The organism is Algoriphagus sp., assembly GCF_030694375.1.
Classification (GTDB): Bacteria; Bacteroidota; Bacteroidia; order Cytophagales; family Cyclobacteriaceae; genus Algoriphagus.
Map to the genome: position 1 here is coordinate 173,015 of NZ_JAUXYL010000020.1, position 57,671 is coordinate 230,685.

Consider the following 57,671-nt stretch of genomic DNA (forward strand, 5'->3'; position numbering starts at 1 on the left):
AGAATCAAATTGAGGAGTATGCCTATTCATTAATCCTTCTAAATCAGGAATTCTTATCTTTTCATTCATTGAAGAATTCGATTAGTTATTTATGAGAAGTTTAGAAACTACACCACCTCTCTCAAACAACTCTGCATCCAGTGTTCTTGGGTGGTTTGATGGGTTTCGATTTCTTGTTCTAAATGATCACATAAAGCCATTAAGGAGTTGACTTTTTCTACTATACATAATTGCTCTTGAAGAGTGCAAACAGGAAATGGAACACAAAGAACTCGGTCGGGAGAAGTATGTCTTACTTTTATTCCAGTACATGTTCTAGCCAACTCATTTCTAAAGAAGGAGCTATTAAAGAATAAGAAAGAAAATTCTGGAAGGACAATCTTTGAATCAAAACTCATTTTCCCTAGTCGTTGGTTGTGTAGGTATACCATTCCATTATCAGGTATAAAAGCTGGACTCCCAAGTAACCCTGCCGCTTGCTCGGTCATAGGGATAATTAAATCACCTGGTTTTAGAATAAACTCTGGATTGACAGGTCCATAGTAGTACTTTCTTTTATTTTCACGATCACGAAAACCTCCATTTTCATGAAAATTTCCTGGAGTAGTTAAAACATAAGGTGTTGGATCACTTGTGAAAAAGTCACTACTAAAGGCATAACCATGCTTTAGTTCACAAACATCACCAAGACGAAACCATTCCCAACTTTCAGGTAGGGAGAAGTGTTTTTCATTTTCTTTAATAGGTAAATCCCATTTTGGTTTTTGCTTTATTGTTTTCTTTTCTGCTTTGTTCTGTCGCTCTTTTTCTGCTTTGATTTTTTCCAAGAGTGGAGAAGCATGGTCAACTTCGACTCCCTTCAGTCTAACTTCGGATCTCCAGTGATGCGTCAATTTCCCTTGAACAGCCAATTGTAAAATGCTTTCCCGGAGTTTTTTGATATTTTCCTTTTCGGTAAAGAAAGTGCCGAAATGTTCCTGTAAAAATGCCCACTGACTGGCGGTATCTTGTTCTGCAGCTTGGGTCAACTGATTCAAGCCAGAAGTCACAAAATCTGACTTAAGCTGAATTCGCTCTTTCGTCAAAGCTTCCAATTGCTCCACTTCTGCAAACAATTGATTGACCACTTCTACAATGGCTTTTTGTTCTTCAAGGGGAGGAAGTCCTATTATTTCCAAAAGTAAATTTTTGGTGTCGAGGTGTGGAATAGCCGCACCAATCATGTTCTCATTTGCTCTCTGATAATCTTGTAAAAAAATTATCTTGATATATTCTTTAATAAATGGAGGTGTCTCAATAATTGCCAATGTTGAACCAACAATTCCATTTTTTCCATTTAAAACTAATCCACTTCTTGAGCCATCACAAACAACTAGGATATCATCCTCAGTACATTTTGGAGCTTTTTTATCATTGCTATATCTTCTAACATTCCCCCTATCAAGTGCTTCAATATCTTGATAGGGAAAGGCTTTAACTGATTCAGATAAATCAGCCGGATTCTTTCCTTTTTGTAGGCTAAAAAGCTCATGGTTTCTTACTTGAATCCAGTTTTGAGGTAAATCTAGTTTTAACTCGCTTTCATATTTTTCAGATTTAACCCTTCTCCCCTTTCTTGCTAGTTGTTCGGAATTATGTTTTTTAATTCGATCCAGCAACTTTCCTGAAGGTTCCACAGTCGGATTTTCCTCTCGCCATTTCTTTGTCAATTTCCCTTGCACGGCTAATTGAAGGATCAATCCTTTCAGCTCTTGGGCGTTTTTGGGATGTAGCGTCAGCTCCTTAAAATGTTCTAATAACTGCATGGGCTTAGCGTAGCGCTTCGGTTAAAACCTTGATAATCTCCTCCTGTATTTCGGAGATCTTCTTTTCGCTTGCCTGATATTTCTTTAGCAAGACTTCAGGACTTGCCAGATTATCAGCCTCCTGATGGGGATTTTTGATATCCAGATTGTATCCCCGGTTTTTGATCTCTTCAGCAGAAACCTTCCAAGCATGTTGGCTGTAGGCTTCATTTTCCCGATCATTCCACCAGGCTTTTTCCAAGTCAAACTCCTTGATATGGATCGGTTTGCCCTTGTTGTAGCTCTTGACTCCATCCGGATAGGGATGCTCGAAATACCAGATCTCTTTGGTCTGTGGTCCTTTTTCGAAGAACAGCAAGTTGGTCTTAATTCCGGTGTAGGGATTAAACACGCCATTGGGAAGGCGCACGATGGTGTGCAGATTGCAGCGCTCCATCAGTTCTTCTTTGATTCGGGTTTTCACACCTTCGCCGAAGAGGGTGCCATCCGGCAAGACAACGGCACATCGACCGCCGTCTTTCAGCAGTCGGATGATCAGGGCCAAGAATAGATCGGCGGTTTCCTTGGTTCGGAACTTCTGTGGGAAATTCGTTTCGGTCCCGTCTTCTTCCACCCCGCCAAAAGGAGGGTTAGTAAGGATAATATCCACCTTGTCACTCGCTCCCCAGTCCGCATAAGGCTTGCTCAGGAGATTGTCTCTCCGCACCGCAGGCACATCAAAGCCATGCAGCATCAGGTTGGTGGTGCATAGCAAGTGGGGTAGGGGCTTTTTCTCTATCCCACGAATAGTGGCTTGGAGATCACGCTCGTCTTGGTCGTTTTGAACCAGTGTTTTCTTGAAATCAATCGCGCAGGTAAGGAATCCGCCCGTCCCGCAAGCAGGGTCAAGAACTGTTTCCTTGAGTTGGGGATTGATAATATCCACCATAAACTGCGTCACCGCCCGCGGAGTGTAATACTCTCCCGATGAACCCGCCGACTGCAATTCTTTAAGAATCGTTTCGTAGAGGTCATTGAACAGGTGTCGGTCTTTGGAACTGTTGAAATCGATGCGGTTGATCTGATTGATGACCTGACGGAAGAGCGTTCCGTTTTTCATGTAGTTGTAGGTGTCCTCAAATACAGACCGGATAATCTTGGCTTGCGGGCTGATGCTGAAATCGAGTTCTTTCAAAGCTGGAAACAGCTCATTGTTGATAAAGTCCATCAGGGCATCGCCTGTCAGGCCTTCCTCGTTGGCGGCCCAAGTTTGCCATTTCAGTCTATTGGGAATCGGGCTTTGGTAGCCCTCGATGGTGATTTCCCATTCTTCTTCCTTATCTGCAAAAATCTTCATAAAAAGCATCCAGACCATTTGTGAGATGCGCTGTGCATCTCCGTCTACTCCTGTGTCCTTCCGCATGATATCGCGGATGCCTTTAATGTTGGTGGTAATTGTACTCACTAAGCGATGGATTTATATATTTCGTTTTCTAACTCTTTAATAGCGGCTTCAAAATCTTTTGTCTTACCAAATTCTCTAACTATTTCCACGGGTGACCCTAACTGAACAAACGGCTGTGCTTTTAGAAGACCTTTTTGTTCTATAGTAGTGATTCCCTCTTCTTCATACTTATCCAAAAGGGCATTCAATACCGCCTGAGCTTTTTCACTGTATTTGGCAAAGTAATTCCGCTTGCGAACCTGCTCCGCCCGTTCCTTGCGAGTCAGCGGAGGCATATCAAAAGCCACATGGCAGATCAAATCAAACGCATCCATATCCTTGCCCACTTCCTCCCGCAAGGCATCAAGCAGAATTCCCTGCTCTGCAAGTTCCGCAAATAGCACCTCTTTCTTCTCTGTTTCTGTCCATCGCTTGATAAAAGCATCTAAGGAGCTGAAGTTCTGATCAATGTTTTTTCGGGTGTAATCCTTCAGGGATTCCGTGATCAATCTTCCGTCCGCTCCAAAATATTGAACCCGTTCATTGATTACCGTCACAGGAACATTGTTGACATAATACTTTCTTGGTTCGGGGTCCGGGTCAGGCTCGGGGATGTTGATATCAGGTGGAGTTGGGTTCAATTCTGGGCGATCATGATCATTTACTTCATCAAAATCTTCTGACTCTTCTGATTCCCCCTCTACTTCCGGCGGGACTGGAGAATCGTCGATTCCAGGTTCGTAGATCTGAACCGGATCTCCATCAAAATCAGGATCAGCAAAAAGGTTGGTGGCTTTTCGGAAATCCATAATCGTGAAATATAGCTTTCCTTCGGCTTCCCGGATTCTTGTGCCTCTTCCCACGATCTGCTTGAATTCCGTCATCGAAGCGATGTTGGCTTCCAGCACGATTAGCTTGACCATTTTGGTGTCAATTCCTGTAGTCAGCATTTTAGACGTGGTTGCGATGACCGGGAATCGTTCTTCCACATCGGTAAAGTTGTCCAGTTCGCGTTTCCCGATCTCATCGTCACCTGTGATTTTGACGACATAATGCGGATGCTTTGATACCAGATCAGCATTGGCGTTGATCAGAGCCTGTCGCATTCGCTGGGCATGTTCGATATCGATGCAGAAGACAATGGTCTTGGCAAATCGGTCGGTGGCTTTTAGGAATTGGGTAATCTTCTCGGCAATCAGCTGAGTTCGCTGATCGATGACCATTTTACGGTCGTAGTCCTTGAGATTATAGATTCGGTCTTTGATTTCATTACCGTATTTATCCAGCATTCCGGCAGAGGGTCGCCAGCCTTCATCCAAGTTGGTGGTGATTCGGACCACTTTATAAGGTGCCAAAAAACCGTCCATAATTCCCTGTTTGAGAGAATAGGTATATACAGGTTCGCCGTAGTAATCCATATTGGAAATATCCTTGGTCTCCTTAGGCGTAGCAGTCATACCGATCTGTGTGGCCCCTTCGAAATACTCCAAAACCTCCCGCCAAGCGGATGCCTCAGAAGCTGAACCCCGATGGCACTCGTCCACAACGATCAGGTCGAAAAAGTCTCTACTGAACTCCCTATAAGCGTTTTTTTCTTCTTCGTTGCTGGTCAAGCCCTGATAAAGCGCAAAGTAGATTTGGTAGGATTTATCAATCTTTCGGTTTTTGATGATATGCATGATATCATTTCCGAAAGGGGAGAAGTCACCATTTTTGGTTTGAGTCAATAAGGCATTTCGATCTGCAAGAAATAGAATCCGTTTTTTGATGCCTGTTTTCCAAAGCCTCCAGATCAGGTTGAAAGCGGTGTAAGTTTTACCGGTTCCGGTTGCCATGACCAACAGGATTCGATCTTGGTCTTTTGCAATGGCTTCGATGGCTCGGTTGACAGCATTCGCCTGATAATACCTTGGATTCATTCCAGAGTCATCGGCATGATATTCTTGCTCTATGATTTCCCTTTCCTTGGGAGTTTCGATTCCTTTATAGTTCAGGTATTTCTCCCAAAGTTCCTGAGGAGAGGGGAAATCGGACATGGAAAGCTCCCTTTCACGGGTTTCGCCATTCGTCTTGTCATGGAATACAAAAGAGTCGCCATTGGAAGTAAAGACAAAGGGAAGCTGAAGAATCTCTGAATACTCCAGGGCCTGCTGCATCCCAGCTCCGATTCCTTTGTTATTGTCTTTAGCTTCAATGATCGCTATTGGAATGTTTTTCTTGTAGTAAAGAATGTAATCCGCCCGCTTTCTTGTGCCTCTGGTATGGAGAGATCCTTGTACGATGATTCGCCCATCAGTAAAAAACACCTCTTCCCGGATCTGTTTTTGAATATCCCAACCCGCTTTTTTCAAAGCAGGGGTAATGAACTTCGTACAAATGTCTCGTTCGGTGAGGCTCTTTTTGTGCATTGGAAAAAATCAGAGGAAAAGATTGATCTCTAAATATATTAGTTTATGTCAAAAGAGAAAAAATAAAAGGAAAATGAACGGAAAATTCCTTTTGAATCAATTCAGGTTTTCTTTTCTCAGTACGAGAGCGAATTATAGCCCAAAGCCTGTAACTGGAGCATGCGTATGGTGTAGGTTTCTACCACATCCAATCCCGAAAAAAGCTGCTCTTTGGTGACGCCAAGTCTTTTCATGGCTACACTACAAATACTAACCCGGACTTTACCCTTGTATTTCTGAAAATACTCTTCAAGTTCAGAATCTTTCACCATCGTTTTGACGACCGGGCCTTTCACTACAATTTCAAAATTTTCGATTCCGACGCCATTTTCCATAAAGGTATCATAGACCGATAAAGCGCTTTTGAGGCCATCCTCGTCTTTTACTCCGAAGACGTAGTTTGGTGTTTTATTGAGGTCAGAGATGGTTTCTTTCTCAAGGATTGTCTGGCCGAAACTGGTTTCGTTGGCCAGAAAAATGAGCGTAAGTGCAATGATGCACCAAAGTGATTTTTTCATAGTCGAGGCAGGGTTTGGGAATTCCTAAAAGACAAGAGGTTTAAAAGTACCAATTTTGTAGGAAAGCTAGGGATTGAGCCAAAACGAAAAGAAAGAAGAAATAAAAAAAGCCTCAAATCTGATGATTTAAGGCTTTTTGTTTTGCTCCCCCTCTAGGGCTTGAACCTAGGACCCCATGATTAACAGTCATGTGCTCTAACCAACTGAGCTAAGGAGGAATTTGGTTTGTTTTTGATATCCCTTTTGGAAATCGTGTTGCAAATGTAGTGCATCCACATTTTATTCCAAATGTCTTTTTAAAAAAAACTTGGATTCTCCGGCTTTTGACCTAGTTCTGTTTCTTTTTCAGGGACTTATTTTTTTAACTTATTAAACTTTCAAAGAAAAAGTATTTTAGCGCACGCTGTGCGGATGAATTATCCAGACGGATAATATTCAATTCTTTTCCCTAACTTTTATCTTCCCAAAATAGAAATTACCAACCTATGGAAAATTATACACTTTCGATCAACGGAAAATCGCAGGATGTCACTGCGCCCGAAGACATGCCCCTGCTCTGGGTGATTCGGGATTTATTGGACATGAAAGGAACCAAGTTCGGTTGCGGTCAGGCGCTTTGCGGGGCCTGTACGGTTCATTTGGACGGTGAGGCGGTAAGATCCTGCAGTCTGCCGATTTCTCAGGTAGGAAGTGGGAAAATCACCACCATCGAAGGACTTTCAGCGGACGGAGACCATCCGCTTCAAAAAGCTTGGGTGCAGCACGTGGTTCCGCAATGTGGCTACTGCCAATCGGGTCAGATCATGAATGCGGCAGCCTTGCTCGCCAAAAATCCGAGTCCTTCCGAATCGGACATTGAAACTGCCATGGAAGGAAATCTCTGCCGCTGTGGCACCTACAATCGTATTAAGGATGCCATCCTCACCGCTTCCAAATCCTAAACCCTAAATCAGCAAAGTCATGATGCCTAAATTGCCATTTTTGAATAAGCAGAAGACAGGGTCTTCAACTTCAATCAGTACAAGTGACCGGAGTGAGATTTTCAGAGCTTCCAGAAGGGATTTTCTGAAAATCGGTTCGCTGGCCGCAGGAGGATTTGTATTGGGAGTCAACTTCCAATGTAGCGGACCCAAGGGCGAGCTGATCTCTTTTGCACCAAATGTCTTTGTCAGTATCGGTTCGGATAATATCGTCACCATCCTGGCGCACCGGTCAGAGATGGGAACCGGTATCCGGACTTCCCTGCCGATGATCGTAGCCGACGAGCTTGGAGCGGACTGGAGCAAGGTGAAAATCATTCAGGCGGAAGGGGACGAGGACAAGTACGGAAACCAAAATACAGACGGTTCTTTTTCTGTCAGGATGTTTTACGAACCTATGAAAAAGGCTGGAGCCACTGCCCGGCACATGTTGGTGCAGGCTGCTGCAAAAGAATGGAGAGTCGATCCATCCGAATGTGATACCGAGGCAAGCCATGTGATTTTAAAAGGTTCAAGCAAAAAGATTCCATTTGGTGACCTGGTCGCTCAGATTAAGGAAATGGAAATTCCCAAGCCGGAGGACCTTCAGATGAAGGATTTTTCAAGCTACAAGCTGGTTGGAAAAGACGTTCCCATTTATGATGCGAAAGATATCGCTACGGGTAAGGCGGTTTTTGGAGCCGATGTGAATCTTCCAAATATGCTGATCGCCGTTGTCCAAAGAAGTCCTGTAGTTGGAGCAAAAGCGACATCCTACAATGATGAAAAAGCTTTGGCGATTCCGGGAGTTAAAAAAGTGATAAAAATTGACGGACCTGGTCTTCCGGCCGGCTTGGATAAGCCATTGGAAGGCCTTGCTGTTTTGGCTGAAAATACCTGGGCAGCGATCAAAGGAAGTCAGGCTTTGGAGATTGAATGGGATTTGGGTCCAAATCAAACCTACAATTCCGCCAATCAATTGCAAAGTATGTTGAAAAGTACAGCGGCTAAAGGCACGGTCAAGCGAGAGCGGGGAAACTTCAATCAGGCAAAGTCTTCCTCCGGAAAAATTATGGAAAAGACCTATTTGGCTCCTTTTTATGCACACTCAACAGTGGAGCCACCAGCTGCCATTGCCGATGTGAAGGCGGATGGCTCGGTAGAAATCTGGGCGCCAAGTCAGCATCCACAGTGGGCCAGAGGTGCTGTGGCTGGCGCTTTGGGAATAGATGTTTCAAAAGTCAAATTGAATGTCACATTGCTCGGAGGAGGGTTTGGGCGAAAGTCCAAGCCGGATTACGTCGTGGAAGCAGCATTGCTTTCCAAGGCAGCCGGAGTTCCTGTTCGGGTTCAGTGGACCAGAGAATGCGACCTTCACCATGATTATTACCACTCTCACAGTGCACAGCGTATTGTCGCTACCCTGGATGGCAGCGGCAATCTGACAGGATGGAATCACCATACTGTTTTTCCTGCGATTGGATCAACCAATAGCCCCGGCCTACCTTCGGATGGGGAATTGGATTTGGGATGCCGGGATTTCCCTTACGATGTGCCAAACATCCGGATCGAAGCTCATGAATCCACTGCGCATACTCGGGTGGGTTGGCTGCGTTCGGTGAGCAACATTCACCATGCCTTTGCGATCTGTACCATGCTGGATGAGATTGCCGAGACCCGCGGGATAGATCCGATAGATCAGGCCATCCAACTTTTGGGTGAGGACAAGGACCTGGCTTTTGCAAGTGAAATGATAGGAGATTACGGAAACTACGGAGAGAAAATTGAAGATTTCCCCTGGAATACCGGACGAATGAAAAAAGTCATCCAGACAGTAGCTGAGAAGTCAAATTGGAAGCAGAAACTTGCGGATGGCAAAGCAGTTGGCTTTGCTGCGCATAAAAGCTTCCTGACCTATGTGGCCTGTGTGGTGACGGTGGAAAAAGATGCTGCAGGTAACCTCATCATTCCGGAAGTTTACTATGCGGTGGACTGTGGAATCGGTGTAAATACAGATCGTATCCGTTCCCAGTTTGAAGGAGGCGCTCAGTTTGCCACGAGTTTGGCGATGACTTCGGCAATCACTTTTGAAAATGGCAAGGTCCAGCAAAACAACTTTGACACCTACAAGGTCATCCGGATGCCACAAGCTCCCAAAAAGACCTTTGTCGAGATTATACCAAGTATGGAGAAGCCAACAGGAGTAGGGGAGCCACCTGTTCCGCCATTTATTCCTGCCTTGGCAAATGCGATTTATAAGTTGACAGGAAAGAGGAATTATGAATTGCCTTTTAAGGCTTAAGTTGAAGTAGGTAGTTTTCGGGGCCTTATTTGCTTGGGGAAAGTAGGTAAGCGGTAAAAAGTAAGTGGTGAGTTGTAATGTACGACGACTCACTACTTACTATTCACTACTCACAACTTACTGTTCACTACTCACAACACTTACAGGGGACATCCCGCCTAAGGTAACTGAAAACTAATTACACAAAATGGCTTCGACTCCGCTACCGATGGCGGATTGCATTAAATTTTGTTTTTACTAATTATTCGAAATTATATTCCGATTTAATGAAGTGAGATTTCTCACCATGAACAAGTTAATTCTGGTTCTAAGCTTAGGTTATTCTTTTTCTTCGTTCTTTTGGCTTGACCCAAAAGAACCAAAAGGTCAAGATTTGCCAAAGCTCCAACCGCACGAGGCCGAACGCTGGCTCGCTCCTGCCTGCTGCAGGCAGGGGCAAATCCTCCCACCGCGCCCTTCCGATCGATGTTTTGTTTACGCAGGTTAAATCAAATGTGGTTTTACATTTATTGACTTACTTGGTGTGCAAAACCCTGTCATTTCCTTTTTGTATGTTCGCAGAATATTTCCAACTCAGCTTGACATCCTGCTGCCAACCGCGACTGCGTACTGATTGTTTTTCAATTGAATTAATAGGAAGGTTTCTTACTTTTTCAGTCAAAAACCATCATTTCCCGTATTTTTGACTTGATGTATAAATTACTTTCTTTCTTCCTCCTTCTTTCATTTTCAGGATTTGCACAGCAAGTTTCTGATTCGATCTTTGAATCCGGAATTCTGATTCGATCAATTGAAAATCCTGTTTTGGAGGAAATGAGTGGCTTGGCTTTTTCCAAAAATCATCCTGATAAATTCTATACACATACCGACAGCGGGGGAGAGGCGACTGTTTACGTATTGGATTCTCTGGGAAATGAAATCGGGAAGATTGTGCTGAAGGATACAGAAAATCGGGATTGGGAAGATATCGCAGTGGGGCCTGGACCCGGTGGAAAATCCTATGTCTATGTGGCGGAAATCGGGGATAATGCGGGTGTCCATAAGTCTGTGAAGATTTATCGTTTTTTGGAACCCTCTATAATCGAAAAGAAGATTACCGTAAAGCCCGAGGTTTTGAAATTCACCTACCCAGAGGGTGCTATGGACGCAGAGAGTTTGTTTGTGGATCCTATTTCGGGAGATTTGTTTATCGTGTCCAAGCGGGATAAGAAAAACACGGTTTTCTGCCTGAAATCCGATGATTTTGGAAAAAAAGAGGTAGTTGCAACAGCGGTGGGCAAACTCCCATTTACCAGTGCAACAGCAGCAGACATCAGTCAGGATGGTTCAAAAATCCTGATCAAAAACTACTTTAAAATTTACTACTGGGATAGAAAACAGGGTGAAACCGTGGCCGATGCCCTATCAAGAAGCCCGAAGGAATTGCCCTACGTGCCCGAGCCGCAAGGGGAGGCCATTGGCTTTCAGCCGGACGGAAAAGCCTATTACACCATCAGTGAAAAGCGCTATAATATTCATCCGGTTTTGTACCGCTATCCAGCCAAATACTAAGTTATGCAGACCAGCTCCACGATTCTGATGGTTCGTCCCGCCAACTTTGGATTCAATCCGGAGACGGCTGAAAATAACTTTTACCAGAAGCAGGATTCCCGATCCCAAGATGAAATCCGACAATTGGCTCGAGCGGAATTTGATGGATTTGTAGCTCTGCTACGTGATCAAGGTGTGAGAGTGGTGGTGATTGAGGACACAGACTTTCCTGTTAAGACGGATTCGGTTTTTCCGAATAACTGGTTTAGCACACATGGGGATGGGAAGCTGATACTTTATCCGATGTTTTCCCCCAACCGGAGACTGGAACGGAGAAAGGACATCATTGAGCAGTTGATGCATCTGGGCTTCAATGTGAATGAAATCATTGACCTGAGTTTTTTTGAGGACAGTGGGCAATACATGGAAGGCACGGGAAGCATGGTGATGGACCATCAGGCTAAGGTGATTTATGCCTGCTATTCCCAACGCACGCATCCTGTCCCTTTGGACTATGTAGCCAAGATTCTGGGGTACTCCGTGATTGGCTTTGAAGCTTCTCAGGAGATCGACGGTGTGAGCAGTCAGATTTATCATACCAATGTGATGATGCACGTGGGGACCGATTTGGCAGTGGTGTGCCTGGATAGCATCCCCAAAGCTTCAGAGCGAAGAATGGTGCAGGAATCTTTGACCAAATCCGGGAAGAAACTGATTCCGATTACGGCCAAGCAAAAATTCAATTTTGCGGGAAATATGCTGGAAGTAAGCAATGATGGGGGCGAAAAATTCACCGTGATGTCTCAAGCTGCCTTGGATGCGCTCAATGTGGGGCAGATCCAACAAATCGAAAAGTACACGACCATCATCAGTCCTGCTATTCCGACCATCGAAAAACTAGGTGGAGGCAGTGCCAGGTGTATGATGGCTGAGATTTTTTTACCGAGAACTCAGTAGTAGGAATCGCCCATGTGAGTGTCTCCACTCACGTGATTTCCCACTCCTAATCTTCCAATTCAAAATCTTTGCTTTTGTGAATGTCTCCGCTCAATTGATTCTCAAGCCACACACAGACAATGCAAATGATCCATTTGGGATGAAGTGAGTGGAGATATTCACTTCGGCAGAAAGCAAAAACATTATAAATTGAACCGTGAGTGGCGACACTCACGGAGGCGGAGATTTAAAACCATCAAAAAATACCCTATATAGGGTATTGCTCTGATTATTTTTTAGCTCTACTTTTCTGATATTCTTCAATTTAACCATAAACTTTTCTGAAAACTTATGAAATCAAACAATCAAACAATCAAACAATCAAACCCTCTGGGGATTTCCCTGTGAGAAATTTGGAGATTTTAGCTTTTAGGTATGAATGTGGTATAACTAAGTTGAAAAAGAACTTAAGTCTTTTTGGACTCCTTATCTTACTTTTCGCTTGTGATAAGTTTAATACAGGTCAATTCCCCGAAAATCCTGTCAATCTTGGTGAACTTAACTCATCCTTTGATGATATAAATTCTGATATTCCATTTGTAAACCACGAGGTTCAATTGGTTTTTTCAACAAATCGTGGAAATAATCAATCTTTAGATTTTAATCTGGTTGTTTCAAGTATTGATTTTAATTGGGATAGATCTGATGGAATACTTTTGGTTAATTCTTCAAACAAACTTTTCGATGCGAAATTTCAATCTTTTAGAGATATGGTTCGCAGAACAGAATCACCCGCCCATGAAAAGGGGCCTTACAGTTTTCTTGAAAGTGAAGGCAATCGGGTGCTTCTATTTAGCAGAGAAAATGATGGAGTTTATTCAATTTTTTCTGAACAAGAAAAACCTTCTATCGGTGCAAGAATTACTCAAAATCATCAAATTTTGAATGAAAAGTCTAATGAAATGTACCCCTGTTTTTATGGGAAAGATTTTATAAAAGGAATTGATAATACACCTTCGCGTCCTGAAAAAATGATTTTTTCCTCTGATAAGGATGGTAAGTTTGATATCTATGAAGCAGCTATTCCAGTAGGTCAAAGCCCACTTCAGTTTCTTAGCCAAAGCAATTCAAAAACTATTCAAAAGCTATCATTCAATACTTCCTCTAATGACCACATGCCTTTCGTCTATGGCGATTTGTTGGTCTTCTCTTCCGATCGACCGGGAGGATTTGGGGGGTATGATTTGTATTATTCCCAGAAAACTGCCAATGGTTGGACAGTGCCGATCAATTTTGGTCCAAAGATCAATTCCGAATTTGATGAATACAGGCCTGTCGTCTCTGAACAGCCAGAATTTAGCAATCGTTTGATGATCTTTTCCTCCAACCGTCCAGGGGGGTTGGGAGGATTTGATTTGTACTTCGTAGGGATTCCGAAGTTTTAGAAAATTACAAGGATCAATATATTTTCGGAGAAAGAAAGGTTTTAATTAGAGAAGTGAGTGGATATTCACTTCGGCAAGACACTCATCACGTTGGAGAATTTACTTCAAACGGTTTAGGGATTCAGGCAGGACATAAACGTTGATCCCATTTTTTACCACAAAGGTGATGATCTCCCGACCAATCTGCACTGATTCTATTCCTTTCACAGGGGTTGGTCCCAAATCAGTTACGACCTTGGTCGAAATCGAATACATTTTCAGATTTTCTCCATCGACCCAAAACAGATGTTCGTTGTAGAAACACATCCTTTGGTCGAATTGGAGATCCGCTTTTTGGATAAAATTCCCCTGATTGTCAAAAATGAAAATTCCCGTAGTCGGGACATTCATGAATAGGCGGTTTTTGAACTCCCGGATTTCGGTCACTTTCAGATCAACTGAATTTAAAATCAAATTGAGGGGCTGCGATTGAATAATGATATTTCGGAGATAGTCCAGACTTTTCAGCGAAAGATCAGATTCATCCCAAATCCAGATGATGTTGTTGTTTCCCAAGGTTGCAGCTTTGGGGAGGGTGATGGTATTGATTAATAAGCTGTTTTCGGCAATCGGGTTCAGGAAGCGATCCATGATTCGATACGCTTGAAGATCGGCCGAAAAGGTGAAAATATTGACCGTCCAGGAAGCTTCCAATTGGTGAATCCTGGCTTGCCGGGTAGGAGAGAAGAGGTTGAGCTGCTTACCGGATTTGTTAAAAAGGTATACATCACCTGTAGCGTTACTTACAAAAATTTGGTCCCGTGTATCGAGAGAAACCAAATCTAAGTTATTCAACTTGATCTCTGAAATCGGGTTTCCGTACTCAAGTTTATCCTGAGCTAAAAGCACATTGGAGAGCAGCCAAAAAACCAGAATCGGTGCGTGCTTCATTTTTCGAAAGTCATAAGTTTTCCACCTGCGGCATCAAACTCCAAATACGTATTTTGGGAGACCCACTCCCCCAGATTGAAGTAGGTCGATTTTTCACCAACAGGAAGCTCCAAGGGAAGGTGCCGATGTCCGAAGATGTAAAAATCATGATGAAATCGGGATTCCAGGTCTTTGCAATATTGCCATAGCCATTCATCTTCATTCATGAAGCGATTTTCATTTTTACCCATGTTGGTGATTCGACTTCGGCTTGACCATGCTTTGGCAAGTTTAACACCAAGATCAGGATGAAGCCATCTGAACAGCCAATTTGCAAAGGGATTGGTGAAAACAGTTTTGAGGAATTTGTATGAATTATCTCCCGGGCCCAAGCCGTCTCCATGTCCTACCAGAATTTTTTTTCCTTCAACAGATAGCACAATCGGGTGATGATATACCGGTATTCCCAGCTCTCTGGTGAAGTAGTCTTTCATCCAGAGATCATGATTTCCTGTGAAAAATAGGATGGGAATTCCCTGCTCCCTGATTTGGGAGATCTTTGAGATGAATGGAATAAACCCTTTAGGAATGACTTCACCGTATTCAAACCAAAAATCAAAAATATCTCCTACCAAAAAGATGGCAGCGGCATCATTTGAAATCGAATCGAGCCAACGGATGATTCGTTTTTCTCTGATTTTACTTTCCGTTTCATTCGGTGCTCCCAAATGAAAGTCAGAGGCAAAATAGAGTTTTTTCCCTTTCAGAGAAAAGTCAAGAGGTGCAGCTTGCATGTAAATAGATAATGTCGTGGAGCAAAAATAAAAAAGCCCCGATTGGAACGGGGCTTTTGTACTTATTTTTCTGTCTTGACTTCCGGCAGCTCTACTTTTTCAATCTCGGTTTCAGCTTCTTTGGCCCCTTCTTTCACTTCTTCCGGGGCGATGATCACCTTGTCCTTCTTGTTGGTGAAGGCTTGATACGTCGTCTCCTTGTCGAAAGGCCGCTTTCCGATCAGTTTTTCCAAGTCAGCCTGGAATAGGATTTCTTTTTCCAAAAGCTCTTTGGCCAGAATCTCCAAGTGATCCCGGTGTTCTTTCAGAAGATCGAGCGTACGGGTATAAGCAGATTGGATCAATTTGCTCACTTCCTGATCAATCATCTCAGCGGTTGCTTCAGAGTAAGGCTTGGTCATTTTATAACCGTCAGCCTTGCTGTCATAGAAGGAAATGTGTCCTAATTTTTCATTCATTCCATAGACCGAAACGATGGAATAGGCCATCTTGGTGATCCGTTCCAGATCGCTCAGTGCACCGGTTGAAATTTTCCCAAAGATGATCTCCTCAGCAGCACGTCCACCCAGGGTCATACACATCTCATCAAACAACTGCTCTGTCTGATAAAGAAATTGCTCTTTTGGCAGGTATTGAGCATAACCCAAAGCCGCCACTCCACGAGGTACAATACTCACCTTTACCAAAGGATCGGCATGCTCAAGAAACCAGCCTGCTACAGCGTGTCCCGCCTCATGATAGGCAACAATTTTCTTTTCATCAGGGGAGATGATTTTGGTTTTCTTCTCCAATCCGCCGATCACCCGATCCACTGCGTCCTGAAAATCCTGCATATCCACCGCAGTTTTGTTTCTTCTTGCGGCAATCAAGGCGGCTTCGTTACACACGTTGGCGATTTCGGCACCGGCAAATCCCGGAGTTTGGGCAGCCAGTTTTTTAGGATCGATATCCTCAGCGATTTTGATCGGCTTCAAGTGCACTTTGAAGATAGCTTCACGGCCATTGATATCCGGCTTGTCAATGGATATTTGTCTGTCAAATCGACCCGCTCTCAATAGAGCGCTGTCTAGGACATCAGGTCTGTTGGTGGCGGCAAGTACAATTACGCCAGAATCGGTACCGAAGCCATCCATTTCTACAAGGAGTGAGTTCAGGGTATTCTCTCGCTCGTCATTTGAACCAGGCATTTGGCCCTTTCCTCTGGATCTACCAATTGCATCAATTTCATCAATGAAGATGATACAGGGTGCTTTTTCTTTGGCCTGCTTAAACAAGTCACGCACTCGTGCTGCTCCTACACCGACGAACATCTCGACAAAGTCAGAACCTGAAAGTGTAAAGAATGGTACTCCTGCCTCACCGGCTACAGCTTTTGCAAGCAAGGTTTTACCGGTGCCCGGAGGGCCTACCAGCAGTGCACCTTTTGGGATTTTACCTCCCAGTTTGGTGAATTTCCCGGGGTTTTTGAGGAATTCTACGATTTCCTGAATTTCTTCTTTGGCTTCATCCAATCCGGCAACATTGTCAAACGTGATCTTGACTTTGTTTTCTGCATCAAAAAGCTGAGCTTTTGACTTACCCACATTGAAGATTTGTCCTCCCGGCCCGGAGGGTCCGGCCATTCTTCGCATCATAAACCAGAAGAATACGAATAGCAAAATCAGGAACCCAAAGCTTCCGAAATAACTGCTCCAGTTTTCTTCATTGGTCACAGAAGCGCCAATCCTGCTTTCTTCAGGCATTTTTTCTTCCATAGCCTGAAAGTCAGTCTGGAACTTATCCGAAGTGGTCACTTGCAGCGCGTAGTGTGGCCCAGTCGGATTGAAAAAGGAAGAATTGGATTCTAACTCAGTCTTGTATTTGGCGTTTTGTAAAGCGGCAGGTTTCAGGGTAACATCTACCCTGTTCATGTTTCGGACGATTACTACCTTGGCGACATCTCCGGACATGTACATGTCTTCAAAGCGCTTCTGCGTGATATCAATCACTGCCCCGCGCTGTTGGATCCATGTCAATCCCAGAAGTACCATTACGGCAGCAATAATCAACCAAAGTTGAAAATTGGGTTTTTGAGGTGCCTTAGGAAGTATGCTTTTATTCTTATTTTTTTCGCTCATCGCTTTTGTGGTAATTCTTTAAGATTATGCTAAAACGGATTAACCATTTGAAAGTTTATTCGGGTATTTAATTCACTCGGATGGTTTTGGCATCTCCCCAAAGCTCCTCCAAACCATAATAATTTCTTTTCTCTTTCAGGAAAATATGGACTACGACATCAAAATAATCCATCAAGACCCATTCGCCGTTTGATTTCCCCTCAACTTTTCGTGCAGGAGTTTCATTTACCTTTTGTATTTCGGCTTCAATAGATTCTGAGATTGCTTCAAGTTGCGTGTCTGAATTACCGGAACAGATTACAAAAAAGTCAGTTACTGAATTTTTTATTTTCCTAAGGTCCATTACTAAAATTTCAGAAGCTTTTTTTTCTTCCATTCCTTTGACGATCACCTTGCTCAGCGCTTCTGCTGTCATATATTGATTTAATTTTACGGGACGATGTAAGTAACCCTATTAGCCCAACCGAAAAATAATGTATAAAATTCTTGCCAACACGATTTTTTTGGGGAAAGATGTTCTTTTCCTGCCAGAGTGTCACTCGTCTAATGACAAAGCTCTCGAACTGATCCGATCCGAGAAGGCCAATGAAGGTACAATTGTAATCTGTAACCATCAAACTCAGGGAAAAGGTCAGCGAGGTAACACTTGGGAAGCGCTGCCGGGTCAAAACTTGACCTTTTCGCTGGTTTTGAAGCCAAACTTTCTGGATGTGTCCGAACAGTTTTTTCTTAACATGGTAATCTCTAACAGTATTCGCAGAATGCTTCAAGACTACCTCCCTGACTTGAAAGTAAAGTGGCCTAACGATTTGGTAGTACCTGACCGAGGTAAAATCGGAGGTGTGTTGATTGAAAATATTGTCAATTCATCCGCATGGGAATTTGCCGTTGTAGGAATTGGACTGAACATCAATCAACGAGATTTCCTAAACAAAAACGCCACCTCTTTGTCTTTGATTACAGGTGGACAGTATGAACTTGAAGAGCTGTTAAAACTACTCGTTGCCCACTTAGAGCAAGGTTACATTTCCTTAAAAAAGGGAAAAATGGAAGAGGTTCGGAAGGAATATCTGAGTCATTTGTTTTTAAAAGACATATGGGGAACTTTCACAGAAAGTGAAATCGAATTTGATGGGAAAATAGTCGGTGTTTCTCAAGATGGAAAACTTCAAATAATGCTAAAAGATGGTTCTGAGCGGTTTTTTGGCCTTAAGGAAATCACCTTCCCAAATCTTTAGCAAGTTTTCTATTCCCAAATTTAAGCAGTAACTTTGCTGTTCTTGTAAGAGTTTAATTCTTTAACTATCAATAACATGTCAGAAATTAAATCTGAAAAATTCATTCAGTACCGAGTAAAAGACATCTCACTTGCCGAGTGGGGAAGAAAAGAAATCAGGTTGGCGGAATCAGAAATGCCAGGATTAATGGCCTTAAGAGCCGAATTTGGTCCATCGCAGCCTTTGAAAGGGGCTAGAGTTGCCGGCTGTCTTCACATGACAATCCAGACTGCTGTTTTGATTGAGACTTTGGTTGCCTTAGGAGCAGAAGTAACATGGTCTTCTTGTAATATTTTCTCCACTCAGGACCACGCAGCAGCGGCTATTGCAGCTGCAGGAATCCAGGTTTATGCATGGAAAGGTCAGACTGAAGAGGAATTCGAATGGTGTATCGAACAGACCTTATTTTTTGGTGAAGAAAGACAGCCATTGAATATGATTCTCGACGATGGTGGTGACTTGACAAACATGGTATTGGATCAATACCCTGAGTTGGTTGCCGGTGTCAGAGGATTGTCTGAAGAAACTACCACAGGAGTACACAGGCTTTACGAAAGAATGAAAAACGGTACGCTTCCAATGCCTGCCATCAACGTGAACGATTCTGTAACCAAATCTAAATTTGACAACAAATACGGCTGTAAGGAGTCCCTAGTGGATGCAATTCGTCGTGCTACTGATGTGATGATGGCTGGTAAAGTAGCCGTTGTGGCAGGATATGGTGACGTAGGAAAAGGTTCTGCGGCTTCATTGAAAGGTGCTGGCGCACGTGTGATTGTGACGGAGATTGATCCGATCTGCGCACTGCAAGCTGCTATGGATGGGTTTGCGGTTAAAAAGATGAAGGATGCCGTGAAAGAGGGTGACATCATCGTCACTGCTACCGGTAACAAAAACATCATCACCGCCGAACACTTCAAATCTATGAAAGACAAGGCGATCGTATGTAATATCGGCCACTTCGACAATGAAATCGATATGGCTTGGCTGAACAAAAACTACGGTCATACCAAAAATGTAATCAAACCGCAGGTTGACCTGTACGACTTGGATGGCAAAGAAATTCTTGTTTTGGCAGAAGGTCGATTGGTGAATTTAGGTTGCGCAACGGGTCACCCCTCTTTTGTGATGTCCAATTCATTCACAAACCAGACTTTGGCCCAGCTGGAGCTGTGGGACAACTACAAGAATTATCAGCCGGGAGTGTATGTGCTTCCCAAGCATTTGGATGAGAAAGTGGCAGCACTTCACCTTTCTAAATTGGGCGTTGAATTGGACACTTTGTCCGCTGATCAGGCTGAATACATAGGAGTGGAGGTTCAAGGACCGTTCAAACCGGAGTATTACAGATATTAATTAACAGAGTAAAAGTTGCTTAGAGAGGCCTCGAAGAAATTCGGGGCTTTTTTATGGATTTAACTGAAGCGATCTTCCATCTGGCAAAGTTGAAGTCACAACGGGATTGCAATTTATGCTCTGTTCGAACCGGACTTTATAATCTATGCTACTGGAGGGGCTTCTGGAGATGATCCAGTTCTCTTTTCCTTTTTGAGGCAATTCCCAGCCATCCCGGTAGCATGAGAAAGACTGTTCTTTTGCTTCTGTAATGACCAAGGAAAAATCACGCCCAGCAGGATTTCTTCCTTCTATTCTTCCTCGTGTACTGAGCGCAAAGGGCCTTGAACCAAGCCTTGCCACGGAATAGGAAAAGGAGCCACTGGCTACAAAACCAAGATTTTTTTCAAGCTCAACCTGTAGATTTTCAAAAGTTTCCTTGTTTTCATTGAACGAAGGATTTACAAAATATCTGACTCCGTCAATTAACGTCTTTCCAAAGAAATATTTTTCATAGGTCATCGACCAAGATGGGTTTGAAGTATTGGAAAGCGTAAAGTCCAGAATGATTTTGCCTGTTCTGAGCGTTTTATTCGGCTGCTGGCACTCCTGTGGATTAGAATAGTTCAGCTCAATGATTCTCGAACCGGGACTGCGGATAATTTCAGGGCATCCTGGTAATTCTTCCGGAAATGTCCTGAAATACTCAGTCAAGGAAATATTTCCGAGGTAACTGCTTTCATTTATTGCCTCAGAAAACCGAAAAAACTGATTCGCCTCCTGACTTAAGTCAGTGGAGATGTCTTTACCGACATCTTCTGTACAAGACCAAGAAAGGATTGAAGCTGAAATAAGAAGTAGGAATTTTTTCATTTGAATAGTGAATAATGAGATGCTTTCAAATTCCGCGCCTGATTGCTATCTTGGCTTTAACGAAAGAATTCAAAGACATATAATCAGTCCTGCCTGATTCAGGTAGATGGTTGCGAGATAATGGAAATAGACAATGAAAAACATATTAGAAACAGATGAAATCGAGCCTGTCTGCTACAGGCAGGCATGACTAGGATCGTCACACACTGGGATGCCCCGAGCTATCGGGGAATCCATGCGAAGATTCCATGTGGCAAATAAAAATCAAATTATAAACACATGAAATTTAACGAAGGAATGCTCCGTGAGGGAGCACTTAAAGATAAAAACATTCTTGTGACCGGAGGCGGTACAGGTCTTGGTCGATCCATGGGGGAATATTTCTTGCAGCTGGGGGCTAATCTTGTCATCACATCGAGAAAAATCGATGTCCTTCAAGAAACTGCCAAAGAAATGATGGAAAAAAACGGAGGCAAAGTCATTCCGGTAGCCTGTGATGTCCGTGACATCGATCAAGTGGAGGCGATGTGGGAAAAAGCAAAGTCCGAGTTGGGTCAAATCCACGTAGTACTTAATAATGCAGCCGGTAATTTTATCAGTCCGACAGAAAGACTGTCTACCAATGCGTTCAATACGGTGTTGGATATTGTGCTAAAAGGGACTTCTCAGGTCACACTTACTGCCGGAAAGGATTGGATTGCACATAAACAGGCAGGAACATTCTTAAATATTGTGACAACCTATGCCTGGACAGGGTCTGGATATGTGGTCCCTTCTGCTGCAGCAAAGGCAGGAGTACTAGCTTTGACCCGCTCCCTTGCAGTAGAATGGGCAAAATATGGAATTCGATCCAATGCAATAGCTCCGGGGCCATTTCCGACCGAGGGTGCTTGGAGTAGATTGCTGCCAGGTGATTTGTTAAAAAAATTCGATCCAGCTAAAAAAGTTCCTGTGGGCAGAGTGGGTGAGCATCAGGAACTGGCAAATATTGCGGCCTATTTGGTTTCTGATTTTTCGGCTTATGTCAATGGAGAAGTAATCACAATTGATGGTGGAGAGTGGCTTAAAGGTGCAGGAGAGTTCAATAATTTAGATCAGATACCTCAAGAAATGTGGGATATGATGGAGGTGTCTAGAGGAAAAAAGCCCTAAGCCCCAGCATAGTTTGGGGCTATCTGAAAGCTAAATGGAAAATCAAAAACCTGTAATCATAATGGACCAATTCCACGTTCCCAGGATTCATTTTGATTCACAGATTCCTTGATACTTTTCTTTAGAGATTGATCGAGCTGTTTGGATTCTGTTTTTAGGATTTCAAGAAGTTTTCTGGATTCCGGAGTATGTTGCTCCGTGTCCAGTATTTCCAAAACACCAAGGATATTTGCTACTCGCGCTCTTAGCGAATGAGATTGTTGAAAAGCTAGGTCCCGCAGAAAATAGTGGTGCTCTCTCAGCCAGATTTCCTGCTTCTTCTTTTCGGTGATGTCTATGAGTAATCCCTGCATTTTCTGTGGATGGCCTGTGGAATCCCAGTCGGTAGTTTTGCCAAAGCCCACGACCCATATTGTTTGATTTCCTTTGGATACAATCCTGAATTCCTTACGGAATGGCAGATTTCCGGGAGTTTTAAAATGTAAATTAAGATCCCTTAATAATTCCTGAAAATCTTCGGGATGAATGTGTTTTTGCCATGAAATTTCTTTCATGCTTTGAATTTCTTTCTCTGAATATCCCAGCATTTGCGCCACCCCGCTGCTGATGTAATCTCTTTTGGTGCCAGGGTCAAAATCCCAAAATCCAAGTAGCTTATTTTCTAAAAGAATATCTACCAGTTCATTCCCGTTTGTAGTGCCATCAATAAATTCTCCCAAGCCTAGGTTATATGGGCGTAGTGGTTCAATAGGATGGCCAAGTCCAAGGCATGTCCCAAAGTCCTCGGTGATAAAGAAAAATTCCCATTTTGTCGAAACAGTATTTCCATCGGGATGATTGATTTTTTGTAAATCAACCAGAAAAGATTGATGGCTGCTTTTCCAAGCTTTTATTCGTTGATTTTCATATTTTGACCAGTCGGAAGCCAAAAAGCAATCTGCGAAATAGATTGGTTTTTCTTTGTGGTCAAAAAGTGACGGAATAGGCCCAATGCCGGAATCAGAAGACATGACTTTCCCTGACTTGTCAAAAGTCACCTGGAGAAAATATTCAGAGGTAATGGCTAGATTGCTCAAAACCTGTATGGAATTCCAATCCTGCATTTTGCAAACTTAAATGAAATCTTCGTTTGAAATACGTAAACCAATAAAATTTATACAAAATACATTAAAATATATTTATAATGGAAAACAATCCGCTTTTTTTAAATCGCTCCTCTTTTGGAAATACCCTTCATATTGGTAATATATTGTCCGAAAAGGAGGCGAAAACACTCTTGAACGATTGGGTGAAAAATGATAAACTCCAAGTTCACATGAAGCAGGTGGCGCACTTGATGAAGGCTTTCGCCAATTCAAAAGGGTACGGGGAGCTGATAGTGCAGAAATGGTATTTGGCAGGTTTGCTGCACGATGCTGATTGGGACCAATGGCCGGATCAGCATTGCAAAAAAATCATTGAAGAACTCGAATCAAGACAAATTGACCCGGAAATCATTCGAGCGATTGCCTCGCATGGGCCGAGATATTTTGGGGTAGAACCAATCTCTGAAATGGACAAAATGCTCTATGCTTTTGATGAGCTAAGTGGATTTGTCCATGCTTATTCTTTGATGAGACCTGAAGGCTATTTGGGAATGGAAGTGAAGGGCGTGAAAAAACGATTAAAGGACAAAACTTTCGCCGCTCAGGTTAGTAGGGAAGATGTTCAGGACGGTAGCGAACGGGCCGGAATTCCCCTTGAAGAACTTATTCAGTTTGTGATCTCCAATCAGGGGGATGCTGACCTGAATTAAACCAAAAGAGCCACATCAGGTGTGGCTCTTTTTCTATTCTTCTTCTATAGGTGTGACTGGTCTGAAATTACCAGGAGGTAGTTGATCTGCTACCTCGTCTTTTTCGAATGGGAAAACTTCTACAATTGGACTTTCGGTAATATCCGGGACACGGAAACTCACCAGCATGTTGCTTAGACTTTCCTGTATTCTGTCATAGGCTTGTTTGACATCCTCGGCAGTGACAATCATGTATTGTGTGACTTTTTTCTCCTTTCCATTGTCTCCATCTGCAATCAAATAAGTGATTTTACACTTATGCCATTGGTCAGCATCCTCATAGAAAAACACGTCCACGATATTACTTTTGCTGATGCCGGTTACTTGAAAGTCTCCTCTGATTTGAGATCCCAGTCGATCATAAAGAATCGCTTCGGCCTCCGTAAAAGATACCGCATCTACCAAATATTGCTCGGAAATGCTCTTCAGCAAGCCTTCCTCATTTTCTTTTGCGTATTTGACTTTGCACAAAAACCAGGTTCTCATTTTTTTCTGTTTTAAACATCCGAAGGTACTTTTTCTATTTTAAAGCTTCGAATGATTTCTTCGGATATCTTTTGGATTTACAGTGGTGGATCTATCAATTCACTGATAGTCAGTTGAAAAACTTATAATAAACTAATCCTGCCGTGAGAGTGAAGTGGATTTCTCAAAAAAGATTAACTTGTTCTCAATAATAAACCCATGCGAGAAAGAATTTTATACAGCTTCCCTGTCCAGCTTTTCCTTCTTCACCTTCGGAAAAATCTTGCATTGGTTTTTGTTTGGGGGATTTTGTTGGGTGTAATTCTTGAGCAGTTTGGAGTTGTTCTTGGGATACCATTTCTTTTTTTGGATCCGGAATATCTGCATAAGGTTTCTTGGTTGAGTTTTTTTTTGATGGGAGTAGGATTGGCCATTCTCACAATGGCATTTCATATGACCACCTATATTATGGACGGGAGGCAGTTCAAGTTTTTGGCTATTATTCCGAAGCCCTTCATTCATTTTTGTTTAAATAACTCGATAGTTCCACTGATTTTTTATCTGGTGTACATTGTAAAGTTTGTTGTCTTCCAGTTGGATAATGATCTACCGTCAGACTGGGTGGTGCTGAAATATTTTTTTGGATTTTCCCTGGGCAGTATATTTAGCTTTGGGTTGATCTTCGGATATTTTGCGTTCACAAACAAAGACTTTTTCATCCTTTTTGCAGGTAGTTTGGATAAGAGACTTCGGAAAGTCCGGATGACTCGGGCCACAGTTCTCAGCCAATACAAAGAATTAAAAATCAGGAAAGATAAGGTAATCACTTATCTGGATCTTGGATTGAAATTGAAGGATGTCCGACCGGATATTGCACGATTTGAAACACAACAATTGCTTCGGGTTTTTGATCAAAATCACCTCAATCTCTTTCTGATCCAAATCTTCCTAATAGTTGTTGTCTTGTTTTTGGGGATTTTCAAAGAGAAAGAAATTCTGCAGTTTCCCGCTGCGATGAGTGTGACCTTACTATTGGCGATTCTGGTCATGTTGGTAGGGGCAATGAGCTTTTGGTTGAGGAGTTGGGCTACGTTGGTGGTAGTTGTGATGATTTTTTCAGTCAATTATTTTTCAAATTTTTCTTTTTTAAATCGTCCTCACGAAGCATACGGAATCAATTATGAAATTCAACCTGCGATCTACTCTTTGGCAAGATTGGACTCGCTTGTTCATCGGGATACGCTGCAAAAGGACAGGGAAAACACCCTGCGAATCCTCGAAAATTGGAAATCCAAATTCCCAAATGATTCCCTGCCAAAATTGGTTCTAGTGGCTGCCAGTGGAGGAGGACAGCGTGCGGCACTTTGGACGCTTCATGTCCTTCAGACCATGCATCATGCGACAAATGGGGTAATTACCAAGCATACCGAGTTGTACACTGGAGCTTCCGGGGGAGTTTTGGGAGAAGCTTTTTTCAGAGAGATTTACTTGAGGTCTCTTTCAGATTCGGCTTTCAATCCGACAGACGCCAGGTTTTTAGATCAGATTTCTGCTGATAATCTCAACCCAATCATTTTTACGTTGCTGGTAAATGATTTGCTGATTCGAAACCAGCGCTTTGAATATGGAGGATATAGCCACCTGAAAGACCGTGGTTTTGCCTTTGAAAATCAACTGAACATCAACACACATGGGATATTGGATAAACCCCTGAATGCGTATCGTGATCCTGAATTTCTGGCAAAAATCCCATTGCTTCCAGTCACCTCACTGGTGACCAATGATGGACGGAAATTGGTCATTTCCCCTCACTCGATGTCTTTTTTGGGGAGTTCAACATTAGGGAAAACCGGTATGGAAGAAAAAAAGCAAAGCATCGACTTTCTCCGTTTTTTTGCTGCACATGACGCAGGAAATCTCAGGTTTTTAAGCGCACTACGAATGAGTGCGACATTCCCATTTATCACTCCCAATGTCGAATTGCCCTCGGAGCCGACTATGGAGACGATGGATACAGGATTGTCCGATAATTTTGGTGTCCAGGATGCTTTACGCTTTTTGTACGTATTCCAGGAGTGGGTTGCGAAAAATACCAGTGGAGTGGTCTTGGTCTCTATACGTGATTCCGAAAAATCAATTGAAATTCCAAAAACGGAACCACCCCGGATTTTTGAAAAAATCTTTACCCCTTTGAAAAACATTTACATCAATTGGGACAATGTTCAGACCATCCAAAATGAGGTTCTTTTTAATTATATGAATGAATCCATGCCTTTTGAGATGGAACGAATCGAATTTGAATATGCTCCTGAGCATGTTCAGGTTGGAGAATTAACAGGTTCTCAGGAGACAATGCAGCGGGCTTCATTGAATTGGCGATTGACTGCACGGGAGAAAAAGTCAATTTTAACCAGCATTTATTCCTCTAAAAACAGGCTTGCCATCGACCGGATTCAGGAGATTTTCTCCAATTCACCAGTGGATTGAGAGAATTCAATAAGCAATTCCGATTTTTTTGTAGATAAAATGCATGAGCCAAGCAGGACCGATGAGTAGAAACTGGAGGTCTTTGAAAAAGGAAGGTCTTTTTCCTTCGATTTTATGACCTAAAAACTGGATGATCCAAGCAATAACAAAAACTCCAATGCTTATGATCCAAAGCTTTCCAGGAAAAGCAATGTTTAGGAAATTGGCCAAAGCAAGACACAAGGCTGAAAAAAACAGCATTCCCATACTCAAAGGCACAGAAAGTGAAATGTAATACATAAGAGTAAGTGCTAATGCAATGGTAGCCCAGTTGGCGAAGTTGTGTAAAAATGACAAGGGCTCAAGCAAAAGGCCGGCTGGAACGCTGAAGATCAACCCTACTACACTGAAGAAAATCGCAGGCACACAAAACCAATGAATCAATTTGTTGGTTTGATTTCGGTGACTTTCGCCATACTCTTCGAGAAGTAAATCAATTTTTCTCATGGTTTTTTGGGTTTAAATGAGGTAGTTTCGATTCAAATTAGGCAACTCATTTCAAATTTTAAACTTTCCGCTGAAAGATGTTTAGTTATTGGGAACAAAAAAACTTTTTTAGCTATGACTTGATCGTCATCGGCTCAGGTTTTACAGGGCTTTCTACTGCGATCAATTACAAAAAGAAAAAGCCCAAAGCGAGTGTGCTGGTCTTGGAGAAGGGTGTTTTTCCGACCGGTGCGAGCACCAAAAATGCAGGCTTTGCCTGTTTTGGAAGCTTGACAGAAATATTGGATGACTTTTGGAGTATGAGTCCCAAAGAAGTCACTGCCTTGGTGGAAAGGCGATACAAGGGGCTTCAGCAAATCCGTAAAAATTTTGGTGACGCAAGGCTTCGATATCAGCATACGCATGGTTTTGAGCTTTTGGAGGCTGAAAATATAGCTGCAGCAGATCAAATAGGTGAAGTCAACAAGATGCTCAAAAAGCTTTTTAAGAAAGATGTCTTTTCCCTAGTCAAAAAGCCTGAAAAATTGGGTTTTTCTGACCGGGTCAAACTGGTTGTTGAAAATAATTTTGAAGGAGAACTCGACCCGGGAGCCTATTTGGGAGCACTCTGGGAAAAAGCTTCAAAAATGGGGGTTAGAATATTGACAGGTGTATCAGTAGTGGAAGTTCAGAAAGATGAGGGAATCGTTTTGGCTGAAAACACGGGAAAAAATAAAGTCTTTGAATTCAAGGGAGAAAAAGTTGCGATATGTACAAATGCCTTTTCTAAAAAACTTTGGCCAGAGTCAGAATTGGAACCCGGGCGAGGACTCGTATTGCTGAGTAAGCCGCTAACAGAAAAGTTACCTTGGAAAGGGTCTTTTCACATGGACAAGGGATTTGTTTATTTCCGGGAAATTGACGGACGACTTTTATTGGGAGGAGCGCGAAACAAAGATTTTGAGAAGGAAAAATCGCTCGAATTTGAGACTAATCCAAAAATCAAAAGCCACCTCGAAAATCTCGCAAAAGAAGTGATTTTACCCGGAAAGAATATCGAATGGGATATGGAATGGACTGGTATTATGGCTTTTGGGCCGAAGAAAAGTCCCTTGATTCAATCGATTGGTAAGAAAACGGCTGTCGCTGTACGGCTTGGAGGAATGGGTGTTGCGATTGGTTGGCAGGTAGGAAAAGAACTTTCCCAGCTACTTTCAAAAATGTAATTGATTTTTTTTACTTAGATTCAAAGCCTTTAAACTTCCTCATAAACTGAATGAAAGTACAGCAAAGAACTCCACGTATTATTGATGCGCTGATACCAATTATTTTTCTAATTATCCTTTTGGTTATTAATATTCAGATTTTTGGCACTGATAGTTTAGCTGGCTCCAATCAATTGGTTTTGGTTTTATCATCTGCTGTGGCAGGTTCTATTGCGATTTTCAGACTTAAAATCCAATGGGAAGCGCTACAGGATGGCATCGTGAAGAGCATCAGCGCTGCGATGAGCGCCATTCTGATATTGTTTTTGATAGGGTCACTTGCAGGTACATGGTTATTGAGCGGAATAGTGCCTGCGATGATTTACTATGGATTGAAAATCCTCAGTCCCGAAATATTCCTTGTGGCTGCCTGTATTATCAGTGCAGTTGTATCAGTAGCCACAGGTAGCAGTTGGACGACCGTAGCGACGGTAGGTGTGGCATTATTGGGAATCGGTAAAGCATTGGGTTTCGAAGAAGGGATAATCGCGGGAGCGATTATTTCAGGGGCCTATTTTGGAGATAAAATGTCACCGCTCAGCGACACGACAAATCTTGCACCGGCTATGGCCGGAACGGATCTATTTACACATATCCGGTATATGGCAAAAACCACAATACCTTCCATTTCAATCACGCTGATCTTATTTGTGGTCATTGGGTTGAACTATGAGACTGCCGGCAGTGTGGATGATGTGAAGGCTATTTCAGATACCATATCCGGGAAATTTAATATTTCAGCCTGGCTTTTTCTTGTCCCTTTAGCTGTTTTGGGGATGATTGTAAAAAAGGTCCCTGCGATTCCCGCTCTACTAGCAGGAGCGCTCCTAGGGGGAGTTTTTGCACTTATTTTTCAGCCCGAAATCGTAGTCGCCATCGCCAATGATTCTGGTTCCTATGCCTATTTGGGATTCAAGGCAGTGATGATGTCGCTCTACGGGGAGACGGCAATAGTGACAGACAATGACATTGTGAATGAACTTCTGGTCACCGGAGGAATGGCAGGAATGTTGAATACCATTTGGTTGATTGTTTGCGCGATGGTTTTTGGAGGAATAATGGAGGTAAGTGGTATGCTGCAGGTACTGGCTGAAGCTGTGATTAAAAAAGTACATTCAGTAGGTTCTCTGATTGCTTCTACTGCCGCAACTTGCGTGTTTTTCAATATCACTACTTCGGATCAGTATCTGGCGATTCTCGTGCCGGGTAGAATGTACGCAGATATCTATCGGAAGAGAGGACTCAAACCTGAAAACCTCAGTAGAACCTTGGAGGATTCAGCGACAGTGACTTCTGTTTTGGTTCCCTGGAACACCTGTGGTGCAACACAAGCCTCAGTATTGGGAGTGGCCACATTGACTTACGCACCTTATTGTTTTTTCAATATTATCAGTCCGTTTATGACCATTTTATATGGTTATTTGAAAATCGGGATCCACTATTATGAGCCGGAAGAAGAGTTGGTATGATTCCTTATAGTATTAGCAAAGAAGAAGTCAATGAATTGCCTTTAGGGCAGTTTGAGGGAGAGATTTATTTGATAGATCATCCAGATCAGGTGGAGGAGGCTGTTGATTTTTTAGAAGATCAACACATTATTGGTTTTGACACCGAGACCAAACCTTCCTTCAAAAAAGGGCAGTTTAACCATGTTTCCTTGCTTCAGCTGTCTACTTCAGAGCAGGCATTTCTTTTCAGGCTCAATAAAATCGGTTTCCCCGGGCCCCTTCGCAACTTGATGGAGAAGGAAAATCTGGTAAAAATTGGAGCTGCAGTCAATGATGATTTGAAAGGATTGGGGAAACTGACGGATAGTTTTTATCCGCAATCTTTTTTTGATCTCAATGATGAGCTGAAGAAAGTTGGGTTTCACAATGTAGGTGTGCGAAATCTCAGTGGAATGGTGCTGAAAATCCGGATTTCCAAATCAGAGCAAGTTTCTAACTGGGAATCCGAAATCCTGACAGAAAGGCAACAGCGCTATGCTGCAACGGATGCCTGGGCTTGTCTGAAGATCTTCAATGTACTCAGGGAAGAGGGGTTCCTTGATGAGTTGTTCAATCCAATCTGACCGATAGCGCTTCGATTTCTTCTAACTTTTCCAGTACTTCATCCTTTAATCCTGCTCTAAAGGAAAGCGTAAGCATACAGTCCAAGGCCATTTCCTGCGAAATTATGGTCAAGCCTTTAGCTTTGACCACTTTCATTACCTCATTCATTGCAGGGTATGGGAATCGTAATTCCAATTTAATTTTCACCCATTCCTGTAGGATTTGATTTGCTTCAATGGCTAGTGCTGCGGCTGTTTTATAAGCCTGAATCAGACCACTTACCCCCAGCTTAGTTCCTCCAAAATAGCGAACCACTACAATGAGCACATTGGTGAGCTGGTTGGACCGGATCTGGCCGAGAATTGGATCTCCTGCCGAATGATTGGGTTCCCCGTCATCATTCGCGCGAAAGCTCGATCCGTCTTGACCCAAAACCCACGCATAGCAATGGTGTGAAGCATCAAAATATGCTTTTCTTAAAGAAGCGAGTTGGGTTTTGATTTCTTCCTCAGAATTCACAGGAAGAGCAAAGTAAAGGAACTTGCTGCCCCGGTCTTTGTAGTTCCCCTCACTTCTCCCTGCCAAAGTCAGAAAGGAATCTGATTGCGTTTCATTTTCGGAGAAGTGGTCCATTAGTGTCTTGTGAGATGAAGACTTGAAAATATAAAATTAACAGTAGGCTAACTTCGCCTTTACCTGAATTGTCTTATTTTTAGCTATGGCAAGTACAGAATTGAATAACAAAAGGCTAGAATACCATGCTCCTTGGCAAATCGAGATTCCCGGTCATGCCAATGAAAGCGGATCGGTTCATTTTTGGGAAAATTTTCAACTCTTTCCACATGGAGTACTTCGCTGTTTTTGGATTTCGGGGGTAAAGGAAGGCGAATCCCGTGGGAATCACGCGCATTGGCAAGAGTCACAGGTAGTAGTGGCCATAGCGGGAAAGCTAGAAATCAAAGTGATAGGCCTTGATGGCAATACGACAGTATTTATTCTTGAAAAGCCAGGTGTTGGCCTTTTCGTTCCTCCCTTAAATTGGATTGAAATCCATTTTTCAGCAGATGCTGTGCTTTTGGGACTTGGTGACCGGGCTTTTTCAGAAGCGGATTATATCCGAGACAAAAACTACTTTGGAAGCCTTCAATAAAGAAACTGCCAACCGGCATGAATTGCAGGTGGTCTCTTCTTTGGAAGAGCGGGATGCTTATTTTCTAAGGAACTTTCCTTCAGTCGGATATTCCAATCCGCTTGATTTCAGGTGGGTTAAAAAGGGAAAGACCAAGGCATCTCTAACCTTGGCAATTTCTGAAAATTTGGAGGCAGTCTCACTCCCGCTGTGTCCTTTTGGTGGACATTGGATTGAAGAAAATCTGTCCTCAGCCGAGGTGGATGAGTTTATCAAAGCAGTTTTGGATGATTTGAGACAACGGGGAGTTTCTGCAATCCGAATTGTTCAAGCTCCAAAACCTTACGAACCGAATTTTGACTTGATCAATTATCTCTTATTTAAAAATGGTTTCGAGCTGGAATCCCTTCTTAGTCACCATTTTTTCATTGGGAAGAAGAAAATCAAAAAGTTTGTCCAAAAAGACTACGCCAAGTTTCTTACCAAATCCAAGGAACTTGGATTAAGTATACAGACTGGCCCGATTTCGAATTTTGGTTTCCTTCAAGAAATCAAATCCTGGAATCAGGAAAGAGGCTATGCTATTTTATTTGATGAAAAGCGGTTGATTTCACAGGTTTCAAATTTTCCGGAAAGGTATTTTCTGATCAGTATTATTAAAGAAGGTAAAGCCCTTGCTCATACACTAGGTGTGAAACTCTTGCCTGATTCTATTTATTATTTTCTCGCTGCTATTCAACCCAAAACTTCGGTCAAAAATCTTGGGGAAATTTGTCTTTACCAGCTTTTTCAGCTCGCCTCAGACCAAAGGCTAAATTTTATTGATTTGGGATCTTCAGATCTAAATTTGGGTACCAATCATAATTTAATGTTCTTCAAATCCCGTTTTTCGAACGATATTAGCAATAAGGTCACTTGGACTTTAAAACTCTAAAATGGAAACCTCAGATTTGGTTACGGTAATTTGTATTGCATACAATCACGGGGAATGGATTGAACAGACTTTGGAAAGTGTCCGCGCACAGGAGTATTATGCCAAAGAGCTATTCGTGGTTGATAATGGAAGTACGGATGATACAGCTGAAAAAATCCGAAACTGGGTGAAAATATCCGCAGGCGAAATGTCTGTTGAAACTATTTTTCATGAGGAAATGCAGCCTTATTGTCGATTGTTTAATGATGTGCTTGCCCAAGTCAACAGTCAATACCTAGTTGATTTGTCTGGTGATGATATATTATATCCGGAGCACCTTAGCTATTCAATCCGTGAACTGCAAATGGCGCCATTCGCAGGATTTGTCTTCTCTGACGCATATGTTTTGGATCAAATGGGTGAAGTCAGGACCTTCTACAAAAGAAATACGGGAGGGGACTTGATCGAAGAAATAGAGCTTAGCAATATCTATGAAACGTTGATTCAACGAAATTTCATTTGCTCTCCTACGGTCGTTTTTAATACCGCCGCGCTTCGAAAGGAGGGGGGATATGATGAGTCACTGTACTACGAGGACTTCGATATCCAAATAAGGATGGCAAGAAATCATCCGGTGGTATTTTCGGATCACATAGGAGTACTCAAACGAAAACATGAAAACTCCATGTCTTCTTCTCAGTATCAAAATTACCAATCCAAAATGCTTCCAAGTACAGTGAAAGTCTGTTCTAAGATTCATCAAATGAATATTTATCCGGAAGAAAACCGTGCTTTGAAAAGAAGAATTCTGTACGAACTAAAACACGCACTTTGGTCGGCTAATTTTATTCCAGCACGCGAGTTGGTGGACTTGGGGGAAAGTTTGAAGATGAAAAGTCTTCGGTTTTTTATTTATAAAATTTGGGCAAAACAGGAATGGGACATTTCTTGGCTGTATGTCCGGCTGACTTGATTACCCGACCACCACTTCTACAAAAGGCAGATTAGAAAAGTATTTTTTACCGATTTCCAGAATGTCTTGGGCAGTAAACTTTCTGAGAAATGCCAATTTTTCCATATAAAAATGAAAATCCAAGCCTGAATGATGCACTGATCGAAAGCGATCAATTAAATCAAAAGACGAGCTAAATCTACCCAGCATTTGCCCGATGAGGTAATTTCTTACTACTTCAAGTTCTTCTTCTGGAACTGCCTCCTGGCTGAGTCTTCTTATTTCATTATAAATTTCAGTAAGAACCTCTCCTGTATATGCTTTTTGTACATCTGCACCTACCACCCAATAATTGATGTCACCAATCTCAGCTAAGGAAGAACTGATCCCATAAGTGTGGCCTTTGTCTTCCCGTATATTTTTGATCAATCGTGACCCAAAATACCCCCCTAAAATTGTATTGAAAACAGCCAGTGCCTGAAAATCCGGATGAGATTTTGGGATGGACCAGTTGCCAATCCGGATACTGGATTGCAAGGCCTGTTGACGCTCTTCATGAATTTTAGGGTTCATCGTGACAGGTGGAAGTATTCCCGGAGTTCCTTGGGTTCTGTATGGGATTTTGTTGAGAATAGACTCGATTCTGAAAAGTTCATCCGAGTCAAGATTACCGCAGAGGAAGAATTCCGTATCGGTCAGTAAATTATTCCGGTAATAGTCGATAAGATCGTTTCGTTGAACATTATCTACATGTTCTTCGGTGATTTCCAGTCCGTAAGGGTGATTTTCTCCAAAAAGAGCCTTTCGAAACAAATGGCTTGCCCGTGAAGCTGATTTTTCCTTTTCCAAGCGTAGGCTGAGCTTTCGCTGGGATTTCCTTTTTTCAAGACTTTCCTCCGGAAAAACCGCCTGATCAAAAAGGGAACTAAATACAGGCAATACTTCGAATAGATGCTTTCTGGTGGTGACGAGACTCATCCCCTCATGTGAATAAGTCAGTAGCGGATGAACTTCCGTGGCGTGGAAATCGAAAAATTCAGAAAGTTGGGATTCAGAGTGCGTGTGCGTGCCTTCTGTGAGCAATTGCAAGGTAAAGGACGAGACCAGCGATTTTTCCAAGGAGAGGATTAATCGTTGGCTTTTTCCGATGACTTCAAGTTTTACCGCATCCAGATTTGGAGTTGGGATAAAAAACAGCGTCCTGCTTCCGCTGAGTTTCCGCGCTTGTGGAGCGGGCAATACAAAATCTTCCGGAATGATGAATTCAGGCGCTTTTGATCTGTTAAGATGCATTAATTGCTGTTAATCGTGTAAAGCAGGGAGAATCGGAGCGTCTCAGCCAAGGGGTGGTTTTGTACTTGGGGCACTAAATAAGAAAAGTCGAAACCAATCTTTTTGAGAGTCATTCCCAGTCCCATGGTGAAATATCTTCGTCCACCCTTGCTTGGATTTTCATAAAAATAGCCCGTTCGTAAAGCGAATTTTTCAGCGTATTTGTATTCTACGCCAAATGAAATGTTGAATTCTCTTAGCTCCTCATTAAACCCGTCAGGTGCATCCGAGAATGATCCAAACATGCCTGAAATCAAGGCCCTGTTAGGGTCTTCTCCCGCCTTTATGATCAAGTTTCCATTTTCGTCTGTAGCAAGAGAACCGTCCTGATTGGTCTCATACAGTGGGGGAGTAGGTACCATCAGTTTGTTGAAATCCAGTGCAAAAGTGATCGAATTGACCGGATCAAAATTGATTGAATAGGCAGTGCCTATACGGAAGTTGGTCGGGATATAGTCCAGATCTTCGGCACTGTTGTAAGTGATTTTAGGACCAATATTGGTAATAGCAGCACCCCAAGACCAAGTCCCGTCTTTTGCGCCGATGAAGATGGGTTTTTGATAATAGAGTCCAATATCAGTTCCGACACTGATTCCAGGCTTAGCTTCTGATCCTCCGGCAGAGGAGATATTTCCTGAAAGATTGGAATGAATGAATCGAGCTGAAATCCCCAAACCAAAGTTTTGCGACAGTTTTCGGGAGTAAGTGCCTCCTATGGCAATATCTCTTGGGTTAAATTCCCCCAATGGATTACCGACTCCATCAGTCAGTTGAATATTACCCATATTGAAATAGCGCATATCAAATCCAAAAGCAGAATTTTCATCAATTTTTTTAAATCCTGTCAAATAACTGACCGACATATCATTGACTAACCTGCCAAGCCATGGAGAGTAAGAAAGTGAAAAACCCAAATCATCTTTAATAAATGCAAGCTTTCCTGAATTCCAATGCGCAGAATTAGCGTCAGGGGATGTAGCTACTCCCACATCACCCATTCCGGAATGTCGGGAATCAGGGGCGAAATTTAAAAAAGGAACAGCTGTGGTAATAACACGTCTGTTTGGATCTTGGCCGGATATAATTACACTGTTTTGTGCATAGGAAGAAAAACCACCCAAGGCGAAGACGATTAAAAGAGTGCTTTTCCAGCTTTCTATGGCCTTTATTTTCATCGAATAATTATTTTTCCACTGACCGAATCCGAGGAAAAGTCAGATTCTGACTGCAGCGCTAATTTGTAAATATAAGTTCCTTTTGCTGGATATTTTGATCGGCTTTGCAAAAATATCCATGACAAACTATGAACATTCTCTTCAGCTCTTACCAAACGAAATGATTCCGTAAATAGTATTTGACCGGATAGCGAGTAAACTTCCAAAGTAAGATTAAGGTTTTCTCCCGGACGATTGTGTTTGATTTCAAAATTACTTTCAACTGATGCAGGATTTGGATAAACTTTATGATCCAGAATTTGCATCAGATTGCTTCCTTTAATTTCAACTTCCAAACTAAGCGAATTTTCATTTCCAACAGTATCCCAAGCTCTGATCAGAATGATGTTTTTTCCTTCTACCAAACCTTCTAAGAAAACTTTAAAGCTTCCTTCCCTGTAATCGCCATTTTTCGCAAGGTATATTTCATTCAGAATGATGGGAGACTGTTCATTGACTTGAATGCTGAGGTCCTGACCGGGGATAAATCCGGAGACATTGATTCCACTTTGGTCAACAAGCAACGCTTCAATTTCGATTCTTGTAGCAGGAAACAAAAAAGGTCCTGCCGCTTGACCGTTGAGAATCGGTCTAATTTCCGGTCCGGTCGTATCCGTGATCGGGTTAGGTTGTATTCCTCCTATTACCGGTTTTTTGCTACCGATGGCTTGCAGGCCTGTTCGGGTATCCCAAGCTCGGATTCTGAGATTTCCATTTCCAAATTTCGGATTGATACCCCTTGGAATAAGGAATTTGGCTTCTAGAATTCCAGCCTCAATTTTCCCCTGACCCTTAAAAATTAATACTTGTTCTTCTTCAAATTCATAGGGACTGCTTTCATCTCCCAGAGTTTGCTGAGTCACAGGTTTGTCCCGGACTTCAATTTGATATTCCCCATGGAATCCGGACTGGAATGCCTGAGTCAATGGATCGATGACTTCTGCTTTTAAAACTATTTCCTGAAATGCCTTCAGCGTGTCTACTGGTGTACCACTTTTCCCATCTGTGATAGCTGTTATTTTTAGTTCAAGGTCTGGAATGGCAAGCTTGAGGCTAGGATCTCCCAGAAGTGAAAAGTTTCGATTCAGTGCGCCGTTGAGGCTTTGGTTTTTTGTGTTCTTGAAAATCGCTCCAAAAGTTTGGTGTTGCCCTTCATTTTTCCGGAAAACTTCTTTGATAAAAGCCTCATTCAATGCAAAATTGACACTGCTAAATACGGGCCTTCCCGTAGTCAATAAAGCAACAGCGCCTTTTTCCCGGGCGAAAAGTAATTCTTCGGCGGCCGACCTTACAAATGGACTGTCATGTCTTCCAAATTCACAAGTTGCCGTGACCCATAGCGCCAGTTCCTTTTGTCTAGCCCAATCTGCAATGTCGGAGACGCTGAATATCTCCTCTGCCGTCAACGTGGTTTCATTTCCGTGACCGATGTAATTGAGTATCAAAGTGCCCTCTTCCAATGTCTTTTCCAAGGCTGCCTTTGCTTGTGGAGCGCTCTGTCTTGTCCCTGATCTCTCTTGCTCGAACCTGTCCAAATAAAGCTTTTGAACCAGAAATTCGGGATGATTTTTCGTCAAATAGGCCGCGTGTGCTTCTGCATCCCTGACGTGGATATTGTTGTCCGCATCGTCGGCTAAAAAAGTAACCCGAGAGGATTTGGGCGTCCGAATGGGGTTTGTCTCATAGCGAATGATTTTTTCGACCATCTCATTCGCTTCCGTAAAGTTGATCGCCGGAAGCCTTCCCACACCGATTTGCATCCGTTCATCGCCTTCGCGTGATTCTTCCCAAATGCCCTGTCCATAATCAATCAAGCCATAATAGTCATCTGAACTGAATGTGGTTAGAGGATTCAAACTTTCGCGACTCGTGTAGATCGGAACCAGATTCGGTCTTCCTCCCAGTTTTCTCTTATAATCAAACGTGCCTTTGCCAAGGAGTAGCACGTTCTCAATTTTTTTATCCTTTTGGTATTGATAAGCAATGAAATTTCTGATTGCGTTGAGATCAGGATTACCATAGCCGAAGCTTTGATAGATTTGGTCAGTAGTTACTACTGAGGTTTTGACCCCCATTCGTTCCTTGTGAGTGCGCAGTTTAGTTGCTGAGGAAAGCAAATGCGGGGAAGTGATAATCAGGAGTTCAGGAGAACTATCCGAATCTCTTAAATCCAGGAAGACAGGTTTTAATTTCTCGATTTCGGTCACCTTTTCGGGTGAGAAGATTACCCACTTTTTACCCAAAGCACTGAGCCCTGAACTGGCATTGAATGCTGTTGGATTGAAAAAATCGCTTACTTCCCATGTTTGAAAACGCGGATCTAAAGTTATGGTACCCGCGTTTTCAGCTTCAAAAATCCCTTCTGTCAGGTTTGAATTTGAAAATGGAACGCCGACCACGAAATAATCCAAATAACCGGCCGATTCAGAGCCTGAACCCTGAAATGTAAATCTGATTTGTGAAAGTGAATTCCCGTTTGGATTGATTCTCAAATCAAAAATTGCCTCGCGCCCTTTTGTTCCAAAAGTGGAATTTGGAATGGAATTAAATGCAAGTTCTCCCAAAAGCTCGTTACCCGTGAGTATCCTCATGGTGGAATTGGAAAAAGATTGAGCCATCAATTTCCCATGCATAATCCAGGGCAGTGAGGTCTCCGATCTCAAGGCTAGGTTCACATTGAGACTTTGTCCCTGACGGATGGGGGCCGAAAACCAATTCCTGCCAGAGTTAAGAATATTCGTTTTCTCTTCTTTGAATGTAGTGAAGCTATACCAGATTTGGTATGGGTTTGAAGCTTGTGAATTGGCAGACTTTTGCAGAATTCTTAGCGGATTCGTTTTCTTTCCAATGAGAAAACTCAGGGAATCAGAAAATAAATGGTGGGTATAACTCAATCCATTTGGAGAAAAAGTCAGTGTATTTGGACCTGAGAGAAAAAAATAGAGATTACTGCCACTTTGTAAGGCCGGAATTTCCTGAAGGTCCATTTGATCGGCTTGGACTTGTTGGGGAAGCATGCCGGGGAATCCGTAGACGCTGACTTCCGAAAGGTTGGTAAAGCCAAGTTTTGCGGCCTGTTCCGCAGAGATGCTATAGACTCCCTGTTTTGGGGTTTTAAACTGAAAAAAATTTGATTGCGCAAAGGTGAGCCTCGCGAAAAGACTTAAAAAAAGACCAATACCCCAAACTGTAATATTCCACCTCATTCACTTCCTATTGCATTTTCGATCACAGATAGTCCAATATACGCCAAAATCACCAGAGGGATGCCTGCCAATTGAAGCCAGGCGAATATACTTATGCTTAGAATGATAAGAATATAGCGAAAGCGATTTTTAGGAAAAGAAAGACTTTTGAATTTCAAAGCGATGAGGGGAAGTTCGCTTATCAATAGAATAGCGAAAATCCAAGCTAAAATGATCACTAAAACCGGGGAGGAAAGCCAGCTTCCAAGGGTTGGCCATGTAAGTGCCAAATAGGGAAGGGTACTCAGAAATAAGGCATTTGCAGGAGTCGGTAGCCCGATGAATCGGTCGCTCTGTCTGGTATCCAGGTTGAATTTGGCAAGGCGATAAGCTGAAAGCATGGGGACAATCAAGGTCAAATAAGGAAGTAAAGACTCCGGTTGAACTTCATTTTTTGTCATCATAAAGAGAATCAAACCCGGCAATACTCCAAATGAGACAACATCCGCGAGCGAGTCCAATTCTTTTCCAATAGCACTCTGAACTTTGAGTAGTCGGGCAACAAACCCATCCAAAAAATCAAATACTGCGGCAATCAGTACAAAGTAAGCACCGGAGAGAATATTTCCATTCAACACCCATATAATCCCGACGACTCCAAAAAGCAAATTGAGGAGTGTGAGTAAATTTGGGATGTGGGCTTTGATCTTCATTGGATGGCCCGTTCTCCTACAAACGGATTGTAGATTTTTTCGAAGGCTATTTTGGTTTCCGGGCCGTGACCGCAATAAATAACCGTTTCAGCAGGAAGGGTGAAGAGCTGGGTTTTAATTTTCTCCAACAACAAAGCATGATTTCCTCCAGGGAGATCTGTTCTGCCTATGCTTCCACGGAAAAGTGTGTCTCCTGCAATACACTGCTTGCTTTTTTCATGATAAAAAACCACGTGGCCCGGTGCATGTCCCGGTACAAAGAGCACTTTAAGTAATTCTTCTCCCACCTTGAATTCCTGACCTTCTGTTAAGAAGTAATCTGCCTCTGAGGATTCATAGCCTTGAAAACCATAATTAGGCGCATAGACTTCCACCGACTTCAGTACAGGGATTTCTTTTTCATGAATCCAAAGTGGTATTCCGAATCGCTTCTTTGCCCAGGCATTGCCAAGAACATGGTCGATGTGGCAGTGCGTATTGAGAAGGTGAAGTACTTTCAATTCCTTTGAAATTATAAAGTCCTCGAGCTCCTTTCGTTCACCCACAGTATGACATCCCGGATCAATCAGTACAGCGCTCCCCAGGTCATCATAAGCCAAATAGGTGTTTTCTTGAAAAGGGTTGAAGGTGAAGGACTTGATATAAAGCATTGCAAAAGTTGATGTGATCGCAGCAAAGTAATGAATTATGCCTTTAATTTGGGTTATGGAAATTGATTTTTTGATCATTGGACAAGGCATCGCCGGTACTGCACTGGGCTATAGACTGGAGCAGCTAGGGCAAAGGATTGTGATTTTGGATCAACCGGAATCAAACAAAAGCAGCCGTGTGGCAGCGGGCTTATATAATCCTGTGACAGGTCGGAAAATGGTGAAATCCTGGATTGCCGAATATCTTTTTCCGGAAATTGAACCGTTTTATGAGGAATTGGAACGAGTCAGTGGGAGGGAATTTCTGACGAGAAAAAAGATTTATCGCCCTTTTCTCTCCATCGAAGAACAGAATGAGTGGATGGGTCATTCAAGTGATCCTAAAATCGGGATGTTTATTGAGGAGATTTTTACAGAAAGTCAGTATCCCGAATTGCGGGATCCTTTTGGAGGTGTTCTGTTAAGGATGTCCGGCTGGTTGAACAGCAATGAATTTCTCGATGGTATGGCTGCCTACTTTGGGGAGCGGTTGATTTTGGAGGAGTTTGATGAAAAATTGCTTGAAAAGTGTTCAGAGGGCTGGAAGTATAAAAATATGGTTGCGAAAAACCTGATTTTTTGCAACGGTCTGGGTGCGTTAAAAAGTCGGTTTTTCAATTATTTACCTTTTTCGCCCGTGAAAGGAGAAATTCTTGAGGTAGCGCAAGACTTTGATCCGGATTTCATCGTAAATAGAGGGGTTTTCAGGGTACAGTTGAGCAAAGGGGTTTACCGGGTTGGATCAACCTATACTTGGCATGATCTGGACATCGGACCCACTGAGAGCGCAAAAAATGAGATTTTAAGTAAGCTTTCTGATGTAGTAATGCTACCGATTGGAGCCATAAAAAGTCACAAAACCGGAATTCGTCCTGCGACAAGAGACCGAAAACCATTTCTCGGCAAACATCCTACTGAAGATGGCGTTTACATCTTCAATGGATTCGGCGCTAAGGGTGTATCTCTTGTGCCTTATTTTAGTAAAATAATGACCCAATACCTGATAAAATCTCAACCTATCCAAACTGAGGTGGATATAGCTCGGTATTTTAAGTATATTTAAAACCTATCAATCTTGATCCGAATGCGATATATAGTCTTTCGACTTTTGATCTTATGTCTCTTTATCGGAAGTTCTTCCATTTCTTGGGCTCAATTTGACCAAGAGCGATTTGGTAAAAACCGTATTCAGCATAAAGAACTTCAATGGTATTTTTATTCGTCCAATAATTTTGAGGTCTACTATTATGACCGAGGGGGCGCTAATGCCAAAATGGCAATTGAATATTTAGAGGCCGAGTTTGATAAACTCACACAAATGATCGGCTATGTAGCCTATACAAAACCTAGGATTTATATCTATAACTCTCCTGAAGAAGGTCTTCAAAGCAACCTGAATCTCAATAGTCAGAAATACACTGAAGATGGTCAGACAAGATTTACAAGACTGATAGCTGAGGTTTCGTACAAAGGACGAGTGGACCAATTCAAAGCGGATATTATTTATGCCACTTCCAAAGTCATCATCAGGGAGATGCTATACGGCGCTTCAGTTGCTGACGCGTTCCAGGCTAATCTGGTCAATGATTTTCCGGCTTGGTATATTGACGGGGCGGCACTTTATCTTGCCAAAGGTTGGAGTAGGGAAATGGATGACTTCATCCGACAATATTTAAGAGATAATAAGAATCCGAAAATCCTGAATCTAACAGGAATAGAGGCCGGTTTGCTAGGCCAATCCATCTGGAATTACATCTCTGAAAAATATGGCCGTAGATATGTCTCCAGTATACTCAACTTATCGCGAATCAATAGAAACGAGGAAAACAGCATAGCTAATACGATTGGTGTAAACGCGAAGGTGTTTTTTGAAGACTGGAAAAACTATTATCTAAAAATTAATGAACCCGTCTTTGCTTCCTTCAAAAGCGTTTCTCCAGAGTCGGCAATCGCAAGAACATCTTCAAGGGTAGATGGTGCAATCAGCGACATTAAATTTAGTCCCGATGGACTTTTGCTCGGATATGTGCTCAACAATGCCGGGAAATTTAAAGTAATTGTACGAGATCTCTCCAATGGTACCGAACAGACCATTTTCCAGGGAGGAGCAAGCTATGATGAACTTTCGCCTAACCTGCATTCTCCGATCATAGCCTGGAGAGATTCTGCTAATTTGGCAATTGCCTCCTTTAAGAGAGGTTTTACGACATTGAGACTTCGGTCGATTGACGGATCAAATCAGGATAAGATTTTCCTTAGAAATATCACTCAGATCTTAAGTCTCGACTTCAATGAGTCAGGCAAGAATATGGTTCTTTCAGCCATCTCCAACGGGAAATCAGATATCTATACGCTCAATGTAAGGGGCCAAGGCAAACGGCTGACAAATGATATATTTGATGATTTATCTCCTGCTTTTCTGAACGATTCAGTCATTGTCTACTCCTCAAATTACGTGGATTTACCTGATTCAGTCTTGACGGCTACTCCTGATATTAATATTTTACCCAATCAGTATAACCTGATTAGAGTGGATGTATTGAAGGATACCACCATTTTCACAAAGCTCACTAACTCCAATAGCAAAAACATCCATCCGCGTAAATTAAACAGTAATACCCTGCTCTACATGAGTGATTTGAGCGGAATCACAAATTTGATGCGTTTCAGCATCGGTAATCAGGTTTCCAATCAAATATCAGCCTTTGACAAGAGCATAGAGGTTTTTGACGTGACCAGTAGAATGAATAAGATAGCCTACGCGCTGAGAAATGGGAAAGAATCACTTTTGTATGTGGAAGGCTATAGTGGCGTGGACCAATTTACTCCCAGTACACCCCGGGTCCAACTCGCTCAAGCTAAAGACTTAAACGAACGCTTGGCGGCGAGAAGACTGCTCGAGCAAAGAACAAATGCTGCAACGCAATCGCCCTCAATACCCGCTCCAATTCAAGAGCCTGCACTAATCGATACAATTCAAAAAAACAGGACTTCTTCAATTAATCTGGATCGATTGAGATTTGAGTCTAGAAAAGGTGTCGATACAGAAAATTACACTTTTGACACACTTCCACAGCTTAAAACCCCGGCAGAAACTAACCGTCCTGATTTGACGCGAACGAATCTCCTGGAATCTTTCAGAAGGCAATCTTTACAAAAGAGGGTGACGGGGCCAAGGAGAATGGAACCCCAGTTTTTCACAAATCATATCAATACCAAGGCCGTTGTTGATCCACTTAGAGGGTTTGGCATCAACCTCAACGGGAAAATGACTGATGTTCTCGATAATCACATTTTTTCTGCCGGGATAATGACTGCATTGGATTTTAATTCCGGTGGAGATGTGTGGTTTGAATACGAATATTTGAAAAGTAGACTTGATTTTAGAGGTAGGTTTGACAGAAAAACCATCCGAGTTTCTGAAAATGATATCTCTTTTCAAAAGTATGTATTGACCCAAATCGAAGCGGGTGTTTCCTATCCTTTAACTATCAATTCGAGATTTTATGTTGCGCCCTTAATTGCAAAAACCCAATATTTTAATCTAAATGCAGATTCCTTGATCTTGGGTCAAGTTCCCGATCAAAACCGTTTGGACGTCAATTATGCCGGGGGAAAGGCAGAATTTGTTTACGATCGAACGGAACCAATGGGACTTTATTCCTTTACAGGTCTAAAAGCCAAGGTTGGCTTTATGCATTACCAAGGCTTGAATAATGCGAATCGTTCATTCAGTAATTTCTACTTAGATCTTCGCAATTATCAAAAGATTCACAAAAACATCACCTTGGCCTCCAAGCTATATGTAGGGTCTTTTATGGGGAAAAATCCACAAAATTACCTCATTGGCGGAATGGACAATTGGTTGTTTAATGAGTTTTACAATCCACCATCCAACAGACCCGAACCTTCTCCGGTGAGAAACCCCTCCGGCGCGGAAAATTCAAATATTCTCTTTGCTGATTTTGTAGATCTAAGAGGATATGACTATGACGAAATCAGGGGTAGAAACGTGATTACTTTTACTACAGAATTAAGAATCCCGCTATTCTCATATCTGTCCCGAGGTAATATTACTTCCAACTTTGTAAGAAACTTCCAGCTAGTCGGGTTTTATGATATCGGATCTGCATGGAATGATTTTGCACCATGGGAGCGTGTCAATGATCAAAACACAGAAGTGATCAATACACCGGGATCCCCTTTTGTGGTGGTGCTCAACAATTTCAATAATCCATGGCTTCAAAGTTATGGGGCGGGATTGAGGACTGTTTTGATGAATTATTACGTCAAATTCGACGTAGCCCGTCCAATCCGAAATTATGAGACCGAAAACCTGAAGTTTTACTTTACTTTAGGTTATAATTTCTAATAGCTAATAATTTATGATCAAATCAATGACCGGCTTTGGTGTTGCCGGATTTGAGAATGAGCAAATGATGATTCAGGTCGAAGTTCGGTCTCTCAACTCAAAAATTTTGGATTTATCCATCCGTAGCCCACGACAATTTTCTGATAAAGAGTCTGAAATTCGGGGATTAGCCCAATCCATTCTAGATCGCGGAAAAGTAAGTATCTCCATCGAATTTGTTCCGAGAGGAAGTGAAAATCTTCCCGTCACAATTAATCAAGGCCTTTTTAAGGCTTATTTTGAGGAATTCAAAAACTTGGCTGAGTTAGTTGGGACGCCTTCAAATGACTTATTTAAGCTTGCCTTACAGTCTCCAAATGTAATCACTTCGATTCCAATGGAACGAGAAGATGGTGATGATTGGGAGCAGACTAAGTTGGTGTTGGAAGAAGCGTTGAAAAAATGTGACGGCTTCAGAATAGACGAGGGCGCTTCATTGTATTCCAAACTCGAGGAAAATATTACGGTGATCAGATCCGCTTTTGAGCGGGTCAAACAGGAGGAACCTATCCGAAAAGAGCGAATCAGACAGCGGATCCGCAATCATTTTACCCAATGGATGGATGAGAATTCTTTCGATGCTAATCGATTTGAGCAGGAACTGATCTATTATTTCGAAAAACTTGATATCACTGAAGAGCTGGTAAGGTTAGAAACGCACTTAGATTACTTCATGAAATCGCTGAGCGAAGAAAATGGTCAAGGTAAAAAACTGGGTTTCATCAGTCAGGAAATTGGTAGAGAGATTAATACCATCGGATCCAAAGCAAATGATGCTGAAATTCAAAAGCATGTCATCCTAATGAAGGATGAACTGGAAAAAATCAAGGAGCAGTCGCTTAATGTGTTATAGTAAAGGGGCTGTCTCATAACTGTTGCTTGTTACATTGAGTCTTAAATATTCTGCGAACATACAAAATGGAATTGACAGAATTTTTGAAGTCCAAAGCCATAAAAATCTTGATCTACGATTGAATCTTAGCTGTCTAGACAAAACATTGATCGGAAGGGCGCGGTGGGAGGATTTGCCCCTGCCTGCAGCAGGCAGGAGCGAGCCAGCGTTTGGCCTCGTGCGGTGGGAGCTTTGGCAAATCTTGACCTTTTGGTTCTTTTGGGTTAAGCCAAAAGAACGATGGAAAAGAATAACCTAACCTAAGCTAAGAACCAGAATTAACTGGTTCATAGAGAAATTACATTTCATGAAATTGGAATATAATTTTGGATAATTAGTAAAAACAAAATTTAACGTAATCTACCATTTGTAGCGAAGTCGAAATGCGGCTGTACTCGCTGCGCTGCAAATGGCCTTCGACTCCTGTCACACTGACCCTTCGATTCTGCTCAGGTTGACTGGAATCGAAGGGTCAGGCTGATTCATTCAAGCCTTTTGAGACAGCCTCTTTTTTTTGAAAATACCTTATGCCATTTTCAGGTTTTTGAACATGGAGCATTCCTTTAGATGAAATCGAGTCTGTCACAGGTATGTAGGAAGCGACACACACTGCGATGATTATCCTTCCTTCGTGAATCTCCCGATTAAATTCAAATTATAACCTGATAATAAAACGAGGACTCTCATTCGGGTAAAGTAATTCAGATTTCTTACCAATTCAATTACTATCCAAAGTAGGCAGGGTTAGTTAAGCTTGAATTTGATTGGCATAGTCATTCGAGATCTCACCGGTCTACCATGATGCAGGGCAGGTTTCCATCTAGGGGAATTTTGGACCACTTCTAAGGCTACTTTATCGAGAAAAGGATCGACTGATCTCACAACTTCTTCATCCTGTATACTTCCATCTGTGTTGATGACAAATCTGAGAAATACGGTTCCTTCAATTCCCATTCGTTGTGGCTGTTTCGGATAGGTGAGATTGGCTTTTAAGTAGGTATACCAAGCATCCATTCCACCTTGAAACTGCGCCTGTACTTCTGTGAAATCCAATATCTCCGCCGCAACATCGATATTTGGAGGACCGGCTAGCTTGATCTCCGGAATTACCTCATCACCTGGAAAATGGATATCAATAGTCAAGATGTCATCAAGTTCGATATCGTCATCTATCACTTTGATTTGTGGGGCTATTACAGGAGGTGGTGCCGCCGGAGGTACTTGGATAGTGATCGGGATTACTTCCGATTCCCAATTCGAATTAGCATTTGAAATATTAAGAAGAGGTTTTTCCTCATAAGCTTTCCATTCGAAAGCCACCAAAACGAATGCAATCGAAATCGCCAATCCAAGATTGGAGATTGCGCCTGACCACTTGAGAAGGTCTGATTTGGGATTCTTTTTTAATTCCATGATTGTTAGAGAAATGTTTATAAAAATTTACCAAAGAATTCTGGTATAAGCTATTTCTCTAACGTTTATTAACTAGTTAAAAAGGAGGAGAGGTTAGGGCAAAAAAAGACCCGATTTCTCGGGTCTAATATGTGTTAGCTAAGTTTGAATCGAATCGGAAGTCTCATTCGAGTACGAACCGGACGGCCTCTTTGCTTACCAGGTTCCCACTTTGGAGCTTCTTGCACAACTTTAACAGCTTCTTCGTCACAACCTCCACCAATACCTCTCAAAACTTCTACGTCTTGAATGGATCCATCAGTGTTGATTACGAATACAACAATCACAGTTCCTTCAATTCCCATTCTTCTTGCTTGAGTAGGGTATTTTAGGTTTTTGGAAAGGTATGCATTCCATCCTGACATTCCCCCTGGAGGGTTTGGCTGAGTTTCTACGACGTCAAAGATCTGATCTGCTTTTTCTACAACCGGAGCTTCAGAAATTACCACTTCCTTGATCACAGTCGTTTCTTTGACATCTACGTCAAAATTCACATCGATTTTTTCCTCAATTTTCACTTCATCAGGAATCTCCTCGATGATAGGCTGCTCCATTGGCGGTGGTGGCGGCGGTGGAGGTGGCTGTTCGGTGATAGGTATATCTAGCAGCTCCTCGAAATTGTCATTCACACCACCCAGGTTTTTAAGCCCTGAGTCATCAAATGACTTGTATTCGAAGGCAGCAAGAGTAAGACCTACAGCTACTGCTAAACCAAGATTGGTAAACATACCCACCTTCTTGGTTATATCAGCGCTTGGAGACTTTTTTGCTTCCATGGTGAATTTGGTTTATACAGGTTAATTTATTTCAAATTTTGAATAACAAGTGTAAGAATTATTGAAGATTAATCCAAAATGTATTTAATGAACGGCCATTTTAAATATCCTAATAATCCTAGACCTGCACCTAATGCATTGGCAATCATATCCATTAATTCAAACGATCGATAAGGGATAAATTGTTGTAAATATTCAAAACCAATTCCAACTAAGACTCCAAACAAAATGAAATTTCGCCAAATCTTCGGATTCTTGGATGAAACTTCGTTTTCGTCTATCCCGACTCCACTCCAGAGATAGCCCTGGATCAAAAACGAAATAATATGGACGGCCTTGTCTTGAAAATCAAATAGATCAATTTCAGGAAACTTTGTTCCAGGTGTAAGCATGGCAAATGCCAATACGATCATCCAGGAAATAGCAAAGAAAATCCTCAATGATTCAGAAATTAAGCACCAACTAATTCAGCATATTCCGATGCGTCCAACAGTTCGGTGAAAGAGTCATTTGAGATTTTCACTTTTACCATCCATCCCGCTTCGTAAGGGGCCTCATTTACCAGTTCTGGCTCAGATTCCAATTTGTCGTTGAATTCAATGATTTCACCCGTGATCGGCATGAAAAGATCAGAAACAGTTTTTACAGCTTCCACAGATCCAAATACTTCACCTGCTTCAATCGTCTCACCCACTGTTTCAACTTCTACATAGACGATATCTCCCAATTCTTTTTGTGCAAATTCTGTGATACCGATGGTAGCTATGTCTCCTTCGATTTTAACCCATTCGTGGTCTTTGGTGTACTTCAGTTCTTGTGGAAAATTCATGATTTGTTCTTTGTTTGGGTCAAAATTAAAAGGAATCGCTTGAGTTTGAAATCTATTGGGATAAATTAAATCTTAACTGTCCACCAAAAGCTGTGGAGGTTCTCCTAAAGGCTGTGGTTACACGAGGATCATTGATCGTTCGCTCAAAGTAAATGGTCAGATTCAGGTTCTGATTGATCACATATCCTACGGTTGGGCGGATTTGAATATTGAGGTTGCCATTGGTTACGGTGCTGCCTTCTTCAATTTTTCGCTGAACTTGGCGTACATCCACAACCTTGGAATCCAATCGCAATTGAAGGTCGTTTTTAAGTACCTTTTGACTTCCCTGTATACTAAACGGGATTTTCACGCCGGCTTTTGTATAGCCCAGTGTCAGGCCAAAGTCACTGCTTTTCTGCTCGGTTACTTGGGAGTTGGAGAAATTCAAACCAAGATTTCTTTCCCTGTTATAATTGATGGCCACATTCAGACGGTCTTTTGTCAGGACGTCAACTCCGATGAGTGGTGAAAATCTCTCGGAAAGGACTACCTGATTCAACACGTAAATGGGGATAAACTGCCCATCATCATTGGTAATATCAGGCCGGCGAACATTTTGTAAGGTATTGAAGAGTTCAAGACCCTGTTGATATTGCAGGGAGTTGGAAAAATTACTCACATCATAAGTGGAAGAATATGCATGGGTGAGATTAATGCTGCTGAATTTGTCACTCAGTCCTTTCAATCGGGATAATCCTCGGTAATCCACTCTCCAGTTGGGAAGAGGAGTTTTCGGGAAAGGATTTAGGCTGACCTCATTCGGGTCTTTTCCCAAATAGGCTGCAAGAAATGACGGGATTAAAACATCTTGTCCATTTATTCCATAAACACCACCACCGACAGTTTCTCCATCCAATCTTTCCTTGATGATTGAACGATAGTTTTCAAAATTCCTGAAAAGAGGGGAGTTGTTCTGAATGTCGTCTTTTGCGAAAGCAGTCCCTATCATAATGCCTGTGATGGAATATGAACCCAACCGGTTAGGACTGATACTTTGGTAATCGCCGGGATTATCCAGAGAGTTTCTGAAGATTTCTTGGTAATCTCCAACTTCCCTTTTTCTTGCTTCCAGTGTGACTCTAAAGTCCCGTATCGGCTCCAAAATTCCGGTCAGTCTTAGATTCATGGCTCGATTCTGCTTGAAGGTCTGTGTCAACTCAGCACTTGGGGCAATATTTCCGTTTCCAGCAAGATCGTATCTGACGTTTGGATTTTGACTGCCAAAAAGGAATGCCCACCCGGGATTGTTCCAGGCTCTGTCCATTCCCAATAGTCCGGTATTTGGCATATAGCCAGGTAGAAAAGTTCCATCAATTACTCCATAATTGAAGGTGATCTCCTTCGTCATCATCAGAAATTTCAACAGCTTATTGCTGAAGGGTGTACCGATCGTATCCTCGGCATTTACTGTCGTCCGTCCGGGTATGCCGGGACGTTTTGGCGCATTCAATGCCGCCAATTTCTTATTCTTATTGTAGAGCTTCATCAGATCAAACTTTCCGGTCAAATTTTGATCCCTGGTGTTTTGAATGATGTTTCCTAAGGTGTCTTTTTGGCCAATTGCGCCGGTTTGCCAATTATAAGTGGTTACGTATCGATAGTCGGTCTGAATCCAATCAGTCATTGGAAGTTTATTCAGCGGAAGCGAATAGTTTAATGTAGCCCTATGATTATAATTTGTAGTTCTTCCGAATCGCCAGGCATTGTATTTTACCGAATCGCGTTTGGCTTCCGTATCCAGATCCCCTTCAGGCTCGTCAACTACAGCGCTGGCTTGTGATTCAAAATCAACTCTTAAGCTATTCGAAAGATCCCAGTTAATATTGAAAGACCGATTTATGAAGAAAGACTTCTGAAATAGTGGATCAACCCCGCTGGTACCCAGTTGATCGTTTCTGTACTGAGATCTCAGGAAGCGTCGATCCACGTCCACTCTGGCCAAAAGCAGGGTAGGGGAAAGATTCAGGTTGAAATCCTTGATCAATTTGAGGAATGGCGAAGTCATCCCTTCCGAATTTTGAAACGGAGCGATTTTCCATTCCTTTGGCTGGAAGCTATAGGTGACATTACCACGGTTAGTCTTGAAATTGTAATTTTCAATCTGTGCATTGGTCTGAGTCACTGATCCCATTGCATAGGAGAAAGCAAAATTCGAAAGGTCATAGACTCGATTTGGTGAATCCGTGTTCTTTTTGATTTTCCGGACATTATTGAAACTGATATTTCTTCTTTTCAGCTGATCCTGGGCGATTTCCCGATATGCCGCCCGTTGGGCGTCAGTTTCATATTTACCCAAAGCAACTTCAAATGGTACATCTGGATTCAATGGGTCGTATTCCGGTCTTGTGTTTGAATTCTCTATTGAGAAATACATTGGAATGCTGACTCCAAGGGCTTCGGGAAGGAGTTTGTTTACTTCCACGTTTGTGGATATATCGTACTGCGTAGTTGCTTGTCTAGTTCTTTGGGAAAGCCTTGTTTCCAATCCTCCAAAGCCAATGGAATTATGTCGAATTGACGCTGATACAACAGCCACATCAGCAATTTTCGCATTCAAATAAGCATTTGCAGCCCATCCATTACTCTTGGTAAAACCTGTTACCCGAAGCTCATTCGCCCAAAAACAAAAGGATTTTGAAGAACCTATACCCGTGCCCGGATTTCTTGCGCCAAGCATCATGCCCTGTACCATACTCAACTCCGGTCGGCCGACTACGGTAACTTTGTATTGTCGAATATTCTGAGAAAAAGGCAAATTCAAGGGGGCCCGGTTGTTGTCCCGCTCTACTTTTACCCCGACGATCTCCTGGATCGCGATGTCTATCTCATTTTCAAGTGGCCAAACTGCTCTTGCGTCATTCGTGCCCAAAGGAGAAACGACAAGAGGCACTTCGATTTCATAGTAATTGTCAGTGTAATCAGTCCCTAATCGTAAGAAAGCGGTAATTTCTCCATCTTGGGCATCAAGACTATTGGCATGGAAGAACATTTTTATACGCTCATATTGTACGAGGTCTATGGTGAGATTTCTGAATACTGCCCGGGCATCTTTCGGTGCCAAATCCTCCACGCATACTCTCAAGGATTGTTCATTCAGTCTTCTTTCAACAGTAGAAGTATTGTCCCGGTCTCGGTTAATTCCTGGAGGTAAAACATAGGGACTGTGTTTGTCACTGCCTTGGGCGTTTTGCTCAATATTGACTACATCTACCACCACATTGGAATTGTCCGGTTCAGGGATTTCGAAGAATCCTTTTTCGAATAGCGATTCCTGAAAGACCCTCCATTGGCTTCCTACCATTCTGAATTCGGCCATGCGAAGTACGACAGGTTGTGCAAAATCCGTCAAATAGGTTCGCATCCACCGGATGGATTTGAATCCTACGATGTCACCTTGTACACGGTCAGGCTGGCGGACAGGAATCCTAAAAAGATACCAATTGATTTCTTCCCCTCCCTCGTTGTGTGTGACCTGATCCACGATGTAATTTTCACCCACATTCAATTGTCCTGGCCTGAGATCTACTTCATATTCATAGTAGTTTTCCAGTTCATTGATGGTGTTGTCGGCATTCAAATCCTCGTTGTCAGGCGTATTGCCACCTGAGGCGGTGTAGGGAAGACTGGGGTCAGCTGAAACAGGCGTGTTGCCTTCCATCCCGTTGAATTTCTTGTAACGCTCCAGAATTTTTATGTCAGCCTGATCGAATTTATCATCCAAATAGTACTGAAAAGCGTCAGCAGACACATCTTGCAAAATGGCATTACGAGCCTGTTGCGATACATTGAGGCGATCCACAAATCTGCTTTGAAAAAAAGCAGGTTCATCCTCATTTTTCAATCCATCCAAACCCACATCTTGATTGACTCGGGAAGATTGTGAATTATCAAAAGCAGGAATCAAAAATTGCTTTCGTGTGATACGTCCCCATTCATTTTGACCAGTTTCAGTTGGATTTCCGTCTGCAGGCAGTCCGTTTTCAAAGGCATGGCTACCATCCTTCATCACGTCTTCGGATATATCGCCAAGATTGATGAAGAGTTTACCCCCCGTGGTGTTATTTTGATTGAAAACCCCGTCCAAAACCCGCCCATTGTCTCCTTTTAAAAATGGGTCCATGAGCCAGAATTCAATGTACTCGATATTAGTTCTATCAAAGTCAACTTCCGTAGTTATTGCGCGGGTGACCCCACCATAGTTTAATCTTGGGTTTGGTAAAAAACCGTTGAAATCCAAATTTGGATTGTAATTAAACATTCCCCGTTCGCTTGGAAAAAAAGCTAATTCAAAAAGCGGCTGTGGAACCACAATTACATCCCGGTCTTGGTTTTTGAAAATTTCCTGCGGGATTACTCGCCTTACGTAATGGTTTCTCCGGTCTTGAGAGCTCAAATTGGTAGGTACTCCGGGACCGCTTTCTCTATAAAAAATATTATCAATGTTATACCATGCTAGGCGTGCTCTTCGGTAGGCATTTCCAAGATTATCTTCGGTTTGGTTGCTTAAGTCAAACTTGTTGTCTTGCGTTTTAGGGGTGGATGAAAGTTTCCAATTCTGGTTTGCGGCGGCCCCTAAGTAGAACGGGGTAACAGCGGCTTCAAAGTCATCGATGTAAGAAGCAGCGTCCCCATCTACCGTATTGGAAGTACCGGGAATCAAGTGGGCGAATTCAGCATTGAATTGTACAAGTGATTTCTCTTTGGTGTTGGTGAATGGTAATGCATCTGCGAGCTTAGTCAGCCACCTTGATTCATCATTGAAATTAACATCCAAGCCCCAAAGGCTGTTTCTCAAGGTCTCATTCCCTGTGGCAATTCGGGTGATGTTTGGACGCTCATTGAGAAACAAAAACGTACCACCAATATTGAGTTTTTGACTGGCCAAATAATCCAGTCTGGTGCCCAGAAGACTTCGCGTCTGGAAGGATACCAAATCGGCTTTTTCGAAGCTCACATTGATTTGTTTTCCGGATTGTAAAATGGCGTCGTTGATAATCACCAATCTTCCGACGTTGTAGTCAATGGTGAAATCCACCCCTTCGGTCAATGGAATGTTGCCCGCTTGTACTATTACAGATCCCGGAGCGATATTCAATCCCGGAAGCTGAATTTCACTTGCTGAACCAGCCGTGAGTCGCCCTTTGATAAAATATTTATTCAATCTGGTCACAAGTTCTGCATCTGCCTGAGTGGTGCGGTAAAGTGTGTCATAGACATACTTATCCTTCAGAACCAGTTCCCCGGGAAGAAAATTCTTCGCCAAGTTAGATCCAAAGGGTTCCAGTACAGGGAAAATCAATAAACCTCGATTGGAGATCATGGTCAGTCCTTCCACAAAATCAAAATTTCCATCCGGAGCAGGATCGTTCTGTGGATTGAGATTGTCCAGTCCTGTCAGTCGAATCAGGGGTTTGTCTTTGACATTTGCGCCTTCTAAAAGAGATGGATTATCCAAACCTGTGCGGTCATCCCTGTAAATCACCTGAAGCTGGAAACCATCCCGCAAGATCTGGCTGGCATTCAGACTATACACGTTTTTCATCATCAGATCCCAAGTAGGAACTCTGGTGTTAATCCGTGCAGGGCGGAGAAGTTTGAGGAAAATGAGTTCGTCTTCCCTTCGTGTTTGGTAATCTTCGGTCAGTTCACCGACTTTATAGACTTGACCATTGTAGGTGTATTCGTAAGAAACCGCCAGCACTTCATCGTTCTGGAGTCTTCTGAAAAGTGAAACATAACCCAACTGTGGGTTAAAGAAGAATTCCGTCTGATCTAGTTTTCTTGCTCCGTTGATCTGCTCAAAGTCGACCCCTTTTCTTATTCCGAGGCTTGATTCTATGGCTCTCGAACCGGTATCAAAAGGGCGGAAAGAAGGATTTTTACTGATATTAGAATAGAGTAAATTTGCGTTATTGCCTGCTGGGGCTCCGGGTGTGCCTGTACCGATGGCTGGGTTTGATGGATTCAAAAGCACACGTCCCTCTCCTAAATCCATAAAGGCGGCAAAATTTCGGAGTGTTTCCGTATTTGTCGCCCTGTTCATGATATAGACTTCAATTCTGGTGACATTCACTCCAGAAAGCACCTGAGGAAGACCTCTTAGCCAGCGTTCGTAATTATCTCTGAAGAAATGGGACAAGAAAAAGTGGCGGTTTTCATCGTATCGCGATGCCTGAATGTCGAAGGCCCTGCCTTGTCCATTTGCATCAATCACCAAATTATCTCTCCGGCCTCTTTGAGTAGAGGCCACAGCGGTGACATTTAATTTCCCAAAACGCATTTGTGTTTTTACACCGAAGAGATTTTGAGCACCTTGAATCAACCTGTTCTGTATTGGCATGCTGACATTGCCTATTTCCACAGATTGGAGGATGTCCTCATCGAAGCCGTCATATTCGACTTTTAGCTGATTTTGAAAATCGAAGGAATTGTTGGAATCAAAGTTGGCAGCGATTTTCATCTTTTCACCCATCGACCCGTTGACGGCCATTTGGATCTGTTGCTGAAAATTAAAGCCTCCATTCTGCTGCTGACGGATAGGGAGTGTGGGATTGTCAATTCGGCGGAAGATCGCCCCAAAGTCGAGGTTGACATAACCCGTCGGGACGATATTGATCTCACTACCTCCGAAAATCCGGTCAAATGATGGACTGACAGTCAGCGGAGGGATCAGGCTCCGACCTTCGACAGCACTTTCGCCGTCCATTGCCCTCGCTCTGGATCGCCAGTAGTCTTGCCTGACCTGATATTGCTGGATTTCAGAAAATCGTTCGAAGTCATATTCTTGCTCATTTCCGAATCTTGTGGTGTCAAGTTGATCGACAATATTGTATCGAAGGGTGGAATCGATCAGTACAGTTACTTCCTGAGCTAGCGGTGGAGCTGGTATAAATGGAGACTTTGGAAGAAGAAAAGGATTCCTATAGGGGTACAAGGGATTGGTTCTCATGTTTTGCCAAAGCAAAAATGAGGGCGATAGCCTACGAATATTTAGGGAATCTATTCGGGATTTGGTGCTGTCTGCTGCGACTTGTTGGGCTTTAGCCGGTGTTATAGCTAATACAAATCCCAATATGACTAGGAGAACAGGCCCGTGACTTCTAAATTTCCCCTTGCAAAAAGTCAGTAACTCCTGAAAGTCCAATCCAGCTTAAAGTTAAGGTGTCTTTAAAGATGCTTTAATTAAATCTTCTAAGGAAATTTCCCCTTCGGTTTTTTTGAGAATCTGAGTGATATTTTTCTCTGCCATTGCTTTTGGGAATCCTAGTGTAACCAAGGCTTGTAACGCCTCCTCGCGGATTTTATTGCTGGACTTTAGGAATCCAAGCGGCGTGCTGAGCTCGTTACCCCCCGATTTCCCGATTTTATCCTTTAGCTCTAAGATAATTCGCTGTGCAGTCTTGACCCCGATTCCTTTCACTGCCTGAATGGTGCCCACATCACCGGAAAGTATGGCCTGCTCAATTTCCCCTGTATCCAAGGATGAAAGTATCATTAATCCCGTATTTGGTCCAACCCCATTGATGGATATCAACAGGAGGAAAAGTCTTTTTTCTGTTTCTTCCTTAAAGCCGTAAAGTGTATGTGCATCTTCTTTGATATGCAGAAAGGTGAGGAGTCGAATCTGCTCCTCATCTTTGATTCTGCTGTAGGTCTGGAGGGAGATTTTCACCTGATAACCAATTCCTCCCACATCTATAATGACGTAGGTGGGATCCTTGAAGACAAGTTTACCACTCAGGTATGCAATCATAATATTCCTTCAGAAGATTGAGCATCCACCACAGCAATAGCCACCATATTCACTATTTCACGAATAGAGCTTCCCAATTGTAAAATATGAACAGGCTTGCCCATGCCAAGCAAAATTGGTCCAATGGCTTCTGCATTTCCCAGTTCGGCAAGTAATTTATAAGCAATGTTACTTGAGGCAAGATCCGGAAAAATCAGTGTATTGACCTGATTATGTGCCAGGGTGGAGAAAGGGTAGATTTCACGTTGCAGTTCTTGATTAAAGGCCACATTGGCCTGCATCTCTCCTTCGATGATGAGATCCGGATACTTTTTCTTAGCCAGAGCTGTGGCTTTGGACATTTTAGTCGGGATATCGCCTTCCGCTGAACCGAAATTTGAATAGGAGAGGAGTGCAATTCTGGGCTCCATGTTGAAAAATTTCACCGCATTTGCTGTCAATCCGATGATTTCTACCAGTTCCTCAGCGGAGGGGTTCAGGTTCACTGTAGCATCGGCAAAGAAATAGGGGCCTTTTGGCGTGTTCATTATGTACATACCAGCCACCCGATTTACTCCTTTTTTCACTCCGATCGTCTGAAGAGAAGGTAAGATAGTTTTCGGGTAATCACGGGTCAATCCTGAAATAAATGCATCCGCTGAGCCTGTTTCGACCATCATGGCCCCGAAGTAATTTCGCTCTTTGACCAGCCTGTTCGCATCGTACAACGTCATTCCCTTTCGCATGCGTTTTTCATAGAGGAATTTACCGAAATCCCTGATCATTTCAGTTTCCTCTAGCGGATCGATAATGACTACATTGGCCAGATCCAGAGAATTGTTTTCAATCATACTCAGGATCTTTTCCCGATTACCGAGTAAGATAGGAATGGCGATTTTTTCATCTCGCAGGGATTGAGCAGCTTTTAGAATTTTCAGATTATCCGCTTCACCAAAAACAACTCGTTTCGGATCTTTTTTGGCTCTTCCGATGACTATTGACATCAACCTTTGATCGATTC

The 57,671-nt window shown here is 42.5% G+C and carries 45 protein-coding genes and 1 tRNA gene (2 of these 46 running past the window's edge); 19 read left to right on the plus strand and 27 right to left on the minus strand.

Features of this window, described 5'->3' with window-relative positions; all coding sequences use genetic code 11:
• The 6 genes from Q8M62_RS05615 to Q8M62_RS05640 all read right to left on the minus strand — a co-directional run.
• Positions 1-69, minus strand: the 5' end (the start) of a protein-coding gene (locus tag Q8M62_RS05615) for an AbiH family protein (RefSeq protein ID WP_304902461.1). The gene continues 1,101 nt to the left of window position 1, outside the view; 69 of the gene's 1,170 nt are visible here — the first part of the coding sequence; the start codon lies at positions 67-69; the stop codon falls past the left edge of the window.
• 38 nt (positions 70-107) lie between these two features.
• On the minus strand, positions 108-1,805 hold the full coding sequence (locus tag Q8M62_RS05620; RefSeq protein ID WP_304902460.1) for a restriction endonuclease subunit S: 1,698 nt from the start codon (positions 1,803-1,805) through the stop codon (positions 108-110).
• A 4-nt stretch (positions 1,806-1,809) separates the two neighbouring features.
• Entirely contained in the window at positions 1,810-3,249 is a 1,440-nt protein-coding gene (locus Q8M62_RS05625; protein ID WP_304902459.1) for a class I SAM-dependent DNA methyltransferase, read from the minus strand.
• Positions 3,249-5,636 (minus strand): EcoAI/FtnUII family type I restriction enzme subunit R, encoded by a 2,388-nt coding sequence (gene hsdR, locus Q8M62_RS05630; protein ID WP_304902458.1) that lies wholly within the window; start codon positions 5,634-5,636, stop codon positions 3,249-3,251. The genes Q8M62_RS05625 and hsdR overlap by 1 nt, the downstream gene beginning before the upstream one ends.
• A 116-nt stretch (positions 5,637-5,752) precedes the next feature.
• Positions 5,753-6,193 (minus strand): hypothetical protein, encoded by a 441-nt coding sequence (locus tag Q8M62_RS05635; RefSeq protein ID WP_304902457.1) that lies wholly within the window; start codon positions 6,191-6,193, stop codon positions 5,753-5,755.
• Positions 6,194-6,337: 144 nt separating this feature from the next.
• Positions 6,338-6,411, minus strand: a tRNA-Asn gene (locus tag Q8M62_RS05640).
• Between the two features lie 267 nt (positions 6,412-6,678).
• Here Q8M62_RS05640 and Q8M62_RS05645 point away from each other — a divergent pair.
• The 5 genes from Q8M62_RS05645 (at position 6,679) to Q8M62_RS05665 (ending at position 13,365) form a co-directional block, all read left to right on the plus strand.
• Positions 6,679-7,134, plus strand: a complete 456-nt coding sequence (locus Q8M62_RS05645; protein WP_304902456.1) for a (2Fe-2S)-binding protein — start codon at positions 6,679-6,681, stop codon at positions 7,132-7,134.
• Positions 7,135-7,153: 19 nt separating this feature from the next.
• Positions 7,154-9,454, plus strand: a complete 2,301-nt coding sequence (locus Q8M62_RS05650) for a xanthine dehydrogenase family protein molybdopterin-binding subunit (protein WP_304902455.1) — start codon at positions 7,154-7,156, stop codon at positions 9,452-9,454.
• 690 nt (positions 9,455-10,144) lie between these two features.
• Positions 10,145-11,005: a hypothetical protein gene (locus tag Q8M62_RS05655; protein ID WP_304902454.1), complete on the plus strand. Its 861-nt coding sequence runs from the start codon at positions 10,145-10,147 to the stop codon at positions 11,003-11,005.
• Between the two features lie 3 nt (positions 11,006-11,008).
• Positions 11,009-11,941, plus strand: coding sequence for a citrulline utilization hydrolase CtlX (ctlX, locus tag Q8M62_RS05660; protein WP_304902453.1), 933 nt, complete (start codon positions 11,009-11,011; stop codon positions 11,939-11,941).
• A gap of 749 nt (positions 11,942-12,690) precedes the next feature.
• Entirely contained in the window at positions 12,691-13,365 is a 675-nt protein-coding gene (locus tag Q8M62_RS05665; protein WP_304902452.1) for a hypothetical protein, read from the plus strand.
• Between the two features lie 99 nt (positions 13,366-13,464).
• On the opposite strand, the gene Q8M62_RS05670 is transcribed toward Q8M62_RS05665, so the two are convergent.
• From Q8M62_RS05670 to rsfS, 4 genes are all read right to left on the minus strand, one after another.
• On the minus strand, positions 13,465-14,295 hold the full coding sequence (locus Q8M62_RS05670) for a hypothetical protein (protein ID WP_304902451.1): 831 nt from the start codon (positions 14,293-14,295) through the stop codon (positions 13,465-13,467).
• Entirely contained in the window at positions 14,292-15,068 is a 777-nt protein-coding gene (locus tag Q8M62_RS05675) for a UDP-2,3-diacylglucosamine diphosphatase (protein ID WP_304902450.1), read from the minus strand. Before Q8M62_RS05675 ends, Q8M62_RS05670 begins: the two co-directional genes overlap by 4 nt.
• Before the next feature lie 62 nt (positions 15,069-15,130).
• A complete protein-coding gene (ftsH, locus tag Q8M62_RS05680; RefSeq protein WP_304902449.1) occupies positions 15,131-17,185 on the minus strand; it encodes an ATP-dependent zinc metalloprotease FtsH in 2,055 nt (684 codons plus the stop codon).
• 67 nt (positions 17,186-17,252) lie between these two features.
• On the minus strand, positions 17,253-17,600 hold the full coding sequence (gene rsfS / locus Q8M62_RS05685) for a ribosome silencing factor (protein WP_305351147.1): 348 nt from the start codon (positions 17,598-17,600) through the stop codon (positions 17,253-17,255).
• Positions 17,601-17,658: 58 nt separating this feature from the next.
• Here rsfS and Q8M62_RS05690 point away from each other — a divergent pair, with 58 nt between their 5' ends.
• Both Q8M62_RS05690 and ahcY read left to right on the plus strand, forming a co-directional pair.
• Complete coding sequence (locus Q8M62_RS05690; RefSeq protein WP_304902447.1) at positions 17,659-18,423, plus strand: biotin--[acetyl-CoA-carboxylase] ligase; 765 nt, start codon at positions 17,659-17,661, stop codon at positions 18,421-18,423.
• Between the two features lie 75 nt (positions 18,424-18,498).
• Positions 18,499-19,818 (plus strand): adenosylhomocysteinase, encoded by a 1,320-nt coding sequence (gene ahcY, locus Q8M62_RS05695; protein ID WP_304902446.1) that lies wholly within the window; start codon positions 18,499-18,501, stop codon positions 19,816-19,818.
• A gap of 51 nt (positions 19,819-19,869) precedes the next feature.
• Here ahcY and Q8M62_RS05700 read toward each other — a convergent pair whose 3' ends face one another.
• Positions 19,870-20,670, minus strand: a complete 801-nt coding sequence (locus Q8M62_RS05700) for a hypothetical protein (RefSeq protein WP_304902445.1) — start codon at positions 20,668-20,670, stop codon at positions 19,870-19,872.
• Positions 20,671-20,949: 279 nt separating this feature from the next.
• Here Q8M62_RS05700 and Q8M62_RS05705 point away from each other — a divergent pair, with 279 nt between their 5' ends.
• Positions 20,950-21,822 (plus strand): SDR family oxidoreductase, encoded by an 873-nt coding sequence (locus tag Q8M62_RS05705; RefSeq protein WP_304902444.1) that lies wholly within the window; start codon positions 20,950-20,952, stop codon positions 21,820-21,822.
• 56 nt (positions 21,823-21,878) lie between these two features.
• On the opposite strand, the gene Q8M62_RS05710 is transcribed toward Q8M62_RS05705, so the two are convergent.
• Positions 21,879-22,925 (minus strand): PAS domain-containing protein, encoded by a 1,047-nt coding sequence (locus Q8M62_RS05710; protein ID WP_304902443.1) that lies wholly within the window; start codon positions 22,923-22,925, stop codon positions 21,879-21,881.
• 80 nt (positions 22,926-23,005) lie between these two features.
• On the opposite strand from Q8M62_RS05710, the gene Q8M62_RS05715 reads away from it, so the two are divergent.
• Positions 23,006-23,617 (plus strand): HD domain-containing protein, encoded by a 612-nt coding sequence (locus Q8M62_RS05715; protein ID WP_304902442.1) that lies wholly within the window; start codon positions 23,006-23,008, stop codon positions 23,615-23,617.
• 33 nt (positions 23,618-23,650) lie between these two features.
• On the opposite strand, the gene Q8M62_RS05720 is transcribed toward Q8M62_RS05715, so the two are convergent.
• On the minus strand, positions 23,651-24,142 hold the full coding sequence (locus tag Q8M62_RS05720; RefSeq protein WP_092728445.1) for a DUF4494 domain-containing protein: 492 nt from the start codon (positions 24,140-24,142) through the stop codon (positions 23,651-23,653).
• Positions 24,143-24,340: 198 nt separating this feature from the next.
• Here Q8M62_RS05720 and Q8M62_RS05725 point away from each other — a divergent pair, with 198 nt between their 5' ends.
• On the plus strand, positions 24,341-26,608 hold the full coding sequence (locus Q8M62_RS05725; protein WP_304902441.1) for a patatin-like phospholipase family protein: 2,268 nt from the start codon (positions 24,341-24,343) through the stop codon (positions 26,606-26,608).
• Positions 26,609-26,614: 6 nt separating this feature from the next.
• Here the strand turns inward: Q8M62_RS05725 and Q8M62_RS05730 are convergent, their stop codons facing one another.
• Entirely contained in the window at positions 26,615-27,094 is a 480-nt protein-coding gene (locus Q8M62_RS05730; RefSeq protein ID WP_304902440.1) for a DUF962 domain-containing protein, read from the minus strand.
• A gap of 77 nt (positions 27,095-27,171) precedes the next feature.
• On the opposite strand from Q8M62_RS05730, the gene Q8M62_RS05735 reads away from it, so the two are divergent.
• The 3 genes from Q8M62_RS05735 to Q8M62_RS05745 are packed head-to-tail and all read left to right on the plus strand — an operon-like array spanning position 27,172 to position 30,409.
• Positions 27,172-28,299 (plus strand): FAD-binding oxidoreductase, encoded by a 1,128-nt coding sequence (locus Q8M62_RS05735; protein WP_304902439.1) that lies wholly within the window; start codon positions 27,172-27,174, stop codon positions 28,297-28,299.
• A gap of 50 nt (positions 28,300-28,349) precedes the next feature.
• Positions 28,350-29,807: a Na+/H+ antiporter NhaC gene (nhaC, locus tag Q8M62_RS05740; RefSeq protein ID WP_304902438.1), complete on the plus strand. Its 1,458-nt coding sequence runs from the start codon at positions 28,350-28,352 to the stop codon at positions 29,805-29,807.
• The gene (locus tag Q8M62_RS05745) at positions 29,804-30,409 is read left to right on the plus strand and encodes a 3'-5' exonuclease (RefSeq protein ID WP_304902437.1); all 606 of its coding nucleotides are present in this window, start codon (positions 29,804-29,806) and stop codon (positions 30,407-30,409) included. The genes nhaC and Q8M62_RS05745 overlap by 4 nt, the downstream gene beginning before the upstream one ends.
• Here the strand turns inward: Q8M62_RS05745 and Q8M62_RS05750 are convergent.
• Positions 30,396-31,022 carry a YigZ family protein gene (locus tag Q8M62_RS05750; protein ID WP_304902436.1) on the minus strand — a complete coding sequence of 209 codons (627 nt, stop codon included), beginning with the start codon at positions 31,020-31,022 and terminating at the stop codon, positions 30,396-30,398. The genes Q8M62_RS05745 and Q8M62_RS05750 overlap by 14 nt on opposite strands.
• Positions 31,023-31,107: 85 nt before the next feature.
• Here Q8M62_RS05750 and Q8M62_RS05755 point away from each other — a divergent pair, with 85 nt between their 5' ends.
• The 3 genes from Q8M62_RS05755 to Q8M62_RS05765 are packed head-to-tail and all read left to right on the plus strand — an operon-like array spanning position 31,108 to position 33,404.
• The gene (locus Q8M62_RS05755; RefSeq protein WP_304902435.1) at positions 31,108-31,539 is read left to right on the plus strand and encodes an FdtA/QdtA family cupin domain-containing protein; all 432 of its coding nucleotides are present in this window, start codon (positions 31,108-31,110) and stop codon (positions 31,537-31,539) included.
• Positions 31,523-32,452, plus strand: coding sequence for a hypothetical protein (locus Q8M62_RS05760; RefSeq protein WP_304902434.1), 930 nt, complete (start codon positions 31,523-31,525; stop codon positions 32,450-32,452). Before Q8M62_RS05755 ends, Q8M62_RS05760 begins: the two co-directional genes overlap by 17 nt.
• Position 32,453: 1 nt before the next feature.
• A complete protein-coding gene (locus tag Q8M62_RS05765) occupies positions 32,454-33,404 on the plus strand; it encodes a glycosyltransferase family A protein (RefSeq protein WP_304902433.1) in 951 nt (316 codons plus the stop codon).
• Here the strand turns inward: Q8M62_RS05765 and Q8M62_RS05770 are convergent, their stop codons facing one another.
• Genes Q8M62_RS05770 through Q8M62_RS05790 form a run of 5 tightly spaced genes read right to left on the minus strand, consistent with a single transcriptional unit; the run spans position 33,405 to position 40,477 of the window.
• Positions 33,405-34,676 (minus strand): pitrilysin family protein, encoded by a 1,272-nt coding sequence (locus Q8M62_RS05770; RefSeq protein ID WP_304902432.1) that lies wholly within the window; start codon positions 34,674-34,676, stop codon positions 33,405-33,407.
• Positions 34,676-35,890 (minus strand): type IX secretion system outer membrane channel protein PorV, encoded by a 1,215-nt coding sequence (gene porV / locus Q8M62_RS05775; protein WP_092728454.1) that lies wholly within the window; start codon positions 35,888-35,890, stop codon positions 34,676-34,678. Before porV ends, Q8M62_RS05770 begins: the two co-directional genes overlap by 1 nt.
• Positions 35,887-39,135, minus strand: coding sequence for a type IX secretion system sortase PorU (gene porU, locus Q8M62_RS05780; protein ID WP_304902431.1), 3,249 nt, complete (start codon positions 39,133-39,135; stop codon positions 35,887-35,889). Before porU ends, porV begins: the two co-directional genes overlap by 4 nt.
• Positions 39,132-39,827 carry a CDP-diacylglycerol--serine O-phosphatidyltransferase gene (gene pssA, locus Q8M62_RS05785; protein WP_304902430.1) on the minus strand — a complete coding sequence of 232 codons (696 nt, stop codon included), beginning with the start codon at positions 39,825-39,827 and terminating at the stop codon, positions 39,132-39,134. Before pssA ends, porU begins: the two co-directional genes overlap by 4 nt.
• Positions 39,824-40,477 (minus strand): MBL fold metallo-hydrolase, encoded by a 654-nt coding sequence (locus Q8M62_RS05790; protein ID WP_304902429.1) that lies wholly within the window; start codon positions 40,475-40,477, stop codon positions 39,824-39,826. Before Q8M62_RS05790 ends, pssA begins: the two co-directional genes overlap by 4 nt.
• A 55-nt stretch (positions 40,478-40,532) precedes the next feature.
• Here Q8M62_RS05790 and Q8M62_RS05795 point away from each other — a divergent pair, with 55 nt between their 5' ends.
• Genes Q8M62_RS05795 through Q8M62_RS05805 form a run of 3 tightly spaced genes read left to right on the plus strand, consistent with a single transcriptional unit; the run spans position 40,533 to position 45,780 of the window.
• On the plus strand, positions 40,533-41,579 hold the full coding sequence (locus Q8M62_RS05795; RefSeq protein WP_304902428.1) for an FAD-binding oxidoreductase: 1,047 nt from the start codon (positions 40,533-40,535) through the stop codon (positions 41,577-41,579).
• 21 nt (positions 41,580-41,600) lie between these two features.
• Positions 41,601-44,888, plus strand: a complete 3,288-nt coding sequence (locus Q8M62_RS05800; RefSeq protein ID WP_304902427.1) for a biopolymer transporter Tol — start codon at positions 41,601-41,603, stop codon at positions 44,886-44,888.
• A 13-nt stretch (positions 44,889-44,901) separates the two neighbouring features.
• Positions 44,902-45,780: a YicC/YloC family endoribonuclease gene (locus tag Q8M62_RS05805; protein WP_304902426.1), complete on the plus strand. Its 879-nt coding sequence runs from the start codon at positions 44,902-44,904 to the stop codon at positions 45,778-45,780.
• 783 nt (positions 45,781-46,563) lie between these two features.
• Here the strand turns inward: Q8M62_RS05805 and Q8M62_RS05810 are convergent.
• The 7 genes from Q8M62_RS05810 to Q8M62_RS05840 all read right to left on the minus strand — a co-directional run.
• Positions 46,564-47,232, minus strand: a complete 669-nt coding sequence (locus Q8M62_RS05810) for an energy transducer TonB (RefSeq protein WP_304902425.1) — start codon at positions 47,230-47,232, stop codon at positions 46,564-46,566.
• Positions 47,233-47,366: 134 nt separating this feature from the next.
• A complete protein-coding gene (locus Q8M62_RS05815; protein WP_304902424.1) occupies positions 47,367-48,047 on the minus strand; it encodes an energy transducer TonB in 681 nt (226 codons plus the stop codon).
• A 68-nt stretch (positions 48,048-48,115) separates the two neighbouring features.
• The gene (locus Q8M62_RS05820) at positions 48,116-48,487 is read right to left on the minus strand and encodes a VanZ family protein (RefSeq protein WP_304902423.1); all 372 of its coding nucleotides are present in this window, start codon (positions 48,485-48,487) and stop codon (positions 48,116-48,118) included.
• An 11-nt stretch (positions 48,488-48,498) separates the two neighbouring features.
• On the minus strand, positions 48,499-48,876 hold the full coding sequence (gene gcvH, locus Q8M62_RS05825) for a glycine cleavage system protein GcvH (protein WP_304902422.1): 378 nt from the start codon (positions 48,874-48,876) through the stop codon (positions 48,499-48,501).
• A gap of 52 nt (positions 48,877-48,928) precedes the next feature.
• Positions 48,929-55,867: a cell surface protein SprA gene (sprA, locus tag Q8M62_RS05830; protein ID WP_304902421.1), complete on the minus strand. Its 6,939-nt coding sequence runs from the start codon at positions 55,865-55,867 to the stop codon at positions 48,929-48,931.
• 207 nt (positions 55,868-56,074) lie between these two features.
• Positions 56,075-56,671 carry a Holliday junction branch migration protein RuvA gene (ruvA, locus tag Q8M62_RS05835; protein ID WP_304902420.1) on the minus strand — a complete coding sequence of 199 codons (597 nt, stop codon included), beginning with the start codon at positions 56,669-56,671 and terminating at the stop codon, positions 56,075-56,077.
• A protein-coding gene (locus Q8M62_RS05840; RefSeq protein ID WP_304902419.1) for an NADP-dependent malic enzyme crosses the window boundary here: on the minus strand, positions 56,668-57,671 show its 3' portion. It continues 1,270 nt past the right edge of the window; only the last 1,004 of its 2,274 coding nucleotides appear in the window; its start codon lies off the right edge, out of view; its stop codon occupies positions 56,668-56,670. The genes ruvA and Q8M62_RS05840 overlap by 4 nt, the downstream gene beginning before the upstream one ends.

What these genes read in the sequence shown, in the direction of transcription:
- Q8M62_RS05705 (WP_304902444.1), top strand. Translation starts at nt 20,950, where the DNA reads ATGAAATTTAACGAAGGAATGCTCCGTGAGGGAGCACTTAAAGATAAA.
- Q8M62_RS05635 (WP_304902457.1), bottom strand. Translation starts at nt 6,193, where the DNA reads ATGAAAAAATCACTTTGGTGCATCATTGCACTTACGCTCATTTTTCTG.
- Q8M62_RS05655 (WP_304902454.1), top strand. Translation starts at nt 10,145, where the DNA reads ATGTATAAATTACTTTCTTTCTTCCTCCTTCTTTCATTTTCAGGATTT.
- Q8M62_RS05815 (WP_304902424.1), bottom strand. Translation starts at nt 48,047, where the DNA reads ATGGAAGCAAAAAAGTCTCCAAGCGCTGATATAACCAAGAAGGTGGGT.
- Q8M62_RS05690 (WP_304902447.1), top strand. Translation starts at nt 17,659, where the DNA reads ATGTATAAAATTCTTGCCAACACGATTTTTTTGGGGAAAGATGTTCTT.
- pssA (WP_304902430.1), bottom strand. Translation starts at nt 39,827, where the DNA reads ATGAAGATCAAAGCCCACATCCCAAATTTACTCACACTCCTCAATTTG.
- gcvH (WP_304902422.1), bottom strand. Translation starts at nt 48,876, where the DNA reads ATGAATTTTCCACAAGAACTGAAGTACACCAAAGACCACGAATGGGTT.
- Q8M62_RS05720 (WP_092728445.1), bottom strand. Translation starts at nt 24,142, where the DNA reads ATGAGAACCTGGTTTTTGTGCAAAGTCAAATACGCAAAAGAAAATGAG.
- Q8M62_RS05700 (WP_304902445.1), bottom strand. Translation starts at nt 20,670, where the DNA reads ATGAAAAAATTCCTACTTCTTATTTCAGCTTCAATCCTTTCTTGGTCT.
- Q8M62_RS05730 (WP_304902440.1), bottom strand. Translation starts at nt 27,094, where the DNA reads ATGAGAAAAATTGATTTACTTCTCGAAGAGTATGGCGAAAGTCACCGA.
- ruvA (WP_304902420.1), bottom strand. Translation starts at nt 56,671, where the DNA reads ATGATTGCATACCTGAGTGGTAAACTTGTCTTCAAGGATCCCACCTAC.
- Q8M62_RS05790 (WP_304902429.1), bottom strand. Translation starts at nt 40,477, where the DNA reads ATGCTTTATATCAAGTCCTTCACCTTCAACCCTTTTCAAGAAAACACC.
- Q8M62_RS05795 (WP_304902428.1), top strand. Translation starts at nt 40,533, where the DNA reads ATGGAAATTGATTTTTTGATCATTGGACAAGGCATCGCCGGTACTGCA.
- Q8M62_RS05620 (WP_304902460.1), bottom strand. Translation starts at nt 1,805, where the DNA reads ATGCAGTTATTAGAACATTTTAAGGAGCTGACGCTACATCCCAAAAAC.
- Q8M62_RS05710 (WP_304902443.1), bottom strand. Translation starts at nt 22,925, where the DNA reads ATGCAGGATTGGAATTCCATACAGGTTTTGAGCAATCTAGCCATTACC.
- ftsH (WP_304902449.1), bottom strand. Translation starts at nt 17,185, where the DNA reads ATGAGCGAAAAAAATAAGAATAAAAGCATACTTCCTAAGGCACCTCAA.
- Q8M62_RS05765 (WP_304902433.1), top strand. Translation starts at nt 32,454, where the DNA reads ATGGAAACCTCAGATTTGGTTACGGTAATTTGTATTGCATACAATCAC.
- Q8M62_RS05675 (WP_304902450.1), bottom strand. Translation starts at nt 15,068, where the DNA reads ATGCAAGCTGCACCTCTTGACTTTTCTCTGAAAGGGAAAAAACTCTAT.
- nhaC (WP_304902438.1), top strand. Translation starts at nt 28,350, where the DNA reads ATGAAAGTACAGCAAAGAACTCCACGTATTATTGATGCGCTGATACCA.
- rsfS (WP_305351147.1), bottom strand. Translation starts at nt 17,600, where the DNA reads ATGACAGCAGAAGCGCTGAGCAAGGTGATCGTCAAAGGAATGGAAGAA.
- Q8M62_RS05665 (WP_304902452.1), top strand. Translation starts at nt 12,691, where the DNA reads ATGGTTCGCAGAACAGAATCACCCGCCCATGAAAAGGGGCCTTACAGT.
- Q8M62_RS05800 (WP_304902427.1), top strand. Translation starts at nt 41,601, where the DNA reads ATGCGATATATAGTCTTTCGACTTTTGATCTTATGTCTCTTTATCGGA.
- Q8M62_RS05725 (WP_304902441.1), top strand. Translation starts at nt 24,341, where the DNA reads ATGCGAGAAAGAATTTTATACAGCTTCCCTGTCCAGCTTTTCCTTCTT.
- porV (WP_092728454.1), bottom strand. Translation starts at nt 35,890, where the DNA reads ATGAAAATAAAGGCCATAGAAAGCTGGAAAAGCACTCTTTTAATCGTC.
- Q8M62_RS05755 (WP_304902435.1), top strand. Translation starts at nt 31,108, where the DNA reads ATGGCAAGTACAGAATTGAATAACAAAAGGCTAGAATACCATGCTCCT.
- Q8M62_RS05810 (WP_304902425.1), bottom strand. Translation starts at nt 47,232, where the DNA reads ATGGAATTAAAAAAGAATCCCAAATCAGACCTTCTCAAGTGGTCAGGC.
- Q8M62_RS05645 (WP_304902456.1), top strand. Translation starts at nt 6,679, where the DNA reads ATGGAAAATTATACACTTTCGATCAACGGAAAATCGCAGGATGTCACT.
- Q8M62_RS05650 (WP_304902455.1), top strand. Translation starts at nt 7,154, where the DNA reads ATGATGCCTAAATTGCCATTTTTGAATAAGCAGAAGACAGGGTCTTCA.
- hsdR (WP_304902458.1), bottom strand. Translation starts at nt 5,636, where the DNA reads ATGCACAAAAAGAGCCTCACCGAACGAGACATTTGTACGAAGTTCATT.
- Q8M62_RS05670 (WP_304902451.1), bottom strand. Translation starts at nt 14,295, where the DNA reads ATGAAGCACGCACCGATTCTGGTTTTTTGGCTGCTCTCCAATGTGCTT.
- Q8M62_RS05750 (WP_304902436.1), bottom strand. Translation starts at nt 31,022, where the DNA reads ATGGACCACTTCTCCGAAAATGAAACGCAATCAGATTCCTTTCTGACT.
- porU (WP_304902431.1), bottom strand. Translation starts at nt 39,135, where the DNA reads ATGAGGTGGAATATTACAGTTTGGGGTATTGGTCTTTTTTTAAGTCTT.
- Q8M62_RS05715 (WP_304902442.1), top strand. Translation starts at nt 23,006, where the DNA reads ATGGAAAACAATCCGCTTTTTTTAAATCGCTCCTCTTTTGGAAATACC.
- Q8M62_RS05745 (WP_304902437.1), top strand. Translation starts at nt 29,804, where the DNA reads ATGATTCCTTATAGTATTAGCAAAGAAGAAGTCAATGAATTGCCTTTA.
- Q8M62_RS05735 (WP_304902439.1), top strand. Translation starts at nt 27,172, where the DNA reads ATGTTTAGTTATTGGGAACAAAAAAACTTTTTTAGCTATGACTTGATC.
- sprA (WP_304902421.1), bottom strand. Translation starts at nt 55,867, where the DNA reads ATGAGAACCAATCCCTTGTACCCCTATAGGAATCCTTTTCTTCTTCCA.
- Q8M62_RS05805 (WP_304902426.1), top strand. Translation starts at nt 44,902, where the DNA reads ATGATCAAATCAATGACCGGCTTTGGTGTTGCCGGATTTGAGAATGAG.
- ctlX (WP_304902453.1), top strand. Translation starts at nt 11,009, where the DNA reads ATGCAGACCAGCTCCACGATTCTGATGGTTCGTCCCGCCAACTTTGGA.
- ahcY (WP_304902446.1), top strand. Translation starts at nt 18,499, where the DNA reads ATGTCAGAAATTAAATCTGAAAAATTCATTCAGTACCGAGTAAAAGAC.
- Q8M62_RS05770 (WP_304902432.1), bottom strand. Translation starts at nt 34,676, where the DNA reads ATGCATCTTAACAGATCAAAAGCGCCTGAATTCATCATTCCGGAAGAT.